A 57,671-nucleotide genomic window follows, 5' to 3' on the forward strand; every position below is an offset into this window, starting at 1 on the left:
AAGCAGAATTGTCAGATGGAGAGGTAAGGCCTGGAGGTAGATATGCGGGATCAGGTACAGAAATTTGACGAAGGAAATGTAGCTGAGGTGGGTTAGTTTTTTGACAAGGAATCCCTGAATGCGTCTGGATTACGCCAAATTGGAGGTATTTCAGATGTGATGAAAAATGATCCCGGTAAGCAAGTCCATCAGCAGTTGAGGGTGTATTGAAACCTGCCAATTGGAAGAGGGAAGATGGATAAGTAAGGTTTGAAATTCTTTATTTCTTCTAAGAAAGTGCTTAGATTAGAGACAGAAGTCAACGTATATTCCTGGATATAGCAAGGGAGGAGGGTGACACTCTGGGAATAATTGGTTTGGTATTTTCCTCAACTTATTAAGGCTGCATTAGATTTAACTTTCCTTATTGATGAGAACTTATTTTTTACTTATAGTCTCTTTTTTTTTAATGCTGTTGGATGCTACAGCTCAGCAACAATCTGCGAGAAGTGAACTTACCGGTGATTGGGGTGGAGTAAGAGATAGTTTGGAAGCTAATGGCTTATTCATCTCCTCAAGGATCACATTATTTAATCAAAATTTTATCAAAGGAAAGGGAGCCAATAAAGGAGTCTTTAATGGAAAGGCTCAGCTGGGGCTGGATTATAATGGAGCGAAAATAGGATTGAGTAAGTGGACTTTAGTCACTAAAGCGGAGTATAATTTTGGAAGCGCACTGGATAGTACTGGTCAAACGCTCTTACCTAAAAATACCGCGATAGCAATTCCTGGATATACTTCAGGCAACCGCTTTGATATTTCCAGTTTATACTTGGTTTATAATTGGAAAGCAAGTGATATGCTACTGTTAGGAAAGGTCAATCTAATTGACTTGGCAGCAAGCATGAACTATACAGGTGGAGCAGGGTTGGATGCATTTTGGAACATCGGCTTCTCTGCTCCACTTACTGGTATTACTCCTGCATATATTTTTGGTGCAGTGGCATCGATACAGACTAAGAAAATAGCCTGGACTTTTATGGCATACGATCCTGAGGATGCTGTGAGGAAATCCGGACTCAATAGGCCATTCGATGAAGGAATAGTTTTATCTGTTTCCTCAGGCTTGAAGGCTAATATTGGGAACTCCGAAGGGAATCATGTGTTTCAATTGGCTTACAGTTCTCAGGATGGTGCCAATTTGTATAATTTGAGTAACCTGACTCCACCTATTCAAGTGCCGCTTTCTGATAAGAAGAACCGCTATTTCTTTGGCTATACCTTTGACCATTCACTAAAGCAACTAGATGAAGAAAATAGCTGGGGCGTATTCGGTGAGGTAGGGGTGTCCGATGGAAATCCAAATCCGCTGGATTTTAGTTTTGTAATTGGGTTAGGAGGAAGCAGTTTTATTAAAAATAGAGTTCAGGATACCTGGGGGCTGGCTTTTTATGATTATTCACTTAGTAAGATTATAGATGAGGAGGCAGCCAATCTTGGTCTGCCGCTAGGAAATGAACTAGGGCTGGAATTATTCTATCAATATTGGGCTACCAATTGGTTTTCCATAGGAGCAGATCTTCAGGTGATTAGTCCGGTGGTAAAAGCCAGCGAAACGGCGGTGTTTTTAGGGTTTAGATCTTCGATTAAACTCTAGCTAGCTGGACAACTGAGAGGAGGATTGCCAGGAGTGAGTTTAGTAATACCCTTTTGCCCTCAGATTTCAGACTTTAACCATTTCAGGCGATTCCTGTTTTACTGTAGATTACAAGCATGTATTATTTAGTACCTTTTGAGTGTGTTTAATCTTAATTTAATGATGATGAAAAATTGTTTTACACTAATTCTCCTTCTCCTAGCAAGCTTCGGCCAAGTAAGTATGGCGCAAGAAAAACCGAATGTGGTCTTGATTGTGATGGACAATCTAGGTTGGGGGGAAATAGGAGCTTATGGGGGTGGAATTCTCAGGGGGGCTGCCACGCCTAGATTGGATGAATTAGCTTCAGAAGGAGTGCAATTACTGAATTTCAATGTGGAGCCACAGTGTACCCCGAGCCGCTCTGCACTGATGACAGGGCGCCATCCCATCCGATCAGGAACTACCAAGGTGGTTTGGGGGCTTCCTTATGGCTTAGTTGGCTGGGAGAAGACTATTGCAGAATTGGCTGGAGATGCCGGGTATGCTACCGCAATGTACGGTAAATGGCATCTGGGAGATATGAAAGGCAGGTATCCCACTGATCAGGGATTTGATGACTGGTATGGCATAGCCAATACTACTGATGAATCAGAATATACCAGCCAGATGTTCTATGACCAGGCAGTGGTAAGCCCGCCGCAGATAGTGCGCGCCACGAAAAATGGAGATCCAGAAAATGTGAAAATCTATAATGTTGAAAACAGAAGATTGATAGACGAGGAACTTACAGATAGATCCATAGATTTTATCACCAAACAGGTGGAAGATAAGAAGCCTTTTTTTCTATACCTGCCTTATACACTTGCTCACCTTCCCACTTTGCCTAATCCCAAATTTGAGGGCAAATCAGGAAACGGAACCTGGGCAGATGTTCTGATGGAAATAGACTATAACACAGGAAGGATCTTGGATGCTATAGATGACCTGAATATCAGAGAGAATACCATTGTGATCTGGATGAGCGAAAATGGTCCCGAGGAAGCACCGAGTTGGTTTGGAACTGCTGGATACTGGAGAGGTCATTATTTCACTGCCTTGGAAGGTTCCTTGAGGACTCCTTGTCTAATTCGCTGGCCTGGAAAAATTCAGCCTGGCATTCAGACAAATGAGATTGTCCATATGACAGATATTCTGCCTACGCTCTCGGGTCCTATGGGATTTGATGTGCCAACTGATAGAATAATTGATGGGGTAAATCAACTTCCTTTGTTTACTGGGGAAACTACGCTCTCTGCCCGGGATGGGTTTCCTGTTTATAATGGTGATGATATGTTCGCTTACAAATGGCGTAATTTCAAAGTTCACTATTATGAGCACGAGAGTATGTTTGACAAGCCGAAAAAGCACAATTTCCCAAGAGTTCATAATCTGCTTCGTGATCCTAAGGAACTCTATGGCATCGACGGAGGACATGAAACAGGGGCCCAAAACCTGACTTGGGTTCTTCCGGCAGTTACTAAAGAAGTCATTAAATTCGGAGCAACCCTTCAAGAGGAGCCGCCAATTTTGCTGGGAACGCCTGAGCCCTATACTCCTAAAAGGTAACCTGTCCTCAGGAGCCAATCAGAGGTGTAAATCGTTGGGTCCAACTTTCTATCACTAAGAAATCGCAAAAGCCCAGAAATTTCTGGGCTTTTGCGATTGAGAGGAATGTAGATTTTTCTTTACCTAAAGATCGATTTTTGCTTTGCAAAACAGTCTGTCTTAAATGAATTTTCCGCAAAGGTGAGTGGAGGAGAAATCCCTCCCTTAAAACAAGGTTTTTATACCCATATAAAGCATAGGCCGTGTTTGTGCAAAGTCATACTGAGGTTCAAAGAATAGATTGATAGCTGCTTTGTCGGTTTTAATAATTTTACCCACACCTGCACCTATAGGCACCTCGTACACATCTTCTGTCAAGTCAAAAAGCATCCTAGGGTGCCCACGGAAATACCAACCCCTTTCAAAGTCTTTATAAATCCCCGGCTGAAATTCTATAGAAAATATATCATCGCCTCCTTGCACAGTGGCAAGACTGATAAATCTCCAATTATTCCCAAGTTGACTGACCGATACAAAGCTCACTCCACCAGCAAATCCTTTGGGATTGAAATAACTGACGATAGCTCCTAAGCCATATTGGTTTTTGCCATTTTTAGACTGGAACAATCGTGCAACCATGAAATTTGCTCCTTTAGAAGTGGTGGGCCCATTATAATCAAACTGCAACTCGGTGGTAACCCTGTAAAAATATTTCCCATAGGTCATATTCGCCAGAAATTGCAATCTGGAAAAGTCATCCCCATAAAACCGATTCCAAATCCCCACAGTTGGGCTCGGGTCTATGGGGTTATTAGGATCCTGGGCTTGAGAAAAAGTAATGATTCCCAAAAGGAAGAAAGCAAGGAAATGTAATTTTTTCATAGAATTGTGATGTTATAAGCTTATTAAAAAAACTGGTTTCAATAATTTAGTTCTTCATTGGATGCCAATTAAAATACCAAATCAAAACCAGCCAAGTTGAAGTGAATTTAAGTTTTTTTGACCGATTATTAATTTAATGAATCTGATTATCCGCAAGCATGCCAGTACACGATTCCTTTGCTCAACCAGATAGAAGTTCGAAGACTGGTGACCGAAGTGATGTCAATTCTTAAGTTTACCATATCCTATTATGCTTTTAGCTTTTACAGATAACAAAGCAGATAAACAGCTAAATAAATTATATAAAAGCTTTTCAGTTGTTCGGCTATAGAGACATTGAGGATTTGATAGACTGTAGTTCGTAGTATATTCCAATCAGACTTCATAGAGCAAACTCAGCTTTTGATCTACTGTTTTACTTTCTTCGAATGGCTATAGCGGATCGAGGGACTATGTAATCTTAGCTCATTCCGGAGTAACTTTAATCGCTTGATTTTATAGCTTTTGGCTGTTTTGTGACAGCTTTTCGACTCGGCATTTTACTATGATTATATTTCAAGTTTCAAAAAATAGTTGGAGATTCAAAGAGAAATAATTTGAAGACAATTCAATGGAAATTGTGAATTTTGACTTAAAAACTTTTTATTTTTATTCACAAAAAGAAACACTATGCGAGTTTTTTGCCTTTTGATTGTATTTTTCTTTGTTTGCCCTCTGCTGATCGCGCAAGAGAAGTCTGAAGCACAGAAACTCACGATGGCAGTGTTTAAAGATTCTTTGGACGGAAAATTCGATATGGGGGATTTTCTGATCTCTTATCATGGATTTATTCCCATTGTAAATATTATCACAGAGCCTGCTTTGGGCGGGATTGGAGTGATGTTCACGCCGATCTTCATCCAGCCCAATAAGCATCAGGAAATTGGTAAATATACGCCCCCTGATATTACTGCCGGGGCGATAGGCTATACAGGAAACAAGTCTTGGGGATTTGGTGCAATGCGTATTGCTTCTCTGCCGAAGCAGCACCTGCGATACCGGGTAGGAGGAGGGTATGGAGACGTTAATATGGATTTTTTCAGAACCTTCCCGGTGGTTGGAGAGCAGCAGTTTGCTTTCAATTTCAATACAGCGGCTTTTTTTGCAAATGTCCTTCGACAAGTAGGGGATACTGATCTCTACTTGGGCGTTCAATACCTTTATCTAAGGAATAAAGTAAAGCCTGAATTTTCCCAATTAGAATTACCAGATTTTGTGGATAGCAAGGCACTAGACAATAATCTCAGCAGTGTAGGAGTGAATATGCAATTTGACAAACGAGATAATGTATTCACTCCTAATAAGGGGCTTTATATTACATCCGCTTTCCGGATAAATGCCGGCTGGACAGGTAGTGATTACGATTACCAAAACTGGATGGTGACAGGGCTTCAGTATGTTCAATTAGCTGAAAAATGGGTCAGTGGGTTTAGATTTGAGGGTAATTTCCAGTTTGGAGATGCTCCGTTCTATCTGAACCCAGGGATAAATCTCCGAGGGGTACCTATGGCCAGGTATCAAGGAAGTGAGACCTATTTATTGGAGACAGAGCAGCGGTATGATGTTACGGATAGGTGGAGCATACTGGGATTTTTGGGTGCTGCGAAGGCTACTACCAAGGAAATTTCATTTTCAGAGGCTGATTTAGTGTATAATTATGGTACAGGATTTCGCTACCTGATCGCGAGAAAGTTCGGTATTCGTACCGGTATTGATGTAGCCTGGTCCAATGAGGATTTTGGCTGGTATATTATTTTTGGCTCAGCCTGGAATAATAGAAATTAAGGTAAACTGTTGAGGTATTTAGGGAGATTTTAATCGGTGGTTGATCACTTTTTTTGATGATCGATTTTAGCTTGTCACAACTATAGATAAGCTGCCTTCAAGGCTAAATTTTCCTTCCATCACCAAAACATTTGTATAACTAGCTCAGTTATTTAGCCGAAAAAATCAAATCAGTCCTATATAATTACAGAAAAGTTGTTAGTTTTTGAAAAATCTTTATTTCCACATCAATTCAACTCTTATGAAAAATTCACTTAAACAGGTAGTAATAGGAGCACTTCTCCTGTTCTTTTCAATTTCAAGTTTTGCGCAGGTCAAAAGTGATTATGACAAGGACGCAGATTTTTCCTCATTAAAGACTTATTCTTTTCAAGGTTGGCAGAATGATTCTGACAAACAGTTGAATGAGTTCGATAAAAAGAGAATATTAGATGCGTTAAAGGCTGAATTTGATGCACGGGGTATGACTTTGGTACAGTCGGATGCAGATGCAGAAGTCACATTATACCTGGTTTTGGACAGTAAGACTTCTACTACAGCCTATACGGATTTCATGGGAGGAATGGGCTATGGACCGCGCTGGGGCTGGGGTATGGGTGTAGGAGGAATGGGCATGGGTTCTGCTACGACCACGTATAACGAGGATGATTATACCGAGGGCACCTTGGTAGTGGATATGTATGATAATTCGGGCAAAAAACTAGTTTGGCAAGGTGTACTCACGTCAGTGGTGCAGGAAAAACCTGAAAAAAGAGAGAAGACAATTCCCAAAAAAATCAAAAAGTTGATGAAGCAATTTCCCGTTAAGTCGATGAATTAATCTAATTTTCTGAAAGATTGGCGGTAAAAACTGAAACGTTTTTGGCTAATCAAACTTTAAATTTTAACTCCATCGTGCACTAAATTAATTCCTGATTTTAATGAATAAGCTGATCATTTTTTTAGTAGGAATAGGTTCTGTATTACTATCCCATACTGTCATGGCACAGGAGGAGGTTAGGGAAGGTTCAGAACGTGAAGGAAGGCATAGTCTAGCCTTAGTCCTTGCCCATGCACGCATAGGCCAGGGAAGAGATGCTGAGGGTAACAAGCAGTTTACCTCTGTGCCTGCTTTTGCGCTTGATTATAATTATTGGATAGTTCCGAAATTTGCCATTGGTTTACACACCGACTTTCTGAATGAAAACTTTTACATAGAAACAGAGGATGAGGGTCAGCTTATTGAGCGGGAAAGGCCTATAGCTCCAGCGATTATGGGGACCTACAAAGCGGGTGAGCATTGGAATTTTGGGTTAGGTATAGGTGGTGAATTCGCCAAAGGAGAAGATTATTTTGTCACTAGATTAGGCGTCGAATATACAGTTGAAATTAGAAACGGATGGGGAGTATTGGCGTCTTTGACCCAGGATTTTCGGTCTAAGGCGTATAATGTAACCTCTTTAGGATTAGGGGTAGAGAAAAAATTTTGATGTGAATAGCTGAGTATTATATAAACCTTAAAAAAATAGTAATGAAAAATATTTTTGATAGAAAAATTACTAGCAAGTTTTTATACACTGTGTTAGTCGCTTTTAGCGTAGCATCTTGCTCTTCCCCCAAATCTGCCGATGAGAGTATTCCAGCTTCAGAAACTGATGGAAATGAGCAGCGGGGACAATTGGCTTCCTGGCAAGATGAACCTCGCGACAGAATTATGGATTGGGTGACTTCGGCTACTACTGAAGGCAATTCCGGGTTTATCCCAATAGCGGATCGAATTGCAGTATTTGACAATGACGGTACGCTATGGTCCGAGCAGCCTATCTATTTTCAGCTGGCCTTTGCAATAGATGAGGTCAAGCGGATGGCTCCTGAGCATCCTGAATGGAAGAAAAATGCTTCCATCAAAGCACTAATTGAAGGAGATATGGATAAATTTCTTTCAGGAGGACAGAACGCATTGGTCGAGGCACTAGCTATTACGCATTCCGGCATGTCTGTGGAGGAATTTGACTCTCATGTAAAAGCCTGGATGAACACCGCTACACACCCTAAATCTGGCAAGCACTACAATGAAATGATATACCAGCCTATGCTGGAATTATTAGACTACTTACGAGCCAATGACTTCAAAACATTTATTGTATCTGGCGGAGGCATAGACTTCATGCGTGCCTGGACAGAGGAAGCATATGGAATTCCTCCCTACCAAGTGGTAGGTTCACAATTAGGTCTTTCCTACGTTGACTCTCTTGCAATGCCTGAATTAATAAAAACCCCTGAATTGTATTTCAACGACGACAAGGCTGGTAAGCCAGTTGGTATCTATAGGCACATAGGAAAGAGACCGGTATTCGCCGGAGGAAATAGCGACGGAGATTACCAAATGCTGCAATATACTTCTACAGGTGAAGGTTCACGATTTGGTTTGATCGTGCATCATACAGATTCTGTTCGTGAAGTGGCTTATGACCGTGATTCCCATATTGGGCAGCTGAATAAAGGTTTGGATGATGCAGCCAAGTACAATTGGCTGGTAGTGGATATGCAGAAGGACTGGAAAGTAGTCTATCCATTTGAGATGGGTAATCCATAATTATCAATTGGATCTTCTGACAATCTAAAAGGAAGAGACATATTTCATTTATCCTTATGAAATATCAAATCCAGTTTGTGTAAAATTTGATTACAATAATATAAATCTTGTTGTTTTCCATGAATTTGTTAAATTAATAATTAGTTCACTTTTAACTGTATTTCTATGAAACACAAATTCTCAATTTTCAAAGAAGCGGCTTTTCTGCTCTTTGCTTTGCCACTCGTGGTACAGGCGCAGGACAAGCCAAACATCCTCGTGATCTGGGGAGATGATATTGGGCAGTCCAATATCAGTGCTTACACGATGGGAATGGTAGGGTATCGTACTCCTAACATAGACCGAATTGCAGATGAAGGCATGATCTTCACTGATTATTATGCAGAGCAAAGTTGTACCGCTGGACGTTCTTCTTTTATCCTTGGACAAAGTGTATTCCGCACCGGTCTAAGTAAAGTAGGTATGCCAGGAGCTAAAGAAGGGATTTCGGAAAAAGACCCTACTATTGCTGAACTACTGAAGCCGGCAGGATATGTGACTGGGCAGTTTGGTAAGAATCACTTGGGAGATAGAGATGAGCACTTGCCAACGAATCACGGCTTTGATGAATTTTTTGGTAATCTCTACCATTTGAATGCAGAGGAAGAACCGGAATTGCCTGATTACCCGGATCCTAAGGAATATCCTGATTTCAGAAAAAATTACGGTCCTAGAGGTGTCATTCATAGCACTGCAGATGGCAAAATCGAAGATACCGGTGCTTTGACCAAGAAAAGAATGGAGACTATCGATGATGAGTCTTCAGAAGCGGCTTTCAAATTTATCAGAGATGCTGTAGCTAGTGGAAAGCCATTTTTCGTTTGGTGGAATGGAACTAGAATGCACTTCAGAACACACGTGAAGCCTGAACTTAGAGGTATATCGGGACAGGATGAATATGCTGATGGGATGATGGAGCATGATATGCATATTGGGAAATTCCTAGATTTACTGGATGAGCTGGGAATAGCTGATAATACTATTGTGATGTATTCTACGGATAACGGTCCTCATAAGAATACTTGGCCTGATGCTGCGTTGAACCCATTCAGAGGCGAGAAAAATACCAACTGGGAAGGTGGCTGGAGAGTACCAGCTATGGTAAGATGGCCAAATAAGATCAAGGCTGGTTCTGTTAGCAATGAGATCATGAGTGGTATGGATTGGATGCCTACTTTCTTGGCCGCTGCTGGTCAGGGAGATGTACCTCAAAAATTGCTATCAGGTTATTCTGCAAACGGGAAAAATTTCAAAGTACACTTGGATGGGTATAATTTCCTTCCTTTTCTTACTGGTCAAACAGACAAAGGTCCTAGAAAGGAAATTTTCTATTTCTCGGATGATGGAGATTTGACTGCTTTAAGGTATGACGACTGGAAGCTAATCTTCATGGAGCAAAGAAGTCCAGGTACCTTAGAAGTTTGGGCTAATCCATTCACTCCTCTAAGAGTACCATTGATTTTCAATTTGAGAAGAGATCCTTATGAGTTTGCCCAGATTACTTCCAATACGTATTACGATTGGTTAGTTGATCATTTATTCTTACTAGTTCCTGCACAGGGGATTGTTGGCGAATTCCTAGCAACCTTTAAGGATTATCCACCAAGAATGCAAGCGGCTAGCTTTAGCTTGGATAAGGTAATGGAGACACTCTCCACTCCAAATGGTAGTAATTAAGTTCATTAAAAATTTACCTCTTAGGCCAATCAATTTTGATTGGCCTTTTTTTGTGATAATAAACTTTTAGACAGTGAAGAATGCTAGTGAATTAAATTGCCTATCCCGAGGGTTAGGGTTCTCAAGGAGGCCAAAGCAATAAGTTGCAATGAATCAATAAGATAATAACCTTCCATGTTTAAACAAGTATCTTAATTGAGGATGTGTTTTTTTAGCATTTGCTAAGGTTGGTGAGATAAAGTGTAAGCTTAGAAAAACAAATTGAAATGATGAAGGTTATTTTTATTGAAATCATTTCCGTTTAACAGTACTAAAATCTAGTTGAATTCTGTGCTTTTGATTTTGTTCGGCTGAATAATATTTAGTATTTTTCATGAGTCTTTAATACTGTCTATACTTTATCAAATCAAAAAAATAACTATTTTAAGAAGAGTAACTTTTACCTAAAATTCTATGAAACACAAAAACTCAATTTTCAAATCAGCTGTTCTGTTGCTGTTCTGTTTGCCATTTTTGGCTCAGGCGCAGGACAAGCCCAATATTCTGGTCCTCTGGGGCGACGATATTGGATGGTCTAACGTGAGTGCCTATAATATGGGTATGATGGGCTATAAAACTCCAAATATTGACAGACTGGCAAAGGAAGGAGCGGTATTTACGGATTGGTACGCACAACAGTCCTGTACTGCAGGAAGAGCGGCTTTTATCTTAGGTCAGCATCCATTTAGAACTGGTCTTTTGACCATAGGTATGCCGGGTGCAAAACAGGGCATTCAAGAAAATCAGCCTACTATTGCAGAATTATTAAAGCCACATGGCTATACTTCTGGTCAATTTGGTAAAAATCACTTGGGAGATCGCGATGAGCACCTTCCAACTAATCACGGGTTTGATGAATTCTTCGGAAACCTCTATCACCTGAATGCTGAAGAAGAGCCAGAAAGCTACTACTATCCAAAGGACCCGGAATTTAGAAAAAAATATGGCCCAAGGGGAGTATTACATTCCTATGCAGACGGTAGAATCCAGGATACAGGGCCATTGACCAAGAAGAGAATGGAAACAGTGGATAAAGAATTCACTGAAGCAGCAATTGCCTTTATAGAGAAAGCTCATGCAGATGGAAAGCCATTCTTTGTATGGTTGAATTCCACTCGTATGCACGTGTGGACTCACTTGGAAGAAGGTAGTGAAGGGGTAACTGGAATTGGACTTTATCCTGATGGAATGGTAGAACATGACAAAGCTGTAGGTAAAGTTTTGGCCAAGTTGGATGAATTGGGAATTATTGATAATACAATTATCATGTATTCCACCGATAACGGTGCTGAGAAATTTACTTGGCCTGATGGTGGAACTACTCCATTTGCAGGAGAAAAAGGAACTACCTGGGAAGGTGGGTTCCGTGTGCCAAGTATCATCCGTTGGCCTGGTGTGATTAAGCCAGGGACTATCTATAATGATATTTTCTCACATGAAGACATGATGCCTACCTTGGTAGCAGCAGCGGGAGAACCAAACATCAAGCAAAAGGTATTGAATGGGTATCAGGCAAATGGAAAGACATTCAAAGCACATTTGGATGGCTATAACATGATGCCTTATTTCAAAGGTGAAGTAAGCGAGTCTCCACGCAAAGAAATTTTCTACTTTGATGCAGCGGGAAATATGAATGCGATCAGATACCAGAATTTCAAACTGCATTTCACTATCATGGAAGGCTCCATCGCGGAAGCCTACCGTAAATCTCCAAGCTGGCCTATAGTAATCAACCTTCGGGCTGATCCTTTTGAAGTATCTTGGAAATCTGCTCTTTATATTAAGTGGTATGCAGATAATATGTGGATGTTTGTACCTGCACAGCAGAAAGCGGCAGAGTTTCTTGCCACCTTCAAGGAATTCCCTCCTGTGAAAGGGTCTTCATTATCAATCGATGAAGTAGTGGAATCAATGACAGCACATCCTGTTCAGCAATAATATTTTGCGATGATGATAAAATCAAACTGTAGGGAAACTTGCAGTTTGATTTTTTTTTCAATTGAATTGTCGCTGCGTTGCTTAATCAATTTATTTTTAGAGTAAGCTTTCTATTCAAATTATACTATTATGAATACTTTAGAGTCCATTCAGCTTCTAAAAACTAAAATGTCTGAATCCATAATTGGACAAGATGAACTGGTGGAGCGCTTGATATTAGTGCTGTTGGCGGATGGAAATATGCTGCTGGAAGGTCTTCCTGGCCTGGCAAAGACCCGAGCAATTAAATCCTTAGCTAAAGAGTTGGACTGTGGATTAAGCCGGATCCAATTTACTCCTGACCTCCTACCATCGGATGTGACAGGTACGGAAATCTACCAGCCCGAACTGGAAGAGAAATTTGTCTTTCAGCAGGGTCCCATTTTCAGCAATTTAATTCTGGCAGATGAAATTAACCGTTCTCCGGCTAAAGTTCAGTCAGCATTGCTGGAGGCGATGGAGGAACGGCAAGTTTCCGTAGCAGGCAAAACCTATAAAATGGAGCCCCTCTTTATGGTAATGGCTACTCAGAACCCAGTAGAGCAGGAGGGAACGTATCCACTTCCGGAAGCGCAGATGGATAGATTCCTTATGCATGTCATCATCAGCTATCCGGATGATGCCTCGGAATTGGCAATTCTAAGACTAAACAGAAAGGAGCAAGTCAAGCTCAGCAAACCTGAAACCCAGGAGAAACTTTCCCCTCAGGTGATTTTTGATGCTAGGGAAGAAATCGCATCAGTTAAGATCTCAGAGACAATGGAGAAATATATCGTAGATATTATTTCGGCAACGAGATATCCTGAAAAATATAGTGAACAATTGGATAGCTGGATTGACTTTGGTGCGAGCCCAAGAGGTAGTATCGCATTGGACAGAGCCGCTCGGACTCATGCCTGGATGAGTGGCAACGATTTCGTTGCTCCTGACAATATCCGCGCTGTTGTCCATGACTGTTTACGCCATCGATTGATCCTTAGCTACGAGGCAAATGCTGATGGAGTCACCGCAGATCAGGTCCTTGACGAAATACTCAAAGTAGTAGCAGTGGTAGCATAGCCAAGATTAGGAAAGGTTAAATCTCCTTTCAATTGGCAGGCATTCCTATTATTCCAATTCTATTTCCTACTAAGGCAAAAAGCTATGAATAATGCTAATTCATTTCCTTCCCAAATTTTTACCTCTCTGAAAGAGTTGCTGGGAATGGAGCGTCATGCGCAGTTTTTCTCCTTGATAGCCCGAAAGCAAAAGGTGAAAAGTATTTTAGGTGGTCGCCATGAGTCAAAATTGAGAGGAAGAGGTTTGGATTTTGAAGAAACCAGACATTATGTGCAGGGAGATGATATCCGTAATATTGACTGGAAAGTAACAGCCCGTACCCGGGAAACTCATACACGGGTTTTTACTGAAGAAAAAGAAAAACCAGCTATGATCGTGGTTGATCAGACCAATTCAATGTTTTTTGGCTCCAAGTCCCGAACCAAATCTGTAGTCGCAGCAGAGCTGGCAGCTATAGCCGCATTCAGAGTACTCAAGCAGGGCGACCGGGTAGGTGGAATAGTTTTTTCTGATGACGGAATAGATATCATCCAGCCAAAGCGGGACAGAAGGAATATTTTAAGGTTTCTGGAAAAGGTGGTCAACAGAAACCATGACTTGGCGAAACCTCATTCCACTGATTATCAAGACACATTAAAGGAAGTTAGTAAAAAAGTCAGAAATATTGTTACCCACGATTACCTGGTGGTATTGATATCCGATTTTCATCGGTATTCTCCGGATGTTACACGTTTTATCAGCCAGATAGCGCAGCATAATGATGTGGTATTGGTGAAGGTTTTTGATCCCCTCGAGCGAGATATTCCAAAAATTAAATTCGTCGCTGGTGATTTTGATACCCAAGTGACAGTGGATGGGGGTAAGAAAACGTTACGCTCAAGTTTCCAAACCGGATTTGATGAGGATTTCCAGAGTTTTTCTGCCCAAATGAAAAAGCATCGCGTTCCGATTATTAGTCTGGACACGGTAGTACCGATAGATGAGCAAATGAAGTCAGTTTTTAAAAAAGCGCGAAAATGATTTTTCATCAAACAGATACGCTTGCCAAAAACACCAATCAGGCTCCTCCTCCTGATTTAGGGAAATTATATGAACCACCTCCGGTGGAATTTACTTTCGAGACGATTGGTTGGACCATTTTAGGTGGAGTATTGATGCTGATAAGCCTGGTAGTGATTTTTATTTTAATCAAAAAATATCTTGGTAATCGCTATAGAAGAGAGGCAATTCAAGAGCTCGATTTACTTCAATCCGAACAACAGGCATTCTCTAAAATTCTGGTCATTTTAAAAAGAGTGGCCATAGATGTGTTTGGACGAGAGAAGGTGGCTCACCTTCATGGAGCGGAATGGTTGTCATTTCTAGAAAAAACAGGCAAGCATGTAGAATTAGTGCGCTATGAAAAGCAAATTCAGGCGATGCTGTACCAGAATATTGTGCCCGATGCACCAATAAGAAAAAGTATTTTGTCACAGGCTAAAAAATGGATGCGTACTCATGCCAGCTAATTTTGAAATAGCATATCCTTGGGCATTTATCCTTCTTCCACTACCATTTTTGGTCTATTGGTTGATGCCTGCTTTGCGGATTAGGAGTGCTTCATTGCGTCTGCCCACCTACGAAAAGGCATTGGGTTACACAGGAGAAAAGCCTAGAAAGTCCGCATTTGTCAGACGGAGAGGCTTATTCACATGGATAGTGCTATATCTCGTATGGATCTTACTTTTAAGTTCACTAGCCTCCCCCCAATTGGTCGGAAAGCCGGAGATGAAGGTAAAGACCTCAAGAAACTTTTTGATTGTGGCAGATATTTCTTTCAGTATGGCGCAGAAGGACTGGGAAATCGATGGCGAGAAAGTTCGGAGATGGGATGCAGTGAAGGTTCTTATGCATGAGTTTATTGAAAAACGCAAGGGGGATCGGATGGGATTGATATTCTTTGGCAGTAGCGCCTATATACAAGTGCCATTCACTCCTGACTTGGAAACGGTAAACCAACTGCTAGATGAGGCTGATGTAGGAATGGCAGGGCAAATGACGAATATTGGAAAAGCTATAGCTAAAGGAGTGCAGTTATTTGAAAAGGATACAATAGAGTCTAAGGTCATGCTTTTATTAACTGATGGAGTGGATTCAGGTACAGATGTGCTTCCTTTAGATGCAGCAGATATGGCGAAAAATGATTCTATTCTAATCTACACTATAGGCATAGGCGATCCATCCGGTGTGGGAGTGGATCTTGATGAAGAGACTTTGCAGGAGATCGCAGATATGACTGATGCGCAATACTTCCAGGCAAAGGATGAACAAAGGCTGCAGGAGATTTATCAAGAAGTAGATCAATTGGAGCCGATAGAGTACGAAGAGGAGGAAAATCGGCCGACAACTTTATTATACTATTATCCATTAGGTGCAGCACTTGGTTTGATGATGCTTATGATGCTGTTTCAAAGTCTTTTCCAGGCATTTAAAGGTCTGAGAAATAAAAGAGAGGAGGTAACTCATGGCTGATTTATTCCCGATCGATTGGCATGAATTTCACTTTTTAAGGCCTGTTTTTTTATGGGGGTTTATTCCGCTGTTGCTAATCCTACTCATCAGTTTAGTAAGCATTAGACAGGAAATATCTTGGAAATCCATGATTGCCCCGCATCTCCGTCCTTTCGTCATTCAGAAGGGGAATGAACGTATGAAAATATGGATGCAAACCATCGGATTTCTTGCGATGAGCATGGGGCTTATTGGTCTGGCTGGTCCCACCTGGAAGAAAGTTCAGGTACCTGGTCAAAAACTGGAGACCCCCTTGGTTATCCTGTTGGATTTGTCCCAAAGTATGCTGGCTACCGATTTGCAGCCTACACGTTTGGAGCGTGCCAAATTCAAGATTTCAGATTTAATCAAGCAAAATCCGCAGGCAAGAATAGCGCTAGTAGGCTTCGCAGGCACAGCTCATGTCATTGTGCCGCTAACCAAAGATTATGACATTATCAGTAGTCATATAGATGGGCTCAGACCAGATGTGATGCCTATTCCTGGCTCAGATTTGGAATCAGCACTTGCACTGGCTGATACAATTATGTCCGTCACAGATGCGCCTGGTACAGTACTGCTTCTTTCCGATGATATAGGAGATCCAGAGTTTGGACTGATCCGCAATTTTGTGCAGAATTCTGAAAATTCGGTGCAACTGCTACCCATGAATACCGCTGCGGGAGCTGAAATTCCCATTTCCTCCGGTAGAGGTGTTATCAAGGATGAGGAGGGGAATACTATGCGCTCTGTGTTGAACCAAAATGTCCTTGCCCAGCTAAATTCTTTGGATCAGGTGACGGTGGGAATGCTGACTCTTGACGACAGTGATGTGGAGTTGATAAGCAATGAAGTGAAAAAGAATCTTGTCTTTACTGCGCAGCCCGAAGACAAGGAAGACGATTGGAGAGATGCTGGATGGCTACTTGTAATTCCCATGACATTGCTGTTTCTGCTTTGGTTCAGAAAAGGATGGGTGTTATATGGAGTGGTAGTGCTAATGTTTTCCTCCTGTTCATCCGATAAATCATTTCAGGATCTCTGTTACACCAAAGATTATCAGGCTCAGATGCTGGCTGATAAAGGAGACTATACAGCAGCTGCGGAGGAATTTGAAGATCCCTTACGCAAAGGAGTAGCGTATTACAAAGCAGGCAATTATGAGGCTGCAATCCAGCAGTTCAAAAGTGACACCTCAGCCTATGGTGCTTATAATTTGGGCTTGGCCTATTACCAAAATGGAGATTATGATGCAGCTCGTGGCGCGTTTGAAGCAGCGGAGGAGCTAGATCCCTCCATGGATCAGGCATCTGCCGGTAAGGATAAGATGGAGCACCTCTCTGGAGGAGAAAATGAAGTAGATCCCAAGGATGCTCAGGAAGCTGACCCCAATCAGCAGGCAAATACCAAGCAAAATGATAGTCAAGAAGACTTGAGTGGAGGAGGTCAGGAAGTAACCAAAGAAGATATGAAAAAAGAAAGGCTTGCCGAAACCGTAAATACAGACATACGAAAGGGAAAAGAGCTCGATGAGGTGCCTGATGATATCAAAGGCTCTATGAATACGGATAACAGTAAAGTCTTGATGAGAAAAGTGGACGACGATCCCTCACTTTTTCTTCAGAGAAAATTTGTTTATCAAGTCAAAAAGGACAGTTTAAAACCTAGAACAGATGCGAGAAAGTGGTAGAATTTGGCTAGGGATATTTTTGATGCTGATTCTTACAATCTCAAAGACGCCAGCTCAAAATATCTGGTCTGATGTGAGCTTGGATCGAAACAGTGCTTATGTAGGACAGCCCATTGAGGTAACCATCTCAGTATATACTTCCACGTGGTTTACCCAAGGACTGGATATTGGAAATATAAAAGTAAATGGGGCTTTCACGGTTTACTTCAGGCCTGTAACTACATCCTACACAGAGGACGGCGTCACCTATTCCGGAGTGAAGCAAATTTATCACGTGTTCCCCTATACTGAACAGGACATCACATTTCCCGAGCTGGATATAGTGGTAGAATCACCAGCACCAGGGGAATATAAGGGTAGAAAGCAAACTGTAAAAACCCAGCCAAAACCAATTCGTGTAAAACCAAGACCATCGAAATTTTCAGAATCTGACTGGCTCGTTGCCAGTGGCATGAGTGTAACGGAGCGATGGACTGGCATTGCTGGAAACCCTGATGGCAAAAAGGTAAAGGTCGGTGATGTACTGGAGCGTTCGATTTCTCGTACCGTCGCGGGTACGGTCTCAGAATTAATTCCTCCCATTGCCTGGGATAGTGTGGAGCACGTGAGTTTATATCCTTCAAGAAGCGAAGTAAATAACAATAAAACCAAAACTGAAATTTCCGCCTCGCGGACAGATCACATAAGCTACCTCTTCGAAAAGGAAGGAGAGGTTGTGTTTCCAGAAGTGGTACTAACCTGGTACAATCCCTACCGCAATCAGCTCTATAAGCGAACCCTAAAAGAAATACGAGTGCAAGTTGAACCCAATCCTGACCTTGGAATGCTTGCTAGTGTCCGTGATTCACTCGCTGCACAGCAGGATGAACTTGCCAAAGAAGATCTTCTGGAAGATAAGCCATTCACTATTCTTGGCATTAGTCCGGAGAAATTTGTTGCTCTTTCGGTAGGGGTAGTTTTAGTTTTCATTTTCCTTATTAGAGTGCTGCGCAAAATGATCACAATGCAGAAAAAGCGAAGAGCATCTTATTTAGCTTCAGAGTTGTATTATTTCCATGAGTTTAAAAAGTCACTAGCATCGAAGGATGATAAATCCATAGCTAGCAAACTTTATCGGTGGCTAGATGCTCTGGATCTGGAGCAGCCAAGCGCTACTTATTTTGCAAAAAGGTATGGATCCGCCACGTTGCAGGATCAGGTAGCTGAAATGGAATCGAAGTGGGATAATGGGGGTCAATTTTCCGCTCTAGATTGGAAAGAGTGGGAAAGTGCGAGAAAAAACTATTTGAAGCGAGGCGTAGTGCTGAAGACAGGGTGGATAAATCCTGTGTAAACTAGTGATCCGTATTCATAGATCAGTCGGAGCACTATCATCTCACGTTTTAGCGCAACTGGCGATAGTAAAATCTCCTCAAGTATAAAAATGGATGAGGTCTAACCCGTAGGTTCTCTTACCATTTATGCCACATGAACTCAGCTTTACCTCAAATGCTTCGGCACCTCTCCATCCATTTTTTTCCACTGTTTGGTGAAAAATTTACGCACTAGGAGCTTCGCAGTTATTCCTACAGCGGCCGTTATCGCAGTATAAAGCACGACTTTTCCAAAAGAAGCTTGGTCAGTTTCCGGGTTTTTAGGCGCTGGATCACCGGTAAATGCTTCATATCGGTTGTCCACAGCGTTTTTTGCAAGGGCAGCCACACCCAGAGAGAGTACTGCTGATAGAATGGTGAACTTATTTTTTGATAGTTTCATATTCTCTTTTTCCAAAAATTCTGCAAACACTATGCACAACTAGCTCGGGTGCTTATGGTTTTGGTGGTTTTGGAATAGGATTGGCAAGCATTTTTAGACATAATTTTAGCTTTTGACTTTTCAATAAATCTGACCCAAAAGCTTGTTCAACCCTACAGGAACTTGTTCTTGGTTAGTTCATCTTTGGTTGTAAAATATGTGACCTAATACCCATGATAATCATTAATTGGGCAACGGTGTAGGTGCCCATCACGATGATTCCCGCATCAGGAATAGGTTGATAGAATCTATTCATAGCGATAATCCCATCTGACATAAAAAATAGAAATGCTCCGATGAAAATCTGCCAAAAGGAAGCAGGATTGCATTTGCCATAGCGTTCTCGAGCAATGGTAACCATACTCACAATAACGATAATATAGACGATAACCGGGATTTTTAAAGTGCCAAGATTAGGATTGATAAGGTAAAACACGAAGGCAGCTAGGAAGTATATCGGAAGGTTGTAAAAAAATGATTTTATGAAATTCACATTCAGAAGTGAATCAGGGGCTTTTTGAGCTATTCTGAATCCTATGATGTAGCAAATATGAGCCATCAGAAAAGCGCCAATTCCATAAATAAACAGATGATCCCACAACAATAGAACATCTCCGATCCAGGAGAAAATTAATGCCCCTAGAATTGATTTGGCAAGTAGGGTGGAGGAGATAGGTCGGGTGATTTGGTAGAAATAAGCAGCTAAACCTAAAATAATCAATGGTTTGGAGAAAAATCTTAAGTCGTCATTGCCTTCAAGAATAAATGCTATATCGGTAAGGGCGGCAAACAAAAACAAGTAAAGCCAGAGGATGTCTTTTTTTTTCAAGGAGATGATAGTTTTGATAGAGTTTATTAACGTGAATTAATTTTTCGAAATGTATGAAATATCAAAATTTAATCTGGCAAAAGAAGGTGTTTTCGGAAACCACGGGTTTTATCCAATATGAAATTTTATTCTAAAGTAGGGATGATTTTATAGGGCACCTGACATATAAATAAATGTTTTTGTGACTGAGGCAGAATTTTATTCAACTTTCTGTATTAAGATATAGTTAAATTTTGTGAAATTTGTAGCGTGAAACTTAACATTCTGTACTCAGCCGTTAAGCAGGGCCAAATTACCTTTGCAGGGATTAATCAAAAATCAACTTATATCAAATCGTACAAATTATGAGGCAAAATTTACTTAAAAGTTTGATGTCACTTCTCTTAGTAGCTCTTGCTGCTGTAAGTGTGTCTCAAGCACAGGTAACCACGAGTTCCGTAGTAGGGTTAGTGGTAGATGCATCTGGAGAGACTCTTCCTGGTGCAAACGTGGTCGCTACGCATGAGCCTTCTGGGACTCGATATGGTGCAGTGACGAATTTGGATGGTAGATTTACTATTCCAAACATGAGAATTGGTGGGCCATACACAATTCAGGTTAGCTTTATCGGTTATCAGGCAGCTTCTTTCAGTAATGTAGTCTTGAGATTAGGAGAGCCTTATCAGCTTTCTGCGACTCTTAACGATGATAGCACGGAACTAGGCGAGGTACTTATCGCTGCTTCCAGATCAGGTGAATTCGATTCGAACAGAACAGGTACTTCTACTAGTATCTCTACCAAGCAATTGACTGATCTTCCTCAGATTAACAGATCGGTAACTGAGTTTACCCGATTGACACCTCAGGCCAACGGAACTTCTTTCGCTGGTCGTGACTCTAGATATAACAACCTGCAGGTTGACGGTGCAAACTTTAATAACGGATTCGGTCTTAGTGGTAACCCACTTCCAGGTGGCAATGCTCAGCCAATCTCTTTGGACGCAATCGAGGCAATTTCTGTAAATATTGCTCCTTTTGATGTGACTCAGAGTGGTTTCACAGGTGCAGGTATTAATGCTGTAACTCGTAGCGGTACCAACACACTTACCGGTTCTGCTTACTATTTCACCAAAAACCAAGATTTGCAGGGCACGAAAATCGGTGATAATGAATTACAGCCTGTAGATGCGGGTACTAAAAACTTTGGTTTCAGACTAGGTGGCCCCATCATCAAAAACAAACTTTTCTTCTTCGTCAATGCGGAAAGAGAAAATGAAACAGGTGCTAACGCTTCTGGAGCAAACCTTTGGAGACCTTCGGAGAATGGAGTAGCTGACGCTGAAAACAACATCACTAGAGTGAGGCGTTCAGAAATGGAAGCGGTACAGAGTCACTTACGTAATGTTTGGGGTTACGATCCAGGCAGATACGAAGGCTACGCAAATGAAGCTGAGCAATACAACACGAAATTCCTAGCTAGAGTAGATTGGAATATCAGTGATAAGCATAAGCTAGCCGTGAGATATAACCAAGTAGTTGGTATTTCGAATCAAATAACCAATGGTTCATCTGGTCCAAGACCTAGAACTCCTAACGATGCAAACAGAGTGAGTCAGAACTCCATGGCATTTGAGAATTCAGCTTATGGATTTGAAAACTCCGTGAGATCTATCACCGCTGAATTAAACTCATTTTTCAGTCCTAAAATCTCTAATCAGTTCTTATTTACTTATTCTAAGATTCAGGATAAAAGAACAACTCCAAGCAGTCAGCTTTTCCCTATGGTGGATATCTGGGATGGTGGTAGAGGTGATGGAACTAGAAACTATATCAGTGCTGGTACTGAGTTGTTTTCTTTCAATAATGATGTGATCAACGATAACTTCTCGTTCATTAATAACCTTACCTACATTGAGGGTAAACACACAGTCACTGCAGGTGCAGCGTTCGAAGTACAGAAATTTGGTAACAGCTTTACCAGAATGGGTACCTCTTACTACAGATATGCTTCTGTAGAAGACTTCTTGACCACAGGTACACCTAATGAAGTTGCTCCTATCATGTTTGGTTTGACTTACCCATATGAAGGCCAAGAGACTTACGCTAGAGTAAACTTTGGATTAGCTTCACTTTATGCACAAGATAAAATTGCTGTAAATGATAAGTTGTCAGTTACACTTGGATTGAGAGCAGAGCTTCCAATCTACATGAATGAATTGACACCAAACGAATCAATCAACGATCTAACGTTATTAGATACAGATGGACAGCCTAAGAACTATGATTCTGGCAACTGGCCAAAATCAAGAATTATGCTTTCTCCACGAGTAGGATTCAACTATGACGTACTAGGCGATAGAAGTCTTATCGTAAGGGGCGGAACAGGTATTTTCACGGGTAGAGTTCCATTTGTATGGTTGACCAATATGCCAACTGGTGCAGGAGTACTTCAGAATACAGTAGAGCCAGGAAGCTATGCAGAAGTAGCGCCTTGGATTGGCAATATTACTTTCCAGCCTGAAAGATATTACTACGTGGAGAATCCTCCTGCTGGAGGTGAGAGTGTGTTCATCACTAGTCCTAATGCAGGTGCACCAAACTCCTTCGCTTTAGTTGATAGAGACTTTAGAATGCCTTCTGTATGGAGATCTAGCTTAGGTGCTGATTACCAATTGGGCAATTCGCCATTTGTGTTAACCACTGACCTTCTTTATACAAGAGATATCAACGCAGCCTTCCAGTTTGGAGCGAATAGAAAAGAATCTCCAAATAAAATGAATTATGTAGAAGGAGATGATAGAGAAATTATCCTGAAGCCGAGCGATGCTCAGTACAATTCGGCTATACCTGCGAACAATGCAACTATCTTGACTAATACAGATATCAAAGGGTATGCTTTCAGTGCTACAGTAGGTTTATTAGTTCCTGACTTCAAGGGGCTTTCTGGTAGCGTTTACTATACTTACTCAGAAGCTAAGGAAGTAAGTGCAAACTCCGGTTCTTCAGCTAACTCTGCTTGGGGTGCTAGTCCAAACATCAATAGCCCAAATGAGCAGATGTTGAACATCTCCAACTTTGCAGTTCCTCATAGAATCGTTGCCAATATGACCTACAGAATAGAATATGCAAGACATTTTGCAACTTCAGTAGGTGTTTACTATAATGCTTCGAATCAAAATAGATTCTCTTACACGTATGGAAACGACTTCAATGGAGATGGTATCAATGCAGATTTATTGTTCATCCCTGAGAATACAAACAGCATAACCTTTGCTGAAATCCCTGGATCTAATGGCGGGGCACCTATCACAGCGGCACAGCAAGCGGCAGCTTTTGATAAGTTTGTGGCTGATAACGACCTTGAGCAGTACAGAGGCCAATATGTGCCAAGAAATGCTTTCGTTACACCTTGGTTGAACAGATTCGATGTAAGAATTCTTCAAGATATCTTTACTAACATCGGTGAAAGAAGAAACACTATACAGGTAAGTTTGGACATTGTGAACTTTGGAAACTTACTTAATAGCGATTGGGGAATCCAAGAAAATCTTAACGGTGCGCAGAATCTACTTTCTAGAACAGGAAGAAATGCTACACAAACTCCGACTTTCAACATGAACAGAGTTTCTGGTGAACTTCCAACTACTCCTTTCCAGAATGCTAGTAACTTCGGTACTACCTGGAGTATGCAGTTTGGTTTGAGATACATTTTCTAAGACAATAATTTATCTACATCTAAAAGCATCCCTCAAAAGGGGATGCTTTTTTCTTTTGTCTAGAAGGGTAATTACTTATTTTTAGGTCTGAAACTTCAATCATATGCAAAGACTTATATTGTTTGTACTTCTTCTTTTCGGAGCCTCTGCTTCAATTTTGGCACAGACCGACTCCCTTTTATTAAGCAATGGCAACCTCATCGTAGGAGAGATCAAAAGCATGGACAAGGGAGTTTTGACTATTGAGACAGATTATTCTGATTCTGATTTCAAAATCACCTGGGGGGAAATCAAAAAAATAACTTCGAGAACCAATTATCTCATCACCCTTTCTAATGGCAAGCGGTACAACGGCACGTTAAATAGTATGGATAGCCTTCAAGCTGAGATAGACACGTACAATCCGGAAAGTTTCATCCGAAGCATTCGCGGAAAAAAGGATACTACAGAACAACCGATCGGCGGCAAGGAGGTAATACGTTTGGCGGAAGTAGTTTACCTCAATGCACTAGACGAGGGATTTTGGAGCAGGCTTTCTGCAAATATAGATTTTGGATGGAGCCTCACTCGTGCCAATAACCTCAAACAGCTGAACATGAGAAGTGGATTGGGGTATCTAGCGGATCGATGGAAGATAACTTCATCTTTTAACTCCATTAGATCCACTCAAGATGATGTAGAAGATGTAAAACGTACCGATGCCAGTGTTGCATTCAATTACTTTCTACCCAGAGATTGGTTTTTACTTTACAATTTCACCTTCCTATCAAATACCGAACAGCTCATCAAAAGCCGTGTGGGTAATCAGATTGGTTTGGGTAAATATGTCATCCATACCAACAAAACATACTTCGGGTTTCAGGCTGGTCTCAACTTAAACTCGGAATCTTATTTCGATGATACTCCCTCAGGAAACTCTGGGGAAATAATGCTAGGAACAGAACTTAATCTCTATGACATCGGTGATTTGAACCTGCTCACCAGTGTTATGGCCTACCCGAGTATCACAGAGTCTAAGCGATTCAGAACAGATTTTAAGCTAGACCTAAAATATGATTTTTTGTCTGACTTCTATGTGAAGGTAGGTACGACTATGAACTTTGATAACCAACCAGTGGCTGATGCTGCTAAGCTGGATTATGTCATCCAAACCACCGTTGGCTGGGAATTGTGATGGGTCCTGGCAAATTTCCTTTATAGAAGAGGTCTGATTTCACCCTGAATTCAGACCTTTTTTATCAATTGCATCCCAAATTTTTCCCATTGATAGGATAGATTTGCCATCAGTAAGTTTTATTATTTCTTCCTGAGTATTCTCAGTTATTTTTGACAACTCAGAACCTTACTCTTAGCTCAAAGGTTAACCTACCATGTTGTATTACAAAATTTTCTCACATCCTACGAGTACGGAATGGGTCGTGTTTATACATGGGGCTGGAGGATCTTCTGCGGTTTGGTTCAAGCAGTTAAAGGATTTCAGTGAAAAATTTAACCTGCTTCTCATCGATCTCAGGGGCCATGGAAGATCAGCTGATTTATCACAAGCGATTTACAATGAGGACTATACTTTTGAAAGTGTCACCTCGGATGTGATAGAAGTCCTCGACCATTTACAGACTCCACCTGCCCATTTCATGGGAGTTTCCCTTGGGACTATTATCGTCAGACAATTAGCTGAATTAGAACGGCATAGAGTGAAGTCTTTAGTGTTGGCAGGAGCAGTGACTCGACTCACGGTAAAATCCAGGATTTTAGTCAACCTGGGTAATGCATTTAAGCGAGTGATTCCTTACATGTGGCTGTACAAACTGTTTGCTTTCGTGATCATGCCTCGGAAGCAACATGCAGAGTCTCGCAATTTATTTATCCGAGAAGCCCAGAAGCTATGCCAGAAAGAATTCATTCGCTGGTTTAGATTGACCAAGGATATTAATCCCTTGCTTAGGTATTTCAAAGAATCTGATTTAGGGATTCCCACCTTATATGTCATGGGTGATCAGGATATTATGTTTTTGGAGCCTGTTAAAAAGATTATCAAAACACACAAAAGTTCCGTGCTGAATATTTTGAAAAAGTGTGGCCATGTTGTAAATGTGGAAAGGCCTATCGAATTCAACCAGCTATCCATTGCATTTCTCCAAAATCAAACCTAAAAAGCCTACTATTTTTCTTGATGTAATTGAGCAGCTATTGATCTTCAAATCAATGAATTGATTGACCGCCTAGCAAGATTTCATCTGAATATGTAAAGCAAGAATAAACAAATGAAAAAACAGACAAAGACCATTTTGATTATTGCGGTTATTCTAATCGTGGCCGCTGCCTATTTTTACCCTAGACTGGACAGTCGCAAGAGTAACGAAGCTGGTGCAACATCGACCGGAGCAGGCCCAGGTGCAGCTACAACTTTACCAGTGAAAGTAGTGAAGCTTGAAAAAGAAACATTGAGAAACCAGCTTTCTATCACAGGGACCATTATACCGAACGAATCAGTGGATCTTAGATCTGAAATATCGGGGTTAATTACTAGAATTGCTTTCAAAGAAGGTGAGTTTGTGACCAAAGGAACTCCTCTACTTTACTTGAACGATGATGAACTTCAAGCTCAATTCCAGCGACTGGAATATACCCAGAAGCTTTTTGAATCGCAGGAGAACAGACAGAAGCAACTACTGGCTAGAGAAGCAATCAGTCAAGAAGAGTATGATATCGTACTCAATCAATACAACACAACCTTGTCAGACTTGAAACTGGTGGAAGCACAGCTCTCCAAAACGGTGATAAGAGCTCCTTTCAACGGGATATTGGGATTGAGACAAGTCAGCGAAGGGTCGGTGATAGGCACTAGTGATGTCATCGCAAATTTTGTCAACATCGATCCCGTCAAGATCGAATTCTCCATTCCCGAGCGCTATGCCAATCAGGTGACTGTTGGTTCCACTATTTATTTTACCAATGAATCTTCTCCTGAAGAGGTAGAAGGGAAAGTGTATGCTTTTGAACCTCAAATCGATGCGGCTACCCGAACTCTGAAATTGAGGGCAGAAAGTCCAAATAAAGAAAGGAAATATCTACCAGGGATGTTTGTCAGGATTCGCTTCGTACTGGGCGAGACTGAAAATGCTCTAATGGTTCCTTCAGAATCTGTAATTCCTGAATTGCAGGGCTATAAAGTATTCGTAGTAGGTGCTGATAATAAAGCAGAAGAACGCAAGGTACAGATCGGTACACGTACAGATACACATGTTCAGATCACGAGTGGTTTGGAGGTTGGAGATCTGGTTTTTACCACTGGGGTATTACAAGCAAGAACGGGTACACCTGTAGAATTCACTCAAATCAATTAAGATGGCGAGTTTATCCAAAGTAAGTATCAGTAGGCCAGTTTTGGCTATAGTGATGTCCTTAGTCATCATGCTTTTCGGTGCCATAGGAATCTCACTTCTTGGTATTAGAGAGTTTCCAAGTGTGGATCCCCCTGTCATCAATGTACGCACATCCTATGTAGGTGCTAACGCTGATGTGATCGAAGCCCAGATCACGGAGCCTCTCGAGGAAGCCATTAATGGCATTCAAGGAATAAAGTCCCTTACCTCTACGAGTAATGATGGGAGCAGTAGTATTACAGTAGAATTTGATGTAGGTGCAGATCTCGAGGCCGCAGCCAATGACGTACGTGACAAAGTATCCGGCGCACAGCGAAACCTTCCACCAGACGCAGAGCCTCCCGTGGTTTCTAAAGCTGATGCAGATTCTCAGCCTATCGTATTTTTGAATGTGAAAAGCGACGAAAGAAGCCTCTTGGATCTCTCAGACATCGCAGAGAATATATTCAAAGAGCGACTTCAGACTATCCCCGGAGTAAGTAGAATTCAGATCTGGGGAGAAAAAGAATATGCAATCCGCCTCAGGATGGATCCGCTCAAAATGGCTTCTTATGGTGTTACTCCACTGGACGTATTGTCTAAAGTGCAAAGTGAAAACGTAGAACTACCATCTGGAAAAATAGAAGGTGAGACGATCGAGCTATCCGTTCGAACCAAAAGTCGATTAAGTACTCCGCAAGAATTCAATGACCTGATCATCAAAGAAGATCAGAATAACATTGTTCGTTTTCAGGATATTGGAAAAGCCGAACTGGCCGCTTTAAATGAGCGAAGTATCCTGAAGCGCGATGGAGTGCCTATGGTGGGCGTGGTTCTAGTTCCGCTTCCGGGTTCAAATAGCATTGAGATCGCAGATGAGTTTTATCGTCGATTGGAATTTATCAAGAAAGATTTGCCAGCAGATGTAGGCCTTGAAATAGGATTTGATACTACCAAATATATCCGTAGTTCTATCTCAGAAGTGCAGGAGACAATTATTACAGCTTTCATCCTCGTGGTAGCGATTATCTTCCTTTTTCTTAGGGACTGGCGGACTACCTTCATCCCTGTTCTCACCATTCCTATTTCTTTGATTGGGGTATTCTTTATCATGTACCTAATGGATTTTTCCATCAATGTGCTGACACTTCTTGGGATAGTACTCTCTATCGGACTTGTCGTCGATGATGCGATTGTGGTGCTGGAGAATATTTACTCTAGAATAGAAAAAGGAGAAAAACCCCAAGAAGCAGCAGAACAAGGTTCTGAAGAGATTTTCTTTGCCGTAATAGCCACCACTGTAGCGCTAGCAGCAGTATTCCTTCCAGTGATCTTTTTGACCGGAACGACGGGAAGACTATTCCGGGAGTTTGGAATCGTAGTAGCTGGAGCGGTGATTATATCTTCTTTCGTGGCATTGACCATGACTCCAATGCTGAGTTCCAAACTGTTGAAGAGAAGAGAAAAGCATAACCGCTTTTACAATTTTACCGAACCTGGGTTTGTTTGGATCAATAATAAGTATGATGCAGCACTTTCCTGGTTTATGCAGTTTCGCTGGGTTGCCTTCTTGTTGGTAGCTGGGATGGGTTTTGGGATCTATTGGCTTTTTGAAGCAATTCCAACGGAATTGGCTCCCACAGAAGACAGAGGTGAGATTGTCATTCGGATGAGTGGACCGGAAGGAGCTACGTTTGGCTATATGGACCAGGTCATCGATCAGATGATAGAGGATTTCAAGACGACTTTTCCTAAGGAAGATGTCAAGGGATTGGTATCAGTGACCTCTCCAGGTTTCGGGTCATCCAGCACTAACTCAGGTTTTATTAGGTTTATTCTCTCGGATGCCGAAAATAGAGAAAAGACCCAAGGGGAATATTTCAATGAGATCAATCAGAAATTGAAAAGCTACACTGGCGTCAAGGCTTTCGCCTCTCAGGCACAATCCATAGGGGATAGCCGCGGTGGACTCCCTGTACAATATGTGCTTCAAGCACCTACGCTGGACAAGCTCAAAGAAGTGATTCCAACTTTTATGAATGAAGTGGGTAAAAGTGAAGTCTTTATTTTCTCTGATATTAATTTGAAGTTCACCAAACCTGAACTGGAGATAGAAATAGACCGAGAAAAAGCGAGAAATATTGGGGTTTCCATACAGGAAATAGCAAGGACACTTCAGTTGTCGTATTCTGGACAGCGCTTTGCTTATTTCATCAAAAACGGAAAACAATACCAAGTGGTGGGTGAAATGAGGCTGGAAGATAGAAATGAACCGATTAATCTCCGTATGCTTTACGTCAGAGCTGAGAATGGCTCATTAGTACAGTTGGATAATCTGGTGTCAGTTACCGAGAAAAGCACTCCACCACAATTGTATAGATTCAATCGTTTCGTAGCAGGAACTGTTTCTGCAAACTTAGCAGAAGGATATACCATAGGGGATGGACTGAAAGAAATGGATAGAATAGCGGCTGAGGTTCTTGACGACTCCTTCACTACCGATGTTTCTGGTCCTTCCAAGGAATTCAGAGAAAGCTCAAACAGCTTATTATTTGCCTTTTTATTTGCGTTGGTTCTGATCTATTTGGTTCTATCTGCTCAATTTGAAAGCTTTTTGGATCCACTGACGATCATGTTTACTGTACCACTGGCTCTCTTTGGAGCGCTGTTTACCTTGTGGTTTTTTGGATATACACTTAATATCTTCAGCCAAATCGGGATCATCATGCTCATAGGCTTGGTGACCAAAAATGGTATTTTGATCGTTGAATTTGCGAACCAACGAAAAGCAACCGGAATGTCAATTCACGAAGCTATCTACGGTGCAGCTGTTGCCAGATTCCGACCTATCCTGATGACTAGTTTGTCAACGATTCTGGGGATTTTGCCTATTGCTCTTGGACTTGGTGCTGGAGCCGAAAGCCGAGTACCGATGGGTGCAGCAGTTATTGGAGGATTAGCCTTTGCGACTATTTTGACGCTTTTTGTGATCCCAGCTATTTACACTTATCTCACTTCCAAAGAAGGAAGATTAGCCAGAATTTAATGAAAAAGCTTAGTCTATTGCTCTTATTGAGCATTTTTGGAACACACCTATACGCCCAAAGTAACGAGTCTCTTGATCTCGAGCGAGCTATTCAGCTTGGGCTGGAGAATAACCTTCAGGTGAAAATCGCTGTGGAAACGGTGACACTCAGAGAAGGCGATGAAAAGATAAGCAGCGGTGAACTCTTCATGCCGAGATTGGATGCTACTTATTTGAGAAGTTACAGTACCGAGGATGTGGAGCAGAGGTTTGTCAACGATCCTGAGCCAAGACTGATCAATGATGCAAAATCAAGAAATGAAAACTTTTCTCTAGCCGCTATTTATGGCTTTAGGCCTGAAAGTTTTGTAGTCATGAAGCGCCTGGGCCAGCTCACCGAAATCTCAGAATTGGAGACCAAGGTAGTGGTGGAAAATACTGTAGCTAGCATTTCATCGGCCTATTATAGGTTGGTACTCGAGCTTCAGCGGTACGAAGTTTTGAAAAATACACTGGAACTCAGCCAGGCCAGGCTGGATATAGCAGAGGCACAATACGAATTGGGAGGGGCAGGAAAACGTGATTTCCTCACCGCTCAGGTTGATTACAACTCAGATTTGACGCTGCTACTTACGCAGGATCAAGTCATCCAAAATGCCCGGGTGAATCTCAATGAGCTTATGGCGCTGGATGCTGGCACAAACTTTATCGTAAATGACACCATTTTGGTTGGAGACCCCTTATACTTGATTGACCTGGAAGAAAATGCATTTACCAATAACAAAGATCTTTTGATCGCCCAGCGTGCAGAGAATGTTGCTTTTCTTCAGATGAAAGAGTTGAGAGTTTCCAGATTTCCTGTGTTGAATTTGAATGGAAACTATGTGAACAATACCTCAAATTCCGACGCTGGCTTTCTTCTTCAGAATCAACGCGAGGGATTCAATGGTGGCGGGAATATCACCATCAATATTTTTAATGGATTGAGTCTCAATCGAAGGATTCAAAATGCTAAAGTGCAGGAGAAGATTCAATCTTTTGCCACAGACCAGTTGGAGATTCAGCTGAAATCTGACATTCACCGTGCCTACAATACTTACCAGACCAATAAGAATCTGTTGGAAGTAGAAAAAAGAAATTACCAAACCGCCAAAGAGAGTACTGAAATTGCCTTGGAACGCTTTCGGTTAGGGATATCTGGCTACCTCGAATTCCGGGATGCTCAGGTCAATTTACTCACAGCGCAGAACAGATTAATCACTTCTATTTTCAATATCAAAGAGCAGGAGATAGAATTGAGAAGACTTTCCGGGAAGATTTTCTTTCAAAATAACCTGGAGGAATTCATCATCCCCTCAGAAGATTAAGTAGGAAAATGGGAGATCTGACTAGGTCTCCCATTTTTTTATTCGCTTTTTTCGCCCGATCAGGTATTTTCTTTTGGCATAGCATTTGCCAAATGGGCATTCGTAACATCCAGAGTCCTACGACTCTAGTGAATGAAAAAAGCACTCATCCTATTTTCCTCTATTTTTGTACTGCTCCTTTTCGGTGTGCAATGCACCTTTATTGAGAAGCATTTTGGCAAAACCGCCAAAGAGGAAATCTACCTACTTGACCTGCAAGGCATACAGAATCGCGGGTTTATTCGTGCCGCAGTGGACAACAACTCGACGGGATACTACATCTACCGGGGTAGGAGGATGGGCTACGAATACGAACTTCTCCGGGACTTGGCTAAGCGACTGAATGTGCAGTTGCACCTAGTAATGGTCTCTGAGATAGATGCTGCCTTTGATTACTTGCATTCTGGAAAAGTGGATATAATTGCGATGAATCTGGAGAAAAGTGCGGAGAGATCTGAAAAGACTTCTTTTTCTCTTCCCTTAGGGAAAATGAGTACCGTGCTCGTCGGCAATAAAACTTCCGGCAAAATTACTTCTTGGGATCAGCTGGGATCAGATACCATTTACGTGCGTGAAGGAGCTGTTTACAAAAATCAACTATGCCAGCTGAAAGACTCACTAAAACTGAACTACTCCGTTTTTACCACCCCAGATCATGAGGAAATCTTGATAGATCAGGTGGCTGAAGGCAAAATAAAATGGACCATTGCAGATCAGAATATTGCGCGGGTGAATGCTACGTATTACGATGGGTTGGATATTTCTTGGAAAGTGGAAAAAGAAGGAGACGTATCCTGGGTAGTTCGAGACAATTCTCCCAAGCTGTTGTCGGCGCTCAATACCTGGCTCAGCGATAAGCAAAAGCGCTTTATTCCTGACCTTTATGCCAAATATTTCCTCAATTCCAAAAACAGCTATTTCCGATCCAATAGCCCATTCTCTTCCCTTGCCGGAAATCAGATTTCTGAATACGATGCCATCATCAAAGATGGAGCTGAACAGCTCGGTTGGGATTGGCGATTGCTCGCTTCCTTAGTCTATAAGGAGTCTAGATTTGACACCGTAGCTACTTCTTATGCTGGCGCAAAAGGATTGCTTCAACTCATGCCAGTCACGCTGGAACGGTTTGGCGTCGAAAATCCCAATGATCCTGTGCAGTCACTCATGGGAGGCGTCCGCTACCTGAGGTACTTGGATAAGTTCTGGATGGAAAGAGTACCCGATACTTCGGAGCGTTTGAAATTTGTATTGGCATCCTACAATATCGGACACGGACACGTGGAAGATGCTTGGAGATTAACGATGAAGTTTGGTGAAAATACCCAAACTTGGGCAGACGTGTCAAAATTCCTGGAGCTAAAAAGTGATCCCGATTATTACCGGGACCCTATAGTGAAGAGCGGATTTGCCAAAGGACATCTGGCGGTTAATTATGTCAAAGATGTACTGAGCGTTTTCGAATCCTACAAAGCACTCGTACAGCCCTAATTCTTACTGCTGTGGTCTATTCCCTCCCAAATCACTGATCTATAACCGTGGACTGTGACCTTACAGCCCACTTTAGAACTAACCGTGGTCTGTGTCCTCACAGACCACTTGCTAATTTCTGCATAGCCGTGGTCTTTGTCCCCATAGACCACTACTCCCCGCTACCTTTAAGCTTCTTCGTGCAGTTCAAACAGCGCTTCCACTTCCACAGGAATATTATCCGGTAGCGAGCCCATACCCACAGCTGATCTCACGCCTATTCCATTTTCCTCACCCCAAACCTGCGCAAATAACTCACTGCAGCCATTGATGATGTAGGGATGTTTTTCGAAGGAAGAGATACAGTTCACCATCCCTAATATTTTCACCACACGCTTCACGCGATTCAGCGAGCCTAGGTTTGCTTTAATGGTTGCCAGCATGGCTAGACCTACCTGACGAGCGGCAAGTTTGCCATGTTCCTGATCCATGTCCTCGCCGATTCTTCCCAGTATCAGAGTTCCGTCTGTTTGCACCGTTCCATGTCCTGATAGATACAGGTATTTTCCATCGATCAAGCAAGGCTTATATACGCCCAAAGGTTTTGGCGCTGGAGGTAAAGTGAGTCCAAGTTTGGAAAAGTTACTTTCAGGAGTTTCCATAAGTAGTTGTGTTGTTTTTTTAAGTTATAAAGTAATGTTTAACCTGCCTTCTTGTATTGAGCAATTCTAGTTACCGCGGCCTGGATCTTTGCATACCAGAATCTCGATCACCATTTTCCCCTACACAAAAATATCCAAGATCAGTACGCCCGCCAAACCAGCCACGGCGACTATCGTTTCCATCACGGACCAAGACTTGATGGTGTCTTTGATACTCACGTTGAAAAACTCCTTGTACATCCAAAAACCGGCGTCGTTGAAGTGGGAAAACATCAAACTACCTGCACCGATAGAAAGCACCAGCAAGTTAGGATCCACGTTCATCGTCGTTACTAATGGAGCAATGATACCCGCAGTGGTCAGGCCAGCTACCGTAGCCGATCCCACGCATACCCGGATAATAGCCGTAATGATCCAGGCCAAAATCAGTGGGTGAATATCCCAGCTTTGTAGGCCTTCTGCGATCACCTGACTGACGCCCGTATCTGTAAAAATCTGCTTCAATGCTCCTGCTCCTGCCACGATCAGCAAGATCATGGCAATGTCCTTGGTGGCCACCGTGTATAGATCCATCAACTGCTTCATCCCTACCCCGCGCTGCAATCCCAAAGTGTAGGTCGCTATCAGTACCGAAACCAACATCACCATGCCTGGGTCTGCCACAAAAGAAATGATAGGAGCAAGCGGACTTTCTGCTGAAATATTGAGATTCAGCGCGGTGGTTCCTACCAATAATACGACCGGAAGTAGGGCAGTGAAAAAGCTATTGGCGGTGGAAGGAAGCTCGGACTCTGGCTTTACTTCGGCCTGGAAAGTCTTCAGCGGTTCTGCCTTCATGTTTTTTAATGTTCTGGCGAAAATAGGCCCTGCCAGTGCAATCGTAGGCAGTGCAATCACAAATCCATAGAACAAGGTCAAGCCCATATTCGCGTCAAACTGTGCCACCAAGGCCGCCGGCGAAGGATGCGGAGGCAGAAAACCATGGGTAACCGAAAGCGCTGCCAACAGGGGAATCCCCACATAGACCGCAGAGATCTTGTACTGATACGCTACCGTAAATGCCAAGGGGACTAGCAGGACAAAGCCTACATTATAAAATAGCGGAATCCCAACGACCAGTCCTGTGATGGACATGGCCCAGGTGATGTGCTTCTCTCCAAATACCCGCATCAGGAAGCCAGCGATGCGCTGGGCGGCACCACTGTCTGCGACCAGCTTGCCGAGCATGGCACCCATCACAATCACGATAACCAAGTCACCCAGGAGCACGCCCATGCCCCGCTGTACGGAGCCGGCGATTTGATCTGCGGGTAGTCCGAGCAGGAAGCCGGCGGCGATGGAGGAAATCAAGAAAGCTAAAAAAGGATTGAGCTTGGCCCAGACAATCAGTAGCACGAGGATGGCTATACTGAGCAGTACAAGAAGAATGGTCATAGGAATAGGTTGGGTTTAGCTGGCTAAGATAAAAAAGATTGGGGAATTTGGGTTTTGGAAATAGGGATTGTTGGGTGAATGAAGTCGCCAGTTTTTTCAGTCTCAGTGATCAGTGCCAGAGAGCAGTTTACGTGATCAGTTTCCGGGAGACATAGCAGTTAAGGATCGAGCTATAAAATTTTCGATTTTCAACTTGTAGGCAAGGTTACCTCTTAATCCATTTGGATTGCAATGAGAACGTTGAATTGGAAAAGCGAATGAGATATATCCCCGGAGTTAGAACTTCTAGTCTTTCGGAAAAATACAAAGCTTCAAAAGTGAAGGCCGAAATTAACTGACCGTGAGTGCTGTAGATGGAAACTAGTGTTTGCCCGGAATGTAATTGTTCAGGCAAGTGCACACTAATTTTTCCGTAAGTATGTGGGTTAGGGAAAATGGATAGTTTACTGTTGGAAATTGATGAAGTATTTTCAAGTCGTACCACGTGGCTCCATGCCCATTCTCCATTCAGGTCAACTTGCCTAATACGATAAAATATGTGCTCTGAGGTTAGCATAGATTTATCATCATATGAATAATTCGATGGATTATCTGAATCTCCTTTGCTTAGGACTTCTCCTACTTGCAGCCATTCTTTTCCTGTGTCTGTAGAGCGATAGATTTCAAACTTCTCGTTATTTTTTTCCTGGGCAACGGTCCAGGTGATCTGCCTTCCAGCGCCTTGCTTTTTGGTAGCAAGGGAAAGCCAGATGACAGGAAGAATACTCAAAGTCCGGAAGCTTCCCACGGTGAAGTTTTTACCAAGAAGATCATCGAATGTGAGCTCACGGATTGCCCAAAGATTCACTAAATCAGTACTTTCTACGTGATTTCCCGGTGCTGCATATCCAGTACAAACTAGCCGAATATCTTCAGGTTGATCGACGATAAGTTTGTCAGCAGAAATTCTTAATTCCAGAGGATTGGAGGATGCAGATAATCCAGAGAACTGGAAATAGCTAAACAAACGATAAAGAATGGGAATTCCTCCGGTGTCGTCAAAACTAGGGTTAAAATCCGCTCCTTTGTATTCAGTGTAGTTTATAGATAGGTTTCCCCCAGATGAAGTGCCAAGCATTTGAACCCTTCGTATTCCTCCTTGATAGCGATCCCCAAAAGGGAATGTTGCATTGGAAGCGCTAAGGTTAGTTGGGGTATTGACGTAAGTGAAGTTGGGCAAATTTTCCCAAGATCCACCTGAGTAGGTATAGGTTCCTGTAGAGGAGGTGTTAAGGATCAAGTTGTTATTTTGGAAGTCAAGCTGCCCATTGAGCATTGTTAGGTTTCTCAGTATGATAAGGTTTTGTTCCAACATGACTTTTCCACCCGATTTATTGACCGTCAGATCTCGCGGTATTAAGGAGAAGCCTGAAATAGTTTGTTCTCTATTTCCAGTGAAAGTGAGGTGAGTAGAGTTAGTCAAAAATGAACCAGAGCCAATTTTCGAAATATTTCCACTTACAGCTATTGTGGTAGGAAGAGTTACATTTTGAGAACCTTGGATTTCCAGGTCGTAGAAATTGGCAATCGGGCTGGCATCAAAAAAAGAGGATGTAAGTAGTGATTTTGTTGAAGAGCCCCCTCTAAAAGTTACTTTGCCATACATTTGATAGGTCGCAGCTTCGATTCTAGGGTTTGCACCTTCTAAAATCAACTCTCCTCCTGGATGAAGATGAAAAAGGCCCGCACTAACAGACCCAGAGATTGACCTTACTATTATATTGTTATTACATTCCGAAATTAATGTGCCATTTGGTTCGATTATAAAATCGCCAAATGGACCTGAAGGATAAAATGTAGTTTCGGTATTGAATGAAAATGACGAACAGAAATTAGGCGTGACTGAAGTATCTAATTTCTGAAGTACTGTCCCTGATCGTATTATAAATCTGACCGCTTTGAAAGGCTCTTCTATAGTCAATAGCTGTCCAGCGCCAGGGTCGAAAATTACAGAATATCTACTTTGGGTAGTAAATCCACTCCAGGCATTTTTAGGTATGATTATTCTAGAAATTCCTTTAAAGGTAAGTGTACTAGTCGTTGAATTTCCTATCCAATTTTGGCTATTCCAAGTTCCTGATGGAATTCCAGGCGCTGATCCCGAAAAAGCCTGTAGTGTACCATAAATATTTAAGTTCCGTCCGTTGAGATTCAGTTTTTGATTTGCACCAGATTCCGCGTTTATAAACAAACTTTTTACTTCCTCATTACCGGTCAATGTTATTAAATGCGTTCGATCTATATATACCTCATTTACCTGAGTTGGCTTCGAAGTGGCGGGTGCCCAGATCACTCCGTCATATATTTCCCAGATACTAATATTTCCAAAATTTCCACTCCCAACGGTCTTATAGGCCCCGATTTCTTGGCTATGGCAGGTATTTATGTAAAGACAATATCCTGCAACTGCCGAGAATATCAAGTATATTCGGCGTTTAAAAATAGACTGCAGGACCAACGTTTTGCTCCGTGTTTTCATTCTAAAAAGTATTTTGAAAAAGCGTTTATTAAATTAGTAAAATGGATTTTAAAAAAATAGTGATTAGTGTATTTTTTTTACTGACTGTCAGTGGTTTACACGTTTTAAACGCCCAGCAATACCAGATCTCGCTCTTAACCTGTGACCCCGGAGAGATGATCTACAGTTCCTTTGGGCATAGTGGGATTCGGGTCACCGAACTGACTACAGGCCGGGATGTGGTCTATAACTACGGCACCTTTGACTTTGGCGCACCGAATTTCGTCCTGAACTTTGCCACCGGCAGACTGGACTACTTTCTCTCGGTCTCTACCTTTGATCGCTTTATCGCTGAGTACGACTACTTCCAGCGCTCGGTGCGGGAGCAGGTGCTCGATCTGAGTGAGCAGCAGAAGCTGGATCTGGTCGCCTTTCTGGAGACCAATTATTTGCCGGAGAATCGAGCCTACCGCTATGATTTCTTCTTTGACAACTGTGCTACCCGGGTGCGGGATGCATTGGCTACGGTGCTGGGTGAGCAGCTGGTCTGGAATGATGCCGTTCGTGAGCCGGTGGAGCTGACCTTTCGTGAGCTGATAGATGAGATGGTGTATTACATGACTTGGTCTGATCTGGGAATAGATTTGGCACTTGGGGCTAGGCTGGACAGAGATGCCACGCCGCTGGAAGAGCAGTTTCTGCCTAAGTATGTGGAGGGAGCCTTTGGTCGCGCGAGCATCCAAGGCGATGGGCCTACTCGTCCACTGGTAGGAGAAAGTCGTGTTATTTTAGACTTTGCCAAGCCAGCCGGTACTTTCGATGCGATCAATCCGTATTGGTTATTTTGGGTTGTAGCGTTTATTTTCACTGCCATTACCTTTATAGGATTCAAGAAGAACAAGTTATTTATCGGATTTGATGTGGTGTTTTTCGGACTCCTGGGACTCATCGGGATCGTGATTTTCCTGCTTTGGATAGGTTCGGATATCCCTTCTACCAAGTACAATTGGAATATTCTCTGGGCTTTTCCAGGGCACTTGGTATTGGCGGTAGTGTTGCTGAGAAAAACCATCAGCCCATGGGTATTAAAATACTTGCTTTTTGCGCTGGTGATAGCAGATATCGCGGTGGTTTTTTGGATTATGGGATTGCAGTCATTTCACCCAAGCTTGATCCCATTGCTTCTAGTGGTGATCCTCCGAACTAACTATTTATATTATAACCTCGGGAAGTTTAAGCCGGTGAGTTGAGTTTGAGAAGTTATACTTCGTTACCCTTCTCAGATGGATTGGTGGGTAGGTAATGCCGATCAGTCTAATAGAAGTTTAAGGCCCTTCGATTTTGAATTGTTCTAGTAGGTGCTGAATAGGAAGTTCAACTTCGCTCAGCCTGACTCAGCTCTTGCAGTTTTGCCGATTTCGTCAGTTCCATCGAAGGCTAGCGCTAGCTTTGCGGAGCTAAGTCTAATCCTAGCTTCCAATTTTGGGATAATTTCTTTCCATCCAAACTTTTGCATAGGGGATTGGTGTTGGGTATTTTCGGACGAAGCTTATGGAATTCAAACTTACCTCAGAATATCAACCCACCGGGGATCAGCCCCAAGCGATCAAACAGCTCACCGATGGTATCAATGCCGGTGAAGAAGCGCAGGTTCTACTTGGAGTCACTGGCTCGGGGAAGACCTTTACTGTCGCTAATCTTATCCAGCAAACACAAAAACCCACCTTAGTTCTCAGTCATAATAAAACTCTGGCGGCGCAGTTATACGGAGAGTTCAAGCAGTTTTTTCCAGAAAATTCCGTCGAATACTTCATTTCTTATTACGACTATTATCAGCCGGAGGCATTCATCCCTACCTCCGGTACCTACATAGAAAAAGATCTTTCCATCAACGAGGAGATAGAAAAGCTTCGTCTGAGTGCGACCTCAGCGTTGCTCACCGGAAGGAGAGATGTGATCGTGGTTGCGTCGGTTTCCTGTATTTATGGTATTGGCAACCCAGATGAGTTTGGGAAAAATGTCATACGGCTGCAGGAAGGTGACAGGATTCCCAGGAATCAGTTGCTCTTCAAGCTGGTGGATATCCTGTATAGCCGTACGCAACTTGACCTGACACATGGGACCTTTCGGGTGAAAGGTGACACGGTGGATATATTTGTAGCCTATGCCGACTGGGGGTATAGGATTTTCTTCTGGGGAGATGAGATTGAGGCGATTCAACGCTTTGATCCAGCGACAGGCAAAAAACTGAATGACGAAAAGATCATCTCTATTTTCCCTGCCAACCTATTCGTAACCGGAAAAGACACTTTGCAAACGGCCATCCATGAGATCCAATACGACATGGTGGATCAGGTTAATTTCTTTGAAAGAGAAGGTCGATTTGCTGAAGCAAAGCGGCTTCAAGAGCGAACGGAGTTTGATTTGGAGATGATGCGTGAATTGGGGTATTGTTCTGGGGTGGAAAATTATTCCAGGTATTTCGATAGAAGAGCTCCTGGAGCAAGACCTTTCTGCTTATTAGATTACTTCCCTGATGATTTTCTTTTGGTGGTAGATGAAAGCCACGTCACCTTGCCTCAAATCCGCGCTATGTGGGGTGGAGATAGATCTAGAAAAGTTAATCTTGTGGACTTTGGCTTCCGACTTCCTTCCGCTTTGGATAATCGTCCGCTGAAGTTTGAGGAGTTTCAAGAGTTGACCAATCAGGCAGTGTATGTGTCAGCAACTCCTGCCGACTACGAATTGTCACTGACTGGAGGCGTGGTAGTGGAGCAGATTATCCGCCCTACAGGCCTATTGGACCCCACTATAGAAGTGCGGCCTAGCCAAAACCAGATTGATGATTTGCTGGAGGAAATAGACCAAACGATCCAAAGTGGCGCGAGAACTTTGGTCACTACCCTAACCAAGCGGATGGCAGAAGAGCTTCAGAAATTCCTGGAAAGAGCGGGAGTGAAGTCACGCTACATACACTCAGAGGTAAAGACGCTGGATCGAGTGGAGATTTTGCGGGAGTTGCGCTTGGGGATTTTCGATGTGCTAGTAGGAGTCAACTTACTGCGGGAAGGTTTGGATTTGCCGGAGGTTTCTTTGGTAGCGATCTTGGATGCGGACAAGGAAGGCTTTTTGAGAAATGAGCGGAGTTTGGTACAGACCATAGGCCGAGCGGCTCGAAATTCCGAAGGCCGGGTAATCATGTACGCAGACAAAATCACCAACTCAATGCAGTTGGCGATCGATGAGACGAGGAGAAGGCGGGCACTGCAAATAGCCTATAATGAGGAGCATGGAATCACGCCAACTACGGTGGTCAAGTCGCACGATAAGATAATGGGACAAACCAAAGTGGCTGATTCAAAGAAAAATGCGAAGTTCTATGCGGAACCTATGCCGGGCGAAGAAAGTATGGCAGCCGATCCGGTGGTACAGTACCTAAGCAAGGACAAGCTGGAGAAATTGATTCAGCAAACCCAAAAGCAAATGGAGAAGGCAGCCAAGGAACTCAATTTCATGGAGGCGGCAAGGCTTCGGGACGAGTGGCAGTCTCAGAAATCCAGATTGGATCAGTTGAACCGAGGTGTTAACAAATAGGATTGACCTATCTAAAATTTAGTACAAATGACGCTGCAAGAGGTGAAGCTGCTCGCTGCAAGAGGCGAGGGCCTGAGGATAGAATTCAAGAAGAAGGCCACTTATCCTGAGAAAATTGTCCGTGAGTTGATCGCATTTGCCAATACTTCAGGCGGATATTTGCTGATCGGAGTGGATGATGACGGAACTGTCAGCGGGCAGCGGTACATCGAGGAAGAAGTTTTTGTCATGGAAAAAGCGATCAAGCAGTTTATTTTTCCACCCTTGGAATACGAAGTCATATCATTAAAAATCAATGAAAAGAAAGGCGTAGCCGTTTTTAAAATTCCAGTTAGTCCGCAGCGACCTCACTATTTGAAGGAGAAAGATCGTAAGCAAGCTTATATTCGTGTGGAGGATAGATCAGTGCAGGCGAGCAGGGAAGTTTGGGAGATTTTGAGAAGAGGAAAAAATCCGAGAGATATGGTTTTTACATATGGTGCCAAAGAAGAGATCTTGATGAAAGCCTTGGCAGAATCTGATAAAATAACTTTGAAGGACTTTGCCAAGCTTGCCAAATTACCTAGGTTTTTGGCTTCGAAGACGCTGGTTCGTTTGACATTAGCTAATGTACTTCAGATTCACCCTCAGGAATCGGAGGATTTTTTTACACTGAAGGGGTAGGGTGCAGCTATTGCAGCTATTCGGGGTTTGTATTCCTGCATCTCAAATCATAGGATTTTCAATCTGAATCTAAGGCTTCAGTCCATTTTTTAGATTAGATCACAGGCAAGTAGCACAAAGCGAAAAGCTAGACTTATAGATAGGGTGGATTACAAATCCACGGGTTTATTCTCATGACTACATATCCCGAGGAGCTTGCGGTGGCAATTCAATTCCTGTCCTTTCTGTAAAACCAATATTTCCTTGCAATCCACCCGTGTGGATCATTAGAATTTTTGAGCCTTTGGGGAAAAAGCCCTGCTGAATCAAGTCCCAAAGGCCATAAGCCATCTTTCCGGTATAAATAGGATCTAACACTAACCCAAAATTTTCATAAAACCACCAGATGAATTCGATAAGCTCTTTCCTGTATTTGGCGTAGCCCCCAAAGTGGTAATTTGTAAAAATCTCCAGTGAGCGAGGATTGCTCAGTTGCTGTACCTTAAGGAGTTCGGATATTTCCTGGCGAATGAACTCCCCTTTAAGAGAAGAAAATCCTATTATCTGCTGATTCGCAGAAAGTGAAGAAAAAATTCCCGCGAATGTTCCTCCGGTACCGATGGAAGTACAAATATGAGTGAATTGCTTATCGCTCGAATCCAAAATTTCCTGGGTGCCTTTGATTGCTAACTCATTGGTTCCACCTTCTGGAATCAAATAGAAATCTCCAAATTTTTCATTTATCTGATTAAGGAAATCTGCTGTGGCTTTTTCTCTATAGCTTTTTCTATCAATAAAATGAAGCTGCATGCCACGCTGCTCCGCATGAGCCAGGGTGGCATTTAATGGCTCAATTTTTTCACCTCGTATGATTCCAATTGATTCAAGGCTTTCAGCTTTTGCCGCTTCGGCAGTGGCATAAATATGATTGGAAAAAGCCCCTCCAAATGTTAATACGCTATGCTTTCCTTCTATTTTGGCTTGCTCTAGGTTGTATTTAAGTTTGAAAAATTTGTTTCCCGAAACCTCAGTATGTACTAAATCCAGCCGTTTAATGGCCAATTTGATTCCTTTTTGAGAGAGAATAGGGTGATTTAGCGAATTGACAGGAACGGAGTTTGGGAGAAGCATTAGCAGTGCTTTTTTGCGGGGTAGCCAAAGTTACCTCATATAACCCTATTTTTGCAGCATGAGTATGCAAGAAGACGAAGATTTCGAGTACGAAGAGGTAGAGCTTTATGAACATTTTAAGTTCATCATAGACAAGGGCCAGACTCCTATTAGGATCGATAAATTTTTGACAGGCAAGATCGCTTTTGCCACTAGGAATAAAATACAACAAGCCATAGATGCTGGAGCCATTCAGGTAAATGGGGAGTCTATCAAGGGGAGCTATAAGGTAAAGCCACTTGACGATATCCGCGTGATGATGGGCAAGCCACCCCGGGACACAGAAGTGGAACCGGAGGATATTTCGCTCGATTTTGTATATGAAGATCAGCATTTGCTTGTAGTGAACAAGCCTGCGGGGATGGTTGTGCATCCTGCCCATGGAAACTGGACAGGAACTCTGGTCAATGGATTGGTACATCATTTTCAGAATTTGCCCGAAATGAAAGGAAATGAAGGCCGCCCAGGCTTGGTCCACAGAATAGACAAGGATACGTCGGGTTTACTGGTGATTGCTAAAGCCGAAGAGGTGATGACTCATCTCGCCAAGCAATTTTTTCACCATACCATTGAACGGACTTATTTGGCTTTGGTATGGGGAGAGCCGGAAGAGGACTCGGGTACCATCACTGGCCATGTAGGGCGAAGTGCCAAAAACCGCAAAATCATGGATGTGTATCCAGACGGAAGTCAGGGCAAACATGCAGTTACTCATTGGAAGGTACTGCAACGATTGAGGTATGTCTCACTGATCCAGTGCAACCTAGAAACGGGTCGTACACATCAGATCCGGGCGCACATGAAGTATTTAGGGCATCCGCTTTTCAACGATGCCATGTATGGCGGGGATAAAATCCGTAAGGGGACCCAATTTTCTAAGTATAAAACCTTTGTGCAAAATGCGTTTGAGTTGCTCCCACGACAAGCACTTCATGCAAAGTCACTCGGTTTTGTTCATCCTGTGACAAATGAAAAACTATATTTTGAAGCACCACTGGCTGAGGATTTCCAGTCAGCACTAGAGAAATGGGAGAATTATGTAAACTTCGAATAAAGACTTCTGTTAATAAATACTCAAAATTATGTCATTTTTAATACGAATTCACTAATGAAAAGCCTATTTATAGGCTTTTTTTGTAATATCGAGTTGTTTCATTGAAAAATAGTCAATAGGAGTACTGATTGTCTGATGAATTTTAACGATAATGTATTTATCAAACGATTTCATTAAAAATACTGCAAATATTCAGATTTATTTTTGAATTATTTGCAATAAATAAACCGACCTTCTATATTTGAAGCATACAAAGAGGGAAAACAAATGGTTTACTCTCAAAGCACTCAGAATACATTAAATTACACTACACTGTAGGATGTTGAAATTGGCAGACAAGCCCTCCTGTCTCGGGGGTGGAGGTCATAGGATAAAGCATTTAGCGAGCTCGTAAATTTGCCTAACTACTCCGTGGAGGTTCGAATCCTTCTCCTACAGCAGGTTATTTTGGGTTTATTGTTAATTGACTAAAACCATGAAATTTTGTTTCATGGTTTTTTTTATGTCCTTTCGGTTCTAGGTGTTCACTTTAATTTGGTACTATCCATTTTTGTCACAATATGATTTTGATTTTTTCACTTACGATCTATTAGTGATTTGTTAATTAGGTTGGCTGATTCGGGACCGATATTATCAAATATTTATTTTTATTCTGTTTAAATTATTTATAATGTAAAAAAAATAAATATTTCTTATAAATATTTTAATAAACCACAGGTATTTCTAATTTTGACCAATCGAAATTTAAGTTGGTTTCATCCAAGAGTTTGGAATACCATCTTGATTTCACTCTCAAACCTATTGAACCTTGGTTTTTTACCAAAACCAAAAGAAAGCTGGCAAAAGGCCAGTAGAAAAGTCATAACAATCTTGTAGGATGTTGAAATTGGCAGACAAGCCCTCCTGTCTCGGGGGTGGGGATCTGGTCTCGAGGCTTTCGAGATAAGGAGTGAATAAAGCGTAATTCTACCGGACTATTGCCTAACTACCCCGTGGAGGTTCGAATCCTTCTCCTACAGCATACAAAGCAGCACCTAAGTGCTGCTTTTTTCGTTTAGATTTGTACTTAAATGTCTATTTTAGACAAAAACCAACTAAATGGCCCAAGTGCATAAAGAGAAGCATTCTAAACATCCCTTCCGTAAGAAAATTCTGAGGTGGGTGATGTTCACTTTTCTGGCGTTACTTTTTTTAGAGTTTACGATCTATTTTGGGTCTAACCTGCTGCTCTCCAACTGGGCAAGGCGAAAAATCAATGAGGCGGCTAAGGATGTATATTCAGTAGATTTTAATCGGGTTAGATTTTCCCTCTTTCGTCGAGGAATCTTCATGGATGGAATAGTAATGAAGCCGCTTGGAGAGCGAAGACCTGATCAAACTCAGGCCATATTTGATTTGACGTTGGATCAACTGGCGCTGAAAAATCTCTGGTATGACTTCTCAGAAGAGATCTTATATGTAGGTAGGTTGGAGTTTGACAATCCAAATATCAGCATGGATTTGCCTCCGAAAAACTTGGTGAAAGAGGATGCTGACAGTGTAAAAACCGAATCACCGGTTAAGTCACTGGAGGATGAGTTGAAAAAGATTATAGATAAAATAAACTTTACCGGTGTATTTATCAGTGAGTTGGAGATAAATCATGCGGATTTATTCTTCTTGAATTTCCTTAGTCAGAATTCCCTGAAAGCCGAAAATACGCGATTACTAGTTCGGGATATTAACTGGACAAGTAGAGAAAAATGGACTACACCGTTCAACGCAAAGGGCTTTGAGTTTGATCTTGAAAATGTAAATTTCCCGCTCTCAGATGGCGTGCATGCTATTCAATCAGCAAAAGTCTTTGTAAGCTCTCTGGACAATACGATCCATATTTCGGACTTTAGCTTATATCCTGATAAAGCGACAGAAAGTAAAGCCTATTATAATGTGAAGCTTAGCGAGCTTCGTGTGGGAAATGTGGATTTGAATAAAGCATTTATGACCTCACAGGTCCTGATAGATGAAATTGTCCTCAACGATCCTAATTTCCTGGTAGAGGATAATAGCGAAAGTAAAAGAGATAGCACCGCCTCTGGTGATCTAAACGAACTGATAGAGGGGGTGCTGAAGTCCTTTGAAGTGCAGGAACTATCTGTGAATAATGGGCAATTCACCACCTACAACCTCGCTGACACACTCAAAAACAGAATTGATATCAAGAAACTTGATTTCAAGATGATTAATTTTTATTTGGGAGATGATGAATCCAGGAAGGCAAATCAGTTTTTCTATGGAGAAGAGGCTGCAATGGAAATAGAAAAAGCGGATCTGTACCTCTCAGATAATGTCCACGTCATCTACGGAGACCGGATGAGTGTCTCGTCCTTCAAAGATGAGATAATTATTGAAAATGTACGTGTGGAGCCTAGAGAGGAGTCATTGGGAAAAGGATTGACGGATCAAATAATGCGGATTTCTCTACCAAAGCTGACACTTTCGAAGGCCAACTTGAAGCGTCTGTACAATGAGGGGATTTTCAAAATTGATGAAATGCATATCCAATCTCCAAAGGTAGAAATCACGGAGATAAGTCAAAGTGAGCCAAGTGAGGGGAGAGTTCCTGTAAAGGAGCTTTTGCAAGGCTATATGAATGAACTGTCAATAGGCGTAATGGATCTGCGTGACGGAGAAGTTCAGTTCAAAAATGAAAAAGGAGTGCGAAGTGATGATGTTGGCTTCGAGAAGTTTAGTCTTTTACTGGAGAAAGTTTTCCTGCAGCCTAACGCTACTAAAGATGTTCAAAACCAATTCTTGGCGGAGGAGATGGTCTTGAGTCTGGATAAATATCGCTTGAAGCTGCGAGACAACCTGCATGAATTCATGGCCGATCGCGTGTTGATCGATTCAAAAAACTCTCTCGTGGAGGTAAAGAACTTTACACTTCGGCCTGAAAATCCTGACTCGACCCAGGCTATTTTAGATACCTATGGCAAATCAGTCATTCTCGATATCAGTGTGCCAGAGTTTAAAGTTCAAGGGATAGATTTGATGGCTGCGTATATGGATGAAAAACTCCTCATTAGGCAGATATTAGTACCCTCTCCTGTGGCTAAATTTACCAGGTTTAGAAAAGTGACTAATGGGAATTCACCTATACAGGTAGAATCAGCGGATGAGATTGAGGATTTGTTGACTTCCTATTTTTCTTCAATTCAGATAGACTCTATCAACTTCAGTGATGGGCAGGTTTTGTATGAGAATTTTGCCGGGAAGAAAGACCTTTACTTAAGTGAGGATAGTTTATCGCTTAGTTTGAAAGGGTTTTACCTTTCAAGAGGACAGATCAAAAATCCTGAAAGAACATTTTTCTCTGATGAGATTAATCTGGTATTGAGAAAGTATGATTTCAGTGTAGCTGGGGGAAACTATGAGGTGGACACTGATGGACTTCGGTTTAATTCTCGTTCAAAAACAATCGATATAGACAACCTAACCTTAAGTCCAAGCAAGTCTATTCAAAGTAAAATTGCGCTGTCATTGAAACTTCCAAGCGTCTCGCTGGAAGGAGTAGATATAGAGTCTTTTCTATTTCAGAATGAGCTCCAGCTTGATAAACTTGCAGTAGATGGTAGTGCGATTACATTAGAGATCAATAGGGATTATCAGAAAAAAGAATCTACAGAGCAAAACCAAGCGAGTGGTGCTAATGCGCTTCCCAAGGCTGTGGAGCTGGTCTCAATAGCCGCCATAATGGCTACCAAATCCAAATTAAACCTGAATTATCGAGTAGGGGAAGATGATTTTGAGTCCATTCAGACTGACTTTAACTTAGAGATAAGGGGGCTGAATCTAGACTCTACTGCCAATGCGCAGCAAGATATTGCCGGCCTATTTGATGCTGTTAACCTCACATTAAATGACTTTTCTTATGCGCTGCCCGACAGTATTCATACCATCAAATTCTCTAATCTCTTTGTGGACAATACGGCCTCGGAGACTATATTTTCGAATGTAGAAGTAATCCCTAACACGACTACTGGACATCCGGGTTCACCTATATTTTCCGCAAAAATAGATGAGTTGGGAGTGAAGAATAACAGTATTCGGGAGATTCAATCGACAGGGGTGTTTGATCTTACTCAGCTTAGGCTGCTGAACCCAAAAATTGAGGTCTATCTCGATACTGCAAGCAAACCTAGAAAAAGCAGACCGAAACCTGATTCATTAAACGCCGCAAAAGTGGGATTGATCGAAGCTGTGCTGCTTCAGGATATTCTTATCACCAATGGTGATATCGTGCTGATCAACAAGGAAACCGGTCAGATTCCACGATTGAAATTCAACCATGTGAACCTCGGCCTAGAAAGGTTGAATTTTGATTTGATGAGGAAGGGAGCTGAGTTGAGCCCTCAGTTGTTTTTCGAAAAAGACTTGAGCCTTTCCCTCACCAACTATCAAATCTATACTAAGGATAGTCTGAACAAATTGAATATTGGTAAAATAAAGTATTTAGATAACTCCCTTATACTGGAGCAGGTGCATTTCAAACCTGCGATGGGACGCTATGAGTTTTTGAGAAAGAAGGGGTATCAGGATAATGCTATGGATGCTTTTGTGGAAAAGATCCATTTTGAGGAAATAGACTTTGAAGAATTTTTCAAAAATAAAATTCTCAAAGCGCATGTGTTGAAAGTTGATGGTTTGGAGATGGATGTATTTAGGGACAAGAGAATTCCAATGAAAGAAGGCGTCATCAAGCCTATGCCGCAATATGTGATGTCCAATGCTCCCTTTGATTTGGATCTGGATTCTTTGATCATTCGCGATGGCTTGATTAGATACCAGGAGTTTGCGCCGGAAGCTATGCTTCCAGGTTCCATTAGCTTTGAAAAAGTGAATGCTTCTATAGCTCCTTTTGTATTACGAACCAGCTCGCAAGATTATCCATTGAAGTCCAGTATGCTCTTGGCAAAAGCCAAGTTGATGGGAGATGGAGATATTACTTTGAAAGCCGATATGAAGTTTGGAGCACCATATCCGATGGATGTGGACGTACAATTGGGGGAGTTTGATCTGACCAAGTTGAATAGAATGGTGTCACGTGGAGCATTTATTGGTATTGTGGAAGGAAAAGTTACAGATGGCAAGTGGCATTTTACGATCGATGATGATGTCGCAAAGGGAAAGATGAACTTCCGATATGAGGATTTGAAGTTAGAGTTTTTGGATTCATTGACGCTGGAAAGAGGGACTGGAAAGCTTGGATTTATGACCTTTCTGGCAAATACGATAACTAAGAAAAGTAATCCCAGAAAATTATTTAATAAGCGAGTGGTGTCTAGGGTTTATTTTGAGCGAGACAAGTCCAAGTTTATTTTTGGAGGCTGGTGGAGAGCTACCTTCAGTGGGTTGAAAGGAGCTGTAGGTCTAGGGCAGGCCAAAGCGCCAAAGAGAAAGGAAGAGGAGGAATAGCTGGAAAATACTTACTGCAGCTATGGTTACGCTAGTTCTGGAGTAAATAGGAGGAGTAGATGACTTTAATTCGGTTTTCTGATTGCCTCCTTTCAATCAACTTTTTCGGAGAGCCATTTTGAGAAACTATTCCTAAAATGGTAAAAGTAAAAAAGCCGACCATCAGAATGGGTCGGCTTTCAATTATAGGTGATTTGAGGTGATTATTTCAGCTTTCCTTCTGTATCCGTGTAATTTCCGATGATCTGAGCGCCACTGTTCACGGTCACAGTACCATAGACGGTTATTGTATTTCCATTTCCTAAAAACTCAAGAGTAGCTCCGCTATTTAGTTTCAAGTCACCATAAATAACTGTACTTCCTTGAAGCTGTAGTTTGGATTGGCTATTGATATTCAGGCTTGAATTTTTGCGGTATTGACCAAAGGCAAAAGAACCATTGACAGTCATGAGGCCATTGCTGTTGATGTTAAGATTTTGCTCAATGGCTAAAGACCCACAGAAAAGGAAAGTTCCGCCAATATTCACATTTTTCAACACTGTAGAACCTGCATAAGCAGCAGACTCATTTCCGTTTATGTTCAAATTAGAGTTTCCGCTGTAGCTTGGTAATCCTTCACAAGAAACGCCTGAAGGCTCCTCTGTCTTATTGATTTTCAAAATTTGAAGACCACCGGCTCCAGTCGCCACGAAGACAAATTCCTCTTCATTTCTTACAAAATTGGAAGAGCCGTCTAGATCTAAGACGCCAAATTGTTCGATCGCGGCAAGATCAGTCACGTCTGAAATAGAAATACCCGCTGCTCCATTGGCCATGAATAGTAATCCTTTATCAACGGATACCGCATTAGTTACGATATCTCCAGGTTCTACATCAATAGGATTGATGGGAATTGGGAGTTTTTGGATCAAAGTTCCGTCTGTCATTTTATAAATTCCAGCACCATTGCTGCCTTCCGAAACGTATAAATTCCCTTCGTTGATATCCAGGGTTCTTTTTGCGCCAGCTACATCTAAAGTCAAAGGAATATTGAATAGCTCTGATAGACTATTCGGATCCAACACATGAACCCCTGAGGAACCACTCAAAACAGCCAGTTTATCACTTCCAAAAGCGACAGCTCTTAGATCTTCCATTTCTGAGGCATTGCCTGGAGTTTGGCTAGCATCAAATAGGCCAATAACTCCATCATTTCCACTTGTAACAGCAGTGTTGGAATTTGTATTGGCTACATCTGTCGCCACAAAACCTGGCAATGAGGTGTAAACAAAATCCGATGTGAATTTACCTCCAGACACCGAAACGGTAATCAAATTGGCAGGCGAGGTGACATCGTCGTTTTGGTCGATATTGACTGCGGTGGCGAGGTAAAGCTTGCCGTTTTTGTATTCCAAAGCGCTGATATCTGTATCACTGAAGATGGCTTGTTCGGTGATTTTAGGGCTGTATATATTGGAAATATCGAAAATGTCAACTGCGCCTAAGTAAGTGTCCCCTTCAGTATTGTAAGAAACATAGGCATAGTCTCCATCAATATCAACATGAGTTGCTCTCAATGTCTGTCCATCAACGGTTGGCGCGTCCACCTGAGAAACTAAAATTAACGGGAGATCTGACGCTTCTTCCTGAATCCGTCCTTGTGGTGCATTCGGGTCAATAATGGCTACTACTCCGGCATTATCGAGTTTTACTCGAGCGGTGAGTGCTTCACTGTCTGAATTGATGGTGATAGCTCCATCATTTATTGGATCTGAGGTGTCGTTGCAAGAATAGAATGCAAGGACCAAGGCTAAGCCAAGTAAATACTTCTTTTTCATTGTTTTTAGGGGAAAATGGAGATGCATTTGATCTCAATGAATTTGCTTTTCAAATACGATAATTAGAATTTTATTTCGATTTTCACTTTTTTACACGAAATAAATAGCTATTAATGTGTGCAGTAAGCACAAATTTGAAATATTATTTTGGTTTTACGCAATAGAGAAGAAGGAAGTTTTCAAAGTTTTTCCTCGTTAGTCTCTGATCAGCTTGAGTTGCTGACGTTGATCTCCCCATGTTATATCCAGGATATAAAGGCCACTAGGAGAAGTTCTGATCCAATCTGAGACTATGGACGAGACCTGCTCCGGTGAGGAGGTGGAGAAGGACTGTGCCTGACCAAGACTATTGCTAAGTGTGATAAGTATCTTTTGATCTAGATAGCTTTCAGGTTTTAGGAGGTCAATGTTGATCTCTGTGCCACGAGCGCTAGGGTTGGGATAGGCTACCCAACTGTGCCTACTTTGGATAGCTTTCATCTGAATAGCTCGTGTTTTACTATAGCTGTATTTACCAGAGAAATCGACTTGTTTGAGTCTGTAGAAGATGTTGCCACCTGATATTGGGAGATCAGTATCATTAAAACTGTATTTCACAGGAATTTCAGAATACCCACTTCCATCCACTTGACCGATAGTTTCCCAATCCTTGACAGAATTGACAGCTCGTTCGATTTCAAAGTGGGAGTTTTCCCATTCTTTGGCTGTGGACCAGGAGAGTAGGGCGGAGTTAGTTGTTGGTTGATGGGTTGCGTTGAAAGAGAGGAATTCGACCGGCAGAACCCTACATCCTCCATAGTAGGCTGGTGAAGGAGCTACATTTATTCTAGGATCACTCGCATCAGTAGGGAAGCTTCCATTACAAATTTCAAAAATCGCGGTATTGTTGACATTGAGATTGCTATTTGCTCCTTTTGAAAAATCACCCTCCACCAGCACTGTAGAAGATGAGGAGCTATTCCAGGCAGTAGAAAAGTTATTGTCAAAAGTTAAATTTCCTTGCAATGTTAAGTTGGAGCTATTTCCCAAATTGACATTGGCACCTCCTCCCACGGAGGTATTTCCGGAAATAGTAGCCTCAGCGTTCGTATCCATTGTGAAAGTCGTACCAAAACCGGTTAACGATAGCGTTGAATTGAGTATCAAACTACTTGAATTAGTACTTCTCAGATCTGCTCCACCCCTAATGTTTACGGCACCTGTGACTTCTGTTTTTGAGCTGCCATTTAATTGCAAAACTGTCTGATTATTCATATCCAATTCGTCTCCTAAGGAGATTTCCGCGGTGCCATTTGCCGTAATGGACGATTGATTTGAAAGGCTTGTGTCATCAAAAACAGACAAAGATGATGCATTTGACAAGGTTAGTGAAGCCTGGTCTTCCATTTGCAAATCATCTTCTACTACTACGTTGGAATTGTTGGAAAGAAGTAGCCCCGCACCATTTGTCAGCGTCAGATCTCTTTCAATTGTAGCTTGTGCATCATCAGCCAGAGCCAGATCAAATTGATCCCTTATCTCCAGATCCCTACTTATAGTAAATGTAGAGTTATCGCTAAGACTAAGATTTCCTCCATTGGAAAGCGTAAGATCTCTAGCTGAAACGGTACTACTTCCTTCGAAAATCACAGTGGGTGTGTTTCCGGAAATGATTAAATCGCGAGCCGAATTAATACTTGAGGTACCTGCAAACAATACATTTACACCGTTCTGTATATTAAAGTCCTCATTGGTAGTGGTAAATGAGGTATTATTTAAGGCATTGAAAATTAAAGATCCATTTCCATTTACAGTTATTCTTCGGGCAGACATTTGAATATTTCCGTTAGATTCAAACTGGGCAGCTTCTGTTACTTCAAATCTTCTGGTAATCTCCACACGCAGATTTCCTGTAATATTTACATTCGAATTTCCGGCAATTGTAAAATCTCTTCCGATTTCCAGATTTCCAGCGCCTGAAAGCGTTAAAGATTTGTTCCCATATCCAGTAACTAACAAATCCCTATTGATAGATAGCGATCTTCCACTGGAGATGGCGATCGACACTAGATTATTGTTACCAATAGTTAGATCATTCGGTCCAGCTACGTTATGATTGATCACCACCGCTATCGGGCAAGGCCGATTGTTGGTTTGTACTGGAGGTGTGGAAGGGATAGGAGTTCCGCATCCAGCGGTATTGGTTATGGTCCAGGTAGATGCGGTATTCCAATTTCCATTGGAATTTGAAGTATAAGTCTGAGCCAATATCTTGTCTGAATGCAAAGTCTGAATAAGACTAAAAATTATAATAAGATATAGCGATACACTTTTCATTATTGAGGGCGCAAAATGAAATGCAGGTGAAATTTAAATTAAAAGAATGCGTAGGGGTGAGCTTTAGGTTTCTTTTTTAACCAATTCAATTACGTAATTGTTTAAGTGGTTGGTTTTTCGGAAAGTCTGAATTTCTTTGAGCAGGTCTTTTTAGAATATTGTATGTTGGATTATTTATCGAAGCAATTTGGCCTAAGCTAGGACTGGAACTTTACCCAATCCTGGAGTCATTGGTACTTTAAACAATAAAGCCCTAACAGATACCAATCTATCAGGGCTTATTAAGGGACATGTGGTGATTTTTTACCTTCTCAGAATCACCTTATGGTATTCCCGCTGCGTACCCCATGAGATTTCTAGGGTATATATCCCTGCGGCTTTAGTGGTGAACCACTCGCTCACTTGCGCACCCATTTGGCTCATTTCAGAAACCTGAATTGTTTCAAATTGGCCAGTTGCAGAGATGATCCTTAATGTAATTGGTTCATCTTGATAGACCGAAGGGTCTAGGATTTCTATATTGAATGGATTGCCCGTGGTAGGGTTAGGATAAACTTTCCAACGGGTAGTACCTGATAGGGCTTCCACTTTAATTGACCTTGTTTCACTGTAACTGAAATCTCCATCAAAGTCAAACTGCTTCAAGCGATAGAAAATATTTCCACCAGCTACTGGTAACTGACTATCTGAGAAGTCATAGTTCACTTCTTTTTCAGAATATCCAGCACCAGTTACTTCTCCAATAGTTTTCCAGTCCTTAGTTGTGTTTACAGAGCGTTCGATTTCAAATCGTTCGTTTTCCCATTCTTTAGAAGTAGCCCAGGTCAAATCTCCCGAACGGAGAGTCGAGTTATACTTGACGTGGAAGTAGCCGTATTCAACTGGAAGAATACGGAAATTAGGGTAGCGGATATAGATTACGCCTGGGAAACCCATACCTCCACCGTCTCTTCCTGCTCCGCCACCAGAACCATAGGTAGATGAAGGTTGTCCCATTCCATTGTTTGTTCCATTTCCTCCGGCAAAGTATCCTGATCCATACGGACTTCCTCCATTACCTGCTTGATTGGTTATAGCTCCTGAAGAAGTTGCGCCCCCACCAGCTCCGTAAATAATTTCAGTTCCAGAAATTGAATAAGGTAAACCAGCGCCACCTGTGCCTCCATACATTGTTCCAGAATATAATGGATCTCCGCCGGCACTAGCGCTACCGCCACCGCCACCGCCTCCTGAACCGGAAGTTTCACCAATAGCATCTCCACCACCATTTCCGGCAATACCCAAGCCACCTACAGACTCATCAGTCCCGTATGCGGCACCTCCTCCGCCAGAAGCACCAGTTTCACCTAGTCTCACGGCGGAATTGGAGCTGGTGGACCCACCGCCTCCGCCCCCAGCAGCGTTAAGATCTGAGAATGTGTTTCCTCCTGAATATTCAAACACAGGACTTGGTAAAGAAAAGGTAGATGCCTGACCATTTCCTCCTTTGGATGCCACTGCGACCGATCCTGAACCATTGGCTCCAACAGAAAGTGGGAAAACTGCTCCTTGAAGCCCAGGAAGTCCATTCATGGTTATTCCTGTATATCGCTGATATACTACGCCACCACCGCCACCGCCACCGGCCGCAGATCCATAGCCACCGCCACCACCACCGCCGACTATTAAGACTTCAAACTCGTCCAGTCCATCTGGGGCATTCCACTCACACGCACCGACGTCAAACCGTATAATTGTATATCCTTCTGAGTCAGTGTATTCATATGGTGCCAATCCAGGGCAAGCTGGAACTGGGGGATTACAATCATATAGGAATACAATTCTGCCATTTGGCCCAGTTGCAGAAACTATATAGTCTGATACGGTTGCAGATGCGAGGGGAGCCTGTGTGGCAAAAATTACATTTCCAACAACTCCTATATTTATGACTCCGCCAGGAATTACAGGTATGGTTTGGGATTCCGTAGGCGATCCATCTCCGTAAGCCTCGATCCTAACCTGGTAAACGTCTGCAGGTACATAGAAGGCATCATCGCCTCCACTCTGAAGAGATTCAGAACTACAGCCAAAACCATAAATAGCCGTGTTATTATTTGGTGGGTAATAGGTACAATTCTCAGTATCCTTTTTTATCCAGTTGATCTTCAATGTCGTTGTGCCTTCATTGCTATAAGGCAATGAAGTAAAGGTGAACTGCCCAGCAGTGCTTACAGTCACAGGTATTGTTTGATCAGGCCCACCATTCACTCCCTCAATGCTGTAATTAATGGTGTAGGTACCAAGGGTCAGCTCATTGCTAAACACAGTAAACTCGGAAGTAAATGGTGCAGTGTCCCCAGTACCTGGGTTTACTACGTTGATAGCTGTAAAAGGATAAGTCGGATTTTCTACCGTGATTGTTCCTGTTGCGCTTACCGTGCCACAACCACCAGATAGGGGAATGTCATAGTTGAATACACCCATTTCAGTTGGAGTTCCCTGAACCGTCAATACTCCGGCATTCCAGCTTGGAGTTACACCATTTGGTAGATTGTAATCCACAGTTGCACTTGGTGGTACTATACCAGTGACACCTGTGGTGGTATGTGTTATGATAATAGGGGAGGCTTCATTTAGGCAAAGTGTCGGATCAGGATCCACGTCTACTACAGTGTTAACAGGAGTAACTGTTACCACTATTGGAGTAGTTGGTACTGATTCGCAAGCAGCTCCGTTCAAGGTAGAGATAGTTATTCGTCTAAATTGAGTTGTCTCATCCAAAGCAGTGGATTTATAGGTTGGGGCAATAGCACCCACTATTGTATTCCAGCCTGGGTTGGAGGAGTTAGTATATTCCCAACGATAGCTGATTGTGCCATCCCCTGTGCCATTAGTTGCGCTGCTAAATTCATCAGGATCTTCCCCTTCACAGATGGTTTGATCTTCGGCGATAGCGCCAGCTGTTGGCTCATTCTGGATCGTAATAGTAACTGTGTTTGAAGATGGAGATTCACAGGAGAGGCCATTTACTGTTGAAATGGTATGTCTTCTAAATTGAGTTGTTTGGGTCAATATTGGAGGATCATAATCTGCACCCCAAGGATTACCGGGTACATCTGTCCAATTAGGTGTTCCTAGATTGGTATTCAATTCCCAGCGGTAAGAAATAATTGCCCCAGCATCTTGAGGCGCATAGATGTCACCAGTAATAATTGCTGGATCCACCCCGCTACATACGGTTTGGTCGCTTGCTATCGTGCCTACGTCTGGAACATCTTTTACTATAATCAACCCTTCTACTCGGACTTGTTGACATGAACCAGTAGTAAAGACCTCATAGATATATTCTCCCGGTGATGTAGGTGATCCGCTTATTCTCAAATTTACGCCATTCCACGTTGCTGTAACCCCTACCGGCAATCCCGTTACTAAAGGTCCTGCTAATCCACCCCCTACGGCATATTCTATGTCTTCAATAGGAGTGTCTTCGCAGACAATCTGGCTGTCATTAGTTCCTGGGTCTGATGTTAGTCTAATGAAAGGAGAAAGTGTTCCGAAGGAGATGTCATCTATAGCAAAATCATTTCCTCCTGCATCTGTATTTAAATTTACAATTTCAATAATTGCAGTTGTAGCAGTTCCTGAACTCCAGCTTGGGTTGGATCTAAATTCTCTCCAGTTATCTAAACCTACTTGTGCATCACTAGTAGGTTTAGGCGCACCATCTAGATCCAAAACAGTACCGACCAATTGACCATTTATTTTGAATTGAAGTCTGGCTGGAGAGCCAGGGTTCAAATTCATAGCCCAAGCGGAGAAATAGTATTCAGTAAATTGATCTACTGGCACTTCCTGCCTCCAAATTACAGGCTGTCTCAGTGGACTGCCGATAAGTTTGCCTCCATTTACCATGAGGAAATTTCTAGGTCCGGTTGCGTTATTTGTATGGTCTCTACCATGAAAATTTGGATGATAACC

The 57,671-nt window shown here is 42.2% G+C and carries 38 protein-coding genes (2 of these 38 running past the window's edge); 27 read left to right on the forward strand and 11 right to left on the reverse strand.

Annotated features, from left to right (window positions below; translation table 11 throughout):
• The 3 genes from ABJH64_RS08960 to ABJH64_RS08970 all read left to right on the forward strand — a co-directional run.
• A protein-coding gene (locus ABJH64_RS08960; protein WP_348299057.1) for a hypothetical protein crosses the window boundary here: on the forward strand, positions 1-68 show its 3' portion. The gene continues 94 nt to the left of window position 1, outside the view; the window shows 68 of its 162 coding nt (coding positions 95-162); the start codon falls outside the window, past its left edge; its stop codon occupies positions 66-68.
• A gap of 341 nt (positions 69-409) precedes the next feature.
• On the forward strand, positions 410-1,636 hold the full coding sequence (locus tag ABJH64_RS08965) for a carbohydrate porin (RefSeq protein ID WP_348274876.1): 1,227 nt from the start codon (positions 410-412) through the stop codon (positions 1,634-1,636).
• Positions 1,637-1,858: 222 nt separating this feature from the next.
• The gene (locus tag ABJH64_RS08970; RefSeq protein WP_348274877.1) at positions 1,859-3,223 is read left to right on the forward strand and encodes an arylsulfatase; all 1,365 of its coding nucleotides are present in this window, start codon (positions 1,859-1,861) and stop codon (positions 3,221-3,223) included.
• Between the two features lie 204 nt (positions 3,224-3,427).
• On the opposite strand, the gene ABJH64_RS08975 is transcribed toward ABJH64_RS08970, so the two are convergent.
• Positions 3,428-4,084 (reverse strand): hypothetical protein, encoded by a 657-nt coding sequence (locus ABJH64_RS08975; protein WP_348274878.1) that lies wholly within the window; start codon positions 4,082-4,084, stop codon positions 3,428-3,430.
• A gap of 669 nt (positions 4,085-4,753) precedes the next feature.
• Between ABJH64_RS08975 and ABJH64_RS08980 the strand changes: the two genes are divergently transcribed.
• The 12 genes from ABJH64_RS08980 (at position 4,754) to ABJH64_RS09035 (ending at position 18,826) form a co-directional block, all read left to right on the forward strand.
• A complete protein-coding gene (locus tag ABJH64_RS08980; RefSeq protein WP_348274879.1) occupies positions 4,754-5,908 on the forward strand; it encodes a BamA/TamA family outer membrane protein in 1,155 nt (384 codons plus the stop codon).
• A 241-nt stretch (positions 5,909-6,149) separates the two neighbouring features.
• The gene (locus tag ABJH64_RS08985; RefSeq protein ID WP_348274880.1) at positions 6,150-6,728 is read left to right on the forward strand and encodes a DUF4136 domain-containing protein; all 579 of its coding nucleotides are present in this window, start codon (positions 6,150-6,152) and stop codon (positions 6,726-6,728) included.
• A 100-nt stretch (positions 6,729-6,828) separates the two neighbouring features.
• Positions 6,829-7,377: a hypothetical protein gene (locus ABJH64_RS08990; RefSeq protein ID WP_348274881.1), complete on the forward strand. Its 549-nt coding sequence runs from the start codon at positions 6,829-6,831 to the stop codon at positions 7,375-7,377.
• Between the two features lie 41 nt (positions 7,378-7,418).
• Positions 7,419-8,483, forward strand: a complete 1,065-nt coding sequence (locus ABJH64_RS08995) for an HAD family hydrolase (RefSeq protein ID WP_348274882.1) — start codon at positions 7,419-7,421, stop codon at positions 8,481-8,483.
• A 165-nt stretch (positions 8,484-8,648) separates the two neighbouring features.
• Positions 8,649-10,199 carry an arylsulfatase gene (locus ABJH64_RS09000; protein WP_348274883.1) on the forward strand — a complete coding sequence of 517 codons (1,551 nt, stop codon included), beginning with the start codon at positions 8,649-8,651 and terminating at the stop codon, positions 10,197-10,199.
• 453 nt (positions 10,200-10,652) lie between these two features.
• Complete coding sequence (locus tag ABJH64_RS09005; protein ID WP_348274884.1) at positions 10,653-12,176, forward strand: arylsulfatase; 1,524 nt, start codon at positions 10,653-10,655, stop codon at positions 12,174-12,176.
• A 129-nt stretch (positions 12,177-12,305) separates the two neighbouring features.
• Positions 12,306-13,274, forward strand: a complete 969-nt coding sequence (locus ABJH64_RS09010; RefSeq protein WP_348274885.1) for an AAA family ATPase — start codon at positions 12,306-12,308, stop codon at positions 13,272-13,274.
• An 84-nt stretch (positions 13,275-13,358) separates the two neighbouring features.
• Positions 13,359-14,294 carry a DUF58 domain-containing protein gene (locus ABJH64_RS09015; protein ID WP_348274886.1) on the forward strand — a complete coding sequence of 312 codons (936 nt, stop codon included), beginning with the start codon at positions 13,359-13,361 and terminating at the stop codon, positions 14,292-14,294.
• Entirely contained in the window at positions 14,291-14,782 is a 492-nt protein-coding gene (locus ABJH64_RS09020) for a DUF4381 domain-containing protein (RefSeq protein ID WP_348274887.1), read from the forward strand. The genes ABJH64_RS09015 and ABJH64_RS09020 overlap by 4 nt, the downstream gene beginning before the upstream one ends.
• Positions 14,772-15,785 (forward strand): VWA domain-containing protein, encoded by a 1,014-nt coding sequence (locus tag ABJH64_RS09025; RefSeq protein ID WP_348274888.1) that lies wholly within the window; start codon positions 14,772-14,774, stop codon positions 15,783-15,785. Before ABJH64_RS09020 ends, ABJH64_RS09025 begins: the two co-directional genes overlap by 11 nt.
• Positions 15,778-17,493, forward strand: coding sequence for a VWA domain-containing protein (locus tag ABJH64_RS09030; RefSeq protein WP_348274889.1), 1,716 nt, complete (start codon positions 15,778-15,780; stop codon positions 17,491-17,493). The genes ABJH64_RS09025 and ABJH64_RS09030 overlap by 8 nt, the downstream gene beginning before the upstream one ends.
• Complete coding sequence (locus ABJH64_RS09035) at positions 17,477-18,826, forward strand: BatD family protein (protein WP_348299058.1); 1,350 nt, start codon at positions 17,477-17,479, stop codon at positions 18,824-18,826. Before ABJH64_RS09030 ends, ABJH64_RS09035 begins: the two co-directional genes overlap by 17 nt.
• Positions 18,827-18,972: 146 nt before the next feature.
• Here ABJH64_RS09035 and ABJH64_RS09040 read toward each other — a convergent pair whose 3' ends face one another.
• Entirely contained in the window at positions 18,973-19,248 is a 276-nt protein-coding gene (locus ABJH64_RS09040; RefSeq protein ID WP_348274891.1) for a DUF4235 domain-containing protein, read from the reverse strand.
• Between the two features lie 172 nt (positions 19,249-19,420).
• On the reverse strand, positions 19,421-20,116 hold the full coding sequence (locus tag ABJH64_RS09045; RefSeq protein ID WP_348274892.1) for a lysoplasmalogenase: 696 nt from the start codon (positions 20,114-20,116) through the stop codon (positions 19,421-19,423).
• 371 nt (positions 20,117-20,487) lie between these two features.
• Here ABJH64_RS09045 and ABJH64_RS09050 point away from each other — a divergent pair, with 371 nt between their 5' ends.
• From ABJH64_RS09050 to ABJH64_RS09080, 7 genes are all read left to right on the forward strand, one after another.
• Complete coding sequence (locus ABJH64_RS09050) at positions 20,488-23,811, forward strand: carboxypeptidase regulatory-like domain-containing protein (protein ID WP_348358165.1); 3,324 nt, start codon at positions 20,488-20,490, stop codon at positions 23,809-23,811.
• A 103-nt stretch (positions 23,812-23,914) separates the two neighbouring features.
• Positions 23,915-24,985, forward strand: a complete 1,071-nt coding sequence (locus tag ABJH64_RS09055; protein ID WP_348274350.1) for a DUF481 domain-containing protein — start codon at positions 23,915-23,917, stop codon at positions 24,983-24,985.
• 196 nt (positions 24,986-25,181) lie between these two features.
• Positions 25,182-25,964, forward strand: coding sequence for an alpha/beta hydrolase (locus ABJH64_RS09060; protein WP_348274351.1), 783 nt, complete (start codon positions 25,182-25,184; stop codon positions 25,962-25,964).
• A 111-nt stretch (positions 25,965-26,075) separates the two neighbouring features.
• Positions 26,076-27,158: an efflux RND transporter periplasmic adaptor subunit gene (locus tag ABJH64_RS09065; protein ID WP_348274352.1), complete on the forward strand. Its 1,083-nt coding sequence runs from the start codon at positions 26,076-26,078 to the stop codon at positions 27,156-27,158.
• Between the two features lies 1 nt (position 27,159).
• Positions 27,160-30,222 carry an efflux RND transporter permease subunit gene (locus ABJH64_RS09070; RefSeq protein ID WP_348274353.1) on the forward strand — a complete coding sequence of 1,021 codons (3,063 nt, stop codon included), beginning with the start codon at positions 27,160-27,162 and terminating at the stop codon, positions 30,220-30,222.
• On the forward strand, positions 30,222-31,568 hold the full coding sequence (locus ABJH64_RS09075; protein ID WP_348274354.1) for a TolC family protein: 1,347 nt from the start codon (positions 30,222-30,224) through the stop codon (positions 31,566-31,568). Before ABJH64_RS09070 ends, ABJH64_RS09075 begins: the two co-directional genes overlap by 1 nt.
• A 132-nt stretch (positions 31,569-31,700) precedes the next feature.
• Positions 31,701-33,095, forward strand: a complete 1,395-nt coding sequence (locus ABJH64_RS09080; protein WP_348274355.1) for a transporter substrate-binding domain-containing protein — start codon at positions 31,701-31,703, stop codon at positions 33,093-33,095.
• A 167-nt stretch (positions 33,096-33,262) separates the two neighbouring features.
• Here ABJH64_RS09080 and ABJH64_RS09085 read toward each other — a convergent pair whose 3' ends face one another.
• The 3 genes from ABJH64_RS09085 to ABJH64_RS09095 all read right to left on the reverse strand — a co-directional run bounded on the left by ABJH64_RS09085 (position 33,263) and on the right by ABJH64_RS09095 (position 37,688).
• Positions 33,263-33,736, reverse strand: coding sequence for a RidA family protein (locus ABJH64_RS09085; protein WP_348274356.1), 474 nt, complete (start codon positions 33,734-33,736; stop codon positions 33,263-33,265).
• 120 nt (positions 33,737-33,856) lie between these two features.
• Positions 33,857-35,170, reverse strand: a complete 1,314-nt coding sequence (locus tag ABJH64_RS09090) for a gluconate:H+ symporter (protein WP_348274357.1) — start codon at positions 35,168-35,170, stop codon at positions 33,857-33,859.
• Positions 35,171-35,375: 205 nt separating this feature from the next.
• On the reverse strand, positions 35,376-37,688 hold the full coding sequence (locus ABJH64_RS09095) for a T9SS type A sorting domain-containing protein (protein WP_348274358.1): 2,313 nt from the start codon (positions 37,686-37,688) through the stop codon (positions 35,376-35,378).
• Positions 37,689-37,729: 41 nt separating this feature from the next.
• Between ABJH64_RS09095 and ABJH64_RS09100 the strand changes: the two genes are divergently transcribed.
• A complete protein-coding gene (locus ABJH64_RS09100; protein ID WP_348274359.1) occupies positions 37,730-38,917 on the forward strand; it encodes a DUF4105 domain-containing protein in 1,188 nt (395 codons plus the stop codon).
• Between the two features lie 134 nt (positions 38,918-39,051).
• On the opposite strand, the gene ABJH64_RS09105 is transcribed toward ABJH64_RS09100, so the two are convergent.
• The gene (locus ABJH64_RS09105) at positions 39,052-39,183 is read right to left on the reverse strand and encodes a hypothetical protein (RefSeq protein WP_348274360.1); all 132 of its coding nucleotides are present in this window, start codon (positions 39,181-39,183) and stop codon (positions 39,052-39,054) included.
• Positions 39,184-39,218: 35 nt separating this feature from the next.
• On the opposite strand from ABJH64_RS09105, the gene uvrB reads away from it, so the two are divergent.
• A complete protein-coding gene (gene uvrB / locus ABJH64_RS09110) occupies positions 39,219-41,261 on the forward strand; it encodes an excinuclease ABC subunit UvrB (RefSeq protein ID WP_348274361.1) in 2,043 nt (680 codons plus the stop codon).
• A 27-nt stretch (positions 41,262-41,288) separates the two neighbouring features.
• On the forward strand, positions 41,289-41,924 hold the full coding sequence (locus ABJH64_RS09115) for an ATP-binding protein (protein ID WP_348274362.1): 636 nt from the start codon (positions 41,289-41,291) through the stop codon (positions 41,922-41,924).
• Between the two features lie 177 nt (positions 41,925-42,101).
• Here ABJH64_RS09115 and ABJH64_RS09120 read toward each other — a convergent pair whose 3' ends face one another.
• Positions 42,102-43,034 (reverse strand): pyridoxal-phosphate dependent enzyme, encoded by a 933-nt coding sequence (locus tag ABJH64_RS09120; RefSeq protein WP_348274363.1) that lies wholly within the window; start codon positions 43,032-43,034, stop codon positions 42,102-42,104.
• Positions 43,035-43,098: 64 nt separating this feature from the next.
• Here ABJH64_RS09120 and ABJH64_RS09125 point away from each other — a divergent pair, with 64 nt between their 5' ends.
• Together ABJH64_RS09125 and ABJH64_RS09130 are read left to right on the forward strand one after the other, a co-directional pair.
• Entirely contained in the window at positions 43,099-44,127 is a 1,029-nt protein-coding gene (locus tag ABJH64_RS09125) for an RluA family pseudouridine synthase (protein ID WP_348274369.1), read from the forward strand.
• Between the two features lie 1,098 nt (positions 44,128-45,225).
• Positions 45,226-49,581: a hypothetical protein gene (locus tag ABJH64_RS09130; protein ID WP_348274364.1), complete on the forward strand. Its 4,356-nt coding sequence runs from the start codon at positions 45,226-45,228 to the stop codon at positions 49,579-49,581.
• Positions 49,582-49,784: 203 nt separating this feature from the next.
• Here ABJH64_RS09130 and ABJH64_RS09135 read toward each other — a convergent pair whose 3' ends face one another.
• From ABJH64_RS09135 to ABJH64_RS09145, 3 genes are all read right to left on the reverse strand, one after another.
• Positions 49,785-51,398, reverse strand: coding sequence for a hypothetical protein (locus tag ABJH64_RS09135; protein WP_348274365.1), 1,614 nt, complete (start codon positions 51,396-51,398; stop codon positions 49,785-49,787).
• A 195-nt stretch (positions 51,399-51,593) separates the two neighbouring features.
• The gene (locus ABJH64_RS09140; protein ID WP_348274366.1) at positions 51,594-53,663 is read right to left on the reverse strand and encodes a T9SS type A sorting domain-containing protein; all 2,070 of its coding nucleotides are present in this window, start codon (positions 53,661-53,663) and stop codon (positions 51,594-51,596) included.
• A 354-nt stretch (positions 53,664-54,017) separates the two neighbouring features.
• On the reverse strand, positions 54,018-57,671 hold the 3' end of the coding sequence (locus ABJH64_RS09145; protein WP_348274367.1) for a PKD-like domain-containing protein. 8,925 nt of this gene lie beyond the right edge of the window; 3,654 of the gene's 12,579 nt are visible here — the last part of the coding sequence; its start codon lies off the right edge, out of view; its stop codon occupies positions 54,018-54,020.

The sequence above is a fragment of the Algoriphagus sp. genome (genome assembly GCF_039969895.1).
Lineage (GTDB): Bacteria > Bacteroidota > Bacteroidia > Cytophagales > Cyclobacteriaceae > Algoriphagus.

What these genes read in the sequence shown, in the direction of transcription:
- ABJH64_RS08965 (WP_348274876.1), top strand. Translation starts at nt 410, where the DNA reads ATGAGAACTTATTTTTTACTTATAGTCTCTTTTTTTTTAATGCTGTTG.
- ABJH64_RS08970 (WP_348274877.1), top strand. Translation starts at nt 1,859, where the DNA reads ATGGCGCAAGAAAAACCGAATGTGGTCTTGATTGTGATGGACAATCTA.
- ABJH64_RS08975 (WP_348274878.1), bottom strand. Translation starts at nt 4,084, where the DNA reads ATGAAAAAATTACATTTCCTTGCTTTCTTCCTTTTGGGAATCATTACT.
- ABJH64_RS08980 (WP_348274879.1), top strand. Translation starts at nt 4,754, where the DNA reads ATGCGAGTTTTTTGCCTTTTGATTGTATTTTTCTTTGTTTGCCCTCTG.
- ABJH64_RS08985 (WP_348274880.1), top strand. Translation starts at nt 6,150, where the DNA reads ATGAAAAATTCACTTAAACAGGTAGTAATAGGAGCACTTCTCCTGTTC.
- ABJH64_RS08990 (WP_348274881.1), top strand. Translation starts at nt 6,829, where the DNA reads ATGAATAAGCTGATCATTTTTTTAGTAGGAATAGGTTCTGTATTACTA.
- ABJH64_RS08995 (WP_348274882.1), top strand. Translation starts at nt 7,419, where the DNA reads ATGAAAAATATTTTTGATAGAAAAATTACTAGCAAGTTTTTATACACT.
- ABJH64_RS09000 (WP_348274883.1), top strand. Translation starts at nt 8,649, where the DNA reads ATGAAACACAAATTCTCAATTTTCAAAGAAGCGGCTTTTCTGCTCTTT.
- ABJH64_RS09005 (WP_348274884.1), top strand. Translation starts at nt 10,653, where the DNA reads ATGAAACACAAAAACTCAATTTTCAAATCAGCTGTTCTGTTGCTGTTC.
- ABJH64_RS09010 (WP_348274885.1), top strand. Translation starts at nt 12,306, where the DNA reads ATGAATACTTTAGAGTCCATTCAGCTTCTAAAAACTAAAATGTCTGAA.
- ABJH64_RS09015 (WP_348274886.1), top strand. Translation starts at nt 13,359, where the DNA reads ATGAATAATGCTAATTCATTTCCTTCCCAAATTTTTACCTCTCTGAAA.
- ABJH64_RS09020 (WP_348274887.1), top strand. Translation starts at nt 14,291, where the DNA reads ATGATTTTTCATCAAACAGATACGCTTGCCAAAAACACCAATCAGGCT.
- ABJH64_RS09025 (WP_348274888.1), top strand. Translation starts at nt 14,772, where the DNA reads ATGCCAGCTAATTTTGAAATAGCATATCCTTGGGCATTTATCCTTCTT.
- ABJH64_RS09030 (WP_348274889.1), top strand. Translation starts at nt 15,778, where the DNA reads ATGGCTGATTTATTCCCGATCGATTGGCATGAATTTCACTTTTTAAGG.
- ABJH64_RS09035 (WP_348299058.1), top strand. Translation starts at nt 17,477, where the DNA reads ATGCGAGAAAGTGGTAGAATTTGGCTAGGGATATTTTTGATGCTGATT.
- ABJH64_RS09040 (WP_348274891.1), bottom strand. Translation starts at nt 19,248, where the DNA reads ATGAAACTATCAAAAAATAAGTTCACCATTCTATCAGCAGTACTCTCT.
- ABJH64_RS09050 (WP_348358165.1), top strand. Translation starts at nt 20,488, where the DNA reads ATGTCACTTCTCTTAGTAGCTCTTGCTGCTGTAAGTGTGTCTCAAGCA.
- ABJH64_RS09055 (WP_348274350.1), top strand. Translation starts at nt 23,915, where the DNA reads ATGCAAAGACTTATATTGTTTGTACTTCTTCTTTTCGGAGCCTCTGCT.
- ABJH64_RS09060 (WP_348274351.1), top strand. Translation starts at nt 25,182, where the DNA reads ATGTTGTATTACAAAATTTTCTCACATCCTACGAGTACGGAATGGGTC.
- ABJH64_RS09065 (WP_348274352.1), top strand. Translation starts at nt 26,076, where the DNA reads ATGAAAAAACAGACAAAGACCATTTTGATTATTGCGGTTATTCTAATC.
- ABJH64_RS09070 (WP_348274353.1), top strand. Translation starts at nt 27,160, where the DNA reads ATGGCGAGTTTATCCAAAGTAAGTATCAGTAGGCCAGTTTTGGCTATA.
- ABJH64_RS09075 (WP_348274354.1), top strand. Translation starts at nt 30,222, where the DNA reads ATGAAAAAGCTTAGTCTATTGCTCTTATTGAGCATTTTTGGAACACAC.
- ABJH64_RS09080 (WP_348274355.1), top strand. Translation starts at nt 31,701, where the DNA reads ATGAAAAAAGCACTCATCCTATTTTCCTCTATTTTTGTACTGCTCCTT.
- ABJH64_RS09085 (WP_348274356.1), bottom strand. Translation starts at nt 33,736, where the DNA reads ATGGAAACTCCTGAAAGTAACTTTTCCAAACTTGGACTCACTTTACCT.
- ABJH64_RS09090 (WP_348274357.1), bottom strand. Translation starts at nt 35,170, where the DNA reads ATGACCATTCTTCTTGTACTGCTCAGTATAGCCATCCTCGTGCTACTG.
- ABJH64_RS09095 (WP_348274358.1), bottom strand. Translation starts at nt 37,688, where the DNA reads ATGAAAACACGGAGCAAAACGTTGGTCCTGCAGTCTATTTTTAAACGC.
- ABJH64_RS09100 (WP_348274359.1), top strand. Translation starts at nt 37,730, where the DNA reads ATGGATTTTAAAAAAATAGTGATTAGTGTATTTTTTTTACTGACTGTC.
- ABJH64_RS09105 (WP_348274360.1), bottom strand. Translation starts at nt 39,183, where the DNA reads ATGCAAAAGTTTGGATGGAAAGAAATTATCCCAAAATTGGAAGCTAGG.
- uvrB (WP_348274361.1), top strand. Translation starts at nt 39,219, where the DNA reads ATGGAATTCAAACTTACCTCAGAATATCAACCCACCGGGGATCAGCCC.
- ABJH64_RS09115 (WP_348274362.1), top strand. Translation starts at nt 41,289, where the DNA reads ATGACGCTGCAAGAGGTGAAGCTGCTCGCTGCAAGAGGCGAGGGCCTG.
- ABJH64_RS09120 (WP_348274363.1), bottom strand. Translation starts at nt 43,034, where the DNA reads ATGCTTCTCCCAAACTCCGTTCCTGTCAATTCGCTAAATCACCCTATT.
- ABJH64_RS09125 (WP_348274369.1), top strand. Translation starts at nt 43,099, where the DNA reads ATGCAAGAAGACGAAGATTTCGAGTACGAAGAGGTAGAGCTTTATGAA.
- ABJH64_RS09130 (WP_348274364.1), top strand. Translation starts at nt 45,226, where the DNA reads ATGGCCCAAGTGCATAAAGAGAAGCATTCTAAACATCCCTTCCGTAAG.
- ABJH64_RS09135 (WP_348274365.1), bottom strand. Translation starts at nt 51,398, where the DNA reads ATGAAAAAGAAGTATTTACTTGGCTTAGCCTTGGTCCTTGCATTCTAT.